Origin of the sequence: Jiella marina (genome assembly GCF_024359545.1) — a bacterium.
GTDB lineage: Bacteria > Pseudomonadota > Alphaproteobacteria > Rhizobiales > Rhizobiaceae > Jiella.
The window spans coordinates 1-56,762 of the sequence record NZ_JAKQZG010000010.1 but is presented as its reverse complement, the minus strand read 5'-3'; the positions used below and the strand labels follow the sequence as shown (position 1 = coordinate 56,762).

The following is a 56,762-nucleotide window of genomic DNA, read 5'->3' as shown; positions in this document are numbered from 1 at the left end:
GGTGCGCGAGATCGGCCGGCGCGGCGTCGAACTTCTGGCATCGCTCGATGCGCGGCCCGCCGAGGCGCCGCCGCCCGAGCTGCTTCCCGTCGAAATCGTCCATCGCGCCTCCGTCCAGCCGCCGACGGAGACCGTGCGCGAACGCGCGGCGGCCATCAGCGGAAGGAATTGACATGCTGCACAGCCTCAAGAGACGAAGCGTCCTCGCCCTTGCGGGGGGAGCCCTTCTCGCCTCGACCATGTTCGCTCCCGCTTTCGCGCAGGAGGGCGACACCCCGACCTATGCGATGATCCAGATCAACCAGCAGGCGCTGTTCTTCAACCAGATGATCGAAGGCGCCCAGAAGGCCGCCGACGAGGCCGGTGCCGAACTCGTCGTCTTCAACGCGAACGACGACCCGGCCCGCCAGAACGACGCCATCGAGACCTATATCCAGCAGGGCGTCGACGGGCTGATCGTCATCGCCATCGACGTCAACGGCATCATGCCGGCTGTGGAAGCCGCCGACGAGGCCGGCATCCCGGTGGTCGCGGTCGACGCCATCCTGCCGGACGGCCCCCAGAAAGCTCAGATCGGCGTCGACAACGCGGCCGCCGGCGGCATGATCGGCGAAGACTTCAAGAGCTGGGTCTCGGAGAATGGCGGTTCGGCGACGCTCGGCATCGTCGGGGCGCTCAACTCCTATATCCAGAATGTCCGCCAGGAGGGCTTCGAAAGCTCCATCGAAGGCACCGAGGGTGTCGAGATGGCGGGCGTCGTCGACGGCCGCAACATCCAGGACGAAGCGCTGGCGGCGGCCGAGAATCTGATCACCGCCAATCCGAACCTGTCGGCGATCTACGCCACCGGTGAGCCGGCTCTGGTCGGCGCCATCGCCGCGGTGGAGAGCCAGGGCAAGCAGGATGACATCACGATCTTCGGCTGGGACCTGACTGCCCAGGTCATCGATGCGATCGACGAAGGCTTCGTCCTTGCCGTGGTCCAGCAGGATCCGGCGGGTATGGGCGCGGCCGCGATCGAGGCGCTCGAAACGCTGCGCGAGGGCGGCACGGTCGAGGAATCGATCTCGGTGCCGGTCGAGATCGTGACCAAGGAGAATGTCGATCCCTATCGCGAGACCTTCCAGTGATCGCTGAAAGCGAAACGAAGACGGAGGCCGGTTCAGCCGGCCTCCCATCAGACCGGATCGACGATGCGCCAGCCCGGCGGCGCCCGCGCGTCTCGATGCGCGGCATCGTCAAGACCTTCGGCTCGGTGGAAGCGCTGCGCGGTGTCGATCTCGACCTTTATCCGGGCGAGTGTCTCGGACTCGTTGGCGACAACGCCGCCGGCAAGTCGACGCTGACGAAGATCCTCTCCGGCACCTACATTCCCGATGGCGGCACGCTGACGATCGATGGCGAGGCCGTAAGGCTGACCGGCCCGTCCGATGCCCGCGCGCGCCATATCGAGATGGTGTTTCAGGATCTGAGCCTCTGCGACACGATCGACGTCGCCGGCAATCTGTTTCTTGGCCGAGAGATCACGAAGAACGGCTTTCTCGACAAGCGCGCCATGGCCGAAAAGGCCAAGGACATGCTCGAAGCGCTCGACATCCGCATCCCCAACCTCTCCGCCAAGGTCGCGCAGCTTTCCGGCGGCCAGCGCCAGGCCATTGCGATCGCCCGCGCCGCATCCTTCCAGCCCCAGGTGCTGATCATGGACGAGCCGACCTCTGCCCTGGCGGTAGCGGAAGTCGAGGCTGTGCTTGCGCTGATCGAGCGGGTCAAGGCGACCGGCGTCTCGGTCGTGCTGATCACCCACCGCCTGCAGGACCTCTTCCGGGTCTGCGACCGGATCGCGGTCATGTACGAGGGCACCAAGGTCGCCGAGCGCCAGGTGCAGGAGACGAGCCTGGAAGATCTCGTCCGGCTGATCGTCGGCGACGAAAGCGTGAGATGAGGGACCCATCATGACGCTCTATACCGAACGGGGCCAGGGCTCCGCTGTCGAAGATTTCCTTGCCGAGCATGCCCAGGTCCTGTCGATCGCCGGCTTCTTCCTGGTGTGCGTCCTGTTCTTCGCCACGATGACGGACACGTTTCTCACCGGCGGCAACATTCTCAATCTGCTGCGCCAGGCCGCTCCCATCCTGATCGTGGCGAGCGCCATGACCTTCGTGATCACCACGGCCGGGATCGACCTGTCGGTCGGCTCGCAGGTGGCGCTGGTCAATGCGCTGGCGGCCATTGCGATCGCGGCAGGCATTCCGTGGCCGTTGGTGATTGCCATGATGCTTGCCGCGGGCGCCATGATCGGGCTCGCCCAGGGCTGGTTCATCGCCCATCAGGACATCCCCGCCTTCATCGTCACGCTCGCCGGCCTTTCGATCTTCCGGGGCGTCGCGCTTCTCCTGACCAAGGGCTATTCGGTTCCGATCCGCGATGCGGACGGCTTCACCTTTCTCGGACGCGGTGCCATCGCCGGCCTGCCGATTCCGGCCATCCTCAGCATCCTGGTCGCGATCGTCGCCTATGTGGTGCTCGACCGGATGCGCTATGGGCGGCAGGTGATCGCCGTCGGCGCCAATCGCGAGGCGGCGCGCCGGGTCGGCATGCCAGCTCGTTGGGTCACGGCTTCGGTCTACGGGCTCACCGGTGTCGCTTCGGCCTTTGCGGGCCTGTTGATCGCCGCGCGCCTCGGCTCGGGCTCGTCCAATGCGGCCGTCGGCTTCGAGCTCGATGTGATCGCTGCCGTCGTCCTCGGTGGCACGTCCCTGATGGGCGGGCGCGGCACGATCATCGGCACCGTCCTCGGCACCCTCACCATCGCCGCAATCGGCAACGGCCTGATCCTGATGCATGTCTCGCCCTTCTTCACCCAGATCGTCACCGGCGCGATCATTCTCGCGGCGATCTGGCTCAACACCCGCATCTTCGCCTCCGGGCTGAGGATCGGACGCAAGAAGAGTTGAGGAAAGAGAAATGACCTCTGACACGACCACCCGCGAAACCTCTGAGGCCCATGTCGGCTCCGGCAAGGTGATGACCGTGAACGGCCCGATCCCGGTCGAGGCGATGGGCGTCACCCTCATGCATGAGCATATCCTGAATGACTGCCGCTGCTGGTGGAACAAGCCGGAAGAACCAGAGCGGCTGCATCTCGCCACCGAGCCGGTCCATATCGGCATTCTCGGCGAGCTGAAAATGGACCCCTTCGTCAATCTCCACAATTGCGCGCTGGACGACGAACCCCTGGCGATCGCCGAACTCTTGCGCTTCGCAGGGCTCGGTGGGCGCACCGTCGTCGATCCCACCTGCCGGGGCATCGGGCGCAATCCGCGCGCGCTCCGCCGGATCGCCGAGGCGACGGGCCTCCAGATCGTGATGGGGGCGGGCTACTATCTCCAGTCCTCCCACCCGCCGGAACTCGCCAGCCTTTCGATCGACGGTGTTGCCGACGAGATCGTCGCCGATGCCACGCTCGGTGTCGACGGGACGGATGCGAAGATCGGGCTGATCGGGGAGATCGGCGTCTCGTCGGACTTCACGCCGGACGAGGAGAAGAGCCTGCGCGGCGCGGTTCGCGCCCAGGCGCGCACGCGCCTGCCGCTGATGGTGCACCTGCCCGGCTGGTTCCGTCTCGCGCATAAGGTGCTCGACATCGTCGAGGAGGAAGGCGGCGACGTTTCGCAGACCGTGCTCTGCCACATGAACCCGTCCCACGGCGACTTCGCCTACCAGGATGCGCTCGCCAGGCGCGGCGCCTTCCTGGAATACGACATGATCGGCATGGACTTCTGGTATGACGACCAGAAGGTCCAGTGCCCCTCGGACGACGACAATGCCGCCGCGATCATGCGGCTGATCGAGGCGGGCCATCTCGGCCGGCTTCTCCTCTCCCAGGACGTCTTCCTGAAGATGATGCTCACCCGCTATGGCGGCCTCGGCTACGACCACGTGCTGCGCAATTTCGTGCCGCGCCTGAATCGCTTTGGCGCCGATGACGCCACGATCGAGGCGCTGATGGTCGAAAATCCGCAACGCGTCTTTCACGCCGCCGCCATCTGACACCCGAGAAGGGATCTCCCATGACCAAGAAGGTTCTCCTCGTCGGCGAGAGCTGGATCAGTTCCGCCACCCACTACAAGGGCTTCGACCAGTTCGGCAGCGTTACCTTCCATCTCGGCGCCGAGCCGCTGGTGAAGGCGCTCCAAGGAACCGAGTTCGACCTCACCTACATGCCGGCCCATGAGGCGGTCGATCGCTTTCCCTATGACATGGCAGGCTTGAGCACCTATGACGCGATCATCCTGTCGGATATCGGCGCCAACTCCCTGCTTCTGCCGCCCAAGGTCTGGCTCGAAATGCAGACCGTGCCGAACCGGCTGAAGCTCATCCGCGACTGGACGCTCGCCGGCGGCGGCCTTCTGATGTGCGGCGGCTATTTTTCCTTCCAGGGCATCGACGGCAAAGCGCGCTGGCGGCGCACGCCGGTGGAGGACGTGCTGCCCGTCACCTGCCTGCCCTATGACGACCGGATCGAAATTCCGGAGGGTGCGCAGGGCGTCAAGACGGCGCCCGGCCACGAGCTGCTGGAAGGTCTGGAGGGCGAATGGCCGCTGCTTCTCGGCGCAAACGAGGTGGTGGCCAAGGACAATGCCGAGACCGTCGCGACGCTTCCCGAGGACGAAGGTGGTCACCCGCTTCTGGTCTGTGGCGAGTATGGGAAAGGTCGCAGCGTCGCTTGGACCTCGGATATCGGCCCGCACTGGCTCTCGCCCGCCTTCTGCGAATGGGACGGCTACAAGCGGCTATGGACCAACATTCTCGGCTGGCTGACGAACGCGCGATGATCCGGAAAGGGCCTCTTCCGATGCAAGCGGATCGCCTGGTGAAATCAGTCGCCGGCCTGTGCCACGTCGAGGATTTCGGCGATCTCCGCTCGGCTCGGAAAAGCGGGACGGCAGCCGAGGCGGCCGATCGTCAGCGCCGCCGCTCGAGCGGCTGCCATCAGGCATTCCATATCGAATTCGGCCCGACGCAGACGCGCGGCGAGAAGCATGGCGGCGAAGCTGTCGCCCGCACCGGTCGTGTCGATGACGGTGGCCGGAGCGGGCTCTGCCCGCAGCATCGCGCCGTCCCGGCGACAGAGAACGCTGCCCGCGGCCCCGAGCGTCACGACCGCGTTCCGAGCTCCCCTCTCGACGATCGCGCGGGCCGCGTCTTCGCCCGATCGACCGGTGAAGGCCTGCGCTTCGCTTTGATTGACGATGACGAGTTCGCAGTCGCCAAACAGGGCTTCGAAGCCGGCTTTGATGGGAGACGGATTGAAAGCCGTCGCCAGACCTTTTTCGCGGGCGATGGCGATCGCGGCCCGGGTGGTAGCAACCGTGAGATTGCCCTGAAGCACCAGCCAGTCGCCAGGCCGGCTGGAGCCCAGCGCCTCGGCGACCGCCATCTCGTCGATCGTCTCGACGGCCTCCGTGGTTGTGATCACCGAATTCTCGCCTGCCGGAAGCGACAGGATGACCGACACGTCGCTCGCGACGTCGCGGCGCAGGATGGCTTCGGTCTCGCACCCTTCGGATGCGAGCATGCCCAGGATCTCGTCGCCCCGCTCGTCCCGACCACAGGCGCTGACGAAACGCACGGAGAGGCCGGCGCGGGTGAGAACCACCGCCTGATTGGCGCCCTTGCCGCCCATATCGCGCATGACCGAACGGCCGAGAATGGATTCCCCCGGCGTCGGTAGCGCTTCAATCACAAAGGTTTCGTCGATGCCGACGTTGCCGATGACATGAATGACCATGAAAATCTCGAAAAGGCGAAACAATGCCTCCTGTTTCTAGAGAAAAAAGCAAAACAGTCAAAGAAATTTTCAAGAAAAATAAAATCTTGATTGGCGTTATACACTGCATTTCTTTCCCCGGCTCGCCGCAATATGACGGGGCGCCGGTCTCGGCCATCTATGACCGGGCGATGCGCGATGCGGAAGCCTACGTGAAAGGCGGACTCGACGGGCTGATCGTCGAGAACCATGGCGACATCCCGTTTCTGAAGCCCGACGACATCGGCCACGAGACGGCAGCCTTCATGTCGGTGATCACCGACCGCGTCCGCCGCGAGTTCGCGGTTCCGCTCGGGATCAACGTTCTCGCTAATGCCGCAATTCCAGCGCTCGCTGTCGCGGCGGCCGGCGGGGCGGACTTCATTCGGGTCAATCAGTGGGCCAACGCCTATGTGGCCAATGAGGGCTTCGTCGAGGGCGCGGCCGCCAAGGCGCTGCGCTATCGGGCGAACCTTCGGGCGAACGGCATCAAGGTCTTCGCTGACAGCCACGTCAAGCACGGCAGCCACGCCATCGTCGCCGATCGCTCCATCGTCGAACTCACCCGAGACGTCGCTTTCTTCGATGCCGATGCGGTGATCGCCACCGGGCATCGCACGGGTGACGCGGCGACGGTCGAGGAGATCGACGAGATCCGTTCCGCCACCGATCTGCCGATTCTCGTCGGCAGCGGTGCGACCACGGAGAATATCGCCCGCATTCTCGGGCAGACGGAAGGCGTCATCGTCGCGAGCGCCCTGAAGGAGGGCGGTGTGTGGTGGAATCCGGTCGAACAGGCCCGCGTCGAGCGTTTCGTCGCGGCCGCCGATGAGGTGCGTTAGAGCCGAGGGCGCGACATGACATCCAAAGCCGCAATCCCATTCTCCGACCGTCTCGTCGGCGAAAACCAGGCCGCCTGGGATGCCATGCAGGCCCATCGCTTCGTCGAGGAGATCGCCACCGGCACCCTGCCGGAGCAGGCGTTCCACCGCTATCTCGTCTATGAAGGCGCCTTCGTGGCGACGGCGGTCCGCATCTTCTCGTTCGCGCTCGCCAAGGCACCGACGATCGAGGACCAGCGCTGGCTCCACGGCGTGGTCGGCGCGCTGCTTGCCGAGCAGCTCGACTATTTCGACCGCGCCTATCGCGATCTCGGCGTCGATCCCACCGCCTTCGACCGGGGTGCGCCCGGCTTTACGGCCTTCGACCGGGGCATGCTGACGATCGCTGAGACCGGAGGCTTCGCCGACATCGTCACCGCGATGTTCTGTGCCGAATGGATGTATCTCAACTGGTGCCGCACTGCACTCGCCCGCATGAGCGCTGAGGGCTTTCCCCGCGAATGGGTCGCGCTCCACGTCGCGCCCGGCTTCGAGGCCCAGGCGAACTGGCTGAAAGCGCGGATCGATGCGGTGGCAAAGACGATGGACGATGGCGAGCGCGAGCGGCTGATCACGCTCTTCGGCGAAGTGATCGCTCTCGAAATCGCGTTTCACACGGCGGCGTTTGGCTGAAGCGGAGGTCCGGGCTCCGCAGGCGAGACCGGTGTCGCTGGCGCCGAAGCCTGCTATAGGTCGGCTCACAGGAGCTCTTCGGTCCCATGCCGCCCACGATTCTTTCAAAACTCGCGCTTGGCTATTCGCAGCATGTGGCCGGCGGGCGCGACGAGATGATCGCGCGCGACGGCACGCTCAAAACCCATTACGCACCGTTGATGAAGGCGCTGTCGGCGATGCCGGAGCGGGAGATCTCGCGGCGCTTCGCCTCGGCCCGGCAATATCTCTCCGAAGCCGGTGTTTTCCATCAGGTCTATGGCGCCGGCGACGGCAGCGAGCAGAGCCGTGACTGGCCCCTCGGCCATCCCGCCCTCATCGTCGACCGGCAGGAGTGGTCGACGCTTTCAGAGGGCCTCGTCCAGCGCGCCGAATTCCTGGAGACGCTTCTCGCCGATCTTTACGGCGAGCGGCGCACGATCCGCGAAGGCCATCTGCCCGGCATCATTCTCGGGCAGAATCCCGAGTTCCTGCGGCCTCTCGCCGATCAGGCGAAGAACGGGGCACCGCTCCTGCGCTTCATCGCGGTCGATCTTGGGCGTGGCCCGGATGGCCGCTGGTGGGTCCTCGGCGATCGCACCCAGGCGCCTTCCGGCGCTGGATTTGCCCTCGAAAACCGGGTCGCGACGTCCAAAGCCTTTCCCGATCTCAGCCGGTCCCTGAACATCGAGCGTCTGGCGTCGTTCTTCCGCCGTTTCCGCGAGATGCTCTATCGCCTCGCCGGGCCCGAGGTGACCCGGGTCGGCCTCCTGACGCCGGGACCGCACAACGAGACTTATTACGAGCACGCCTATCTGGCGCGCTATCTCGGCCTGCTTCTCCTCGAAGGCGGCGATCTCGTCGTCCATGGCGACCGGGCGGAAGTGCGCACCGTCGACGGTTTCCAGGCGATCAAGGTGCTCTGGCGGCGCCTCGATGCCGATTTCTGCGATCCGCTGGAATTGTTCGCCGGCTCGCAGATCGGCACGCCGGGCCTGTTGCGGGCCGTGCGCTCTGGCGCGCTTCAGGTGGTCAACGCGCTTGGCTCGGGCATTCTGGAGACCCCCGCACTTCTCGCCTTTCAACAGTCTCTCGCAAGCGCGCTGATCGGCGAAGAGCTGAAGCTGCCGACGGTTGCCACCTGGTGGTGCGGCCAGGAGGAGGCACGCCGCTATGTGATCGACAATGCCGCGCGCCTGCAGCTCGGCCCGGCCTTTCCGCCCTCGGCCAATGCCCGCTCGAGCGAAGAGACTGCGGCCCGCCGCGACGGCAAATCGCGCAGCTTCCCGGCTTCGGCCCGCGAGGGCGTCGATCTGGTGGGCCAGGAAATCGCGGCCCTGTCGACGGCGCCGGTCTTCGTCGATGGCCATCTCGCCCCGCGGCCGGTGACGCTGCGCGCCTTCTTGATGCGCGACGAGGATGGCTGGCATGTCATGCCCGGCGGATTTGCCCGTGTCGCCGATTCCCGCGACGCCCGGGTAATTTCCATGCAGCGCGGCGGCGGCTCGATCGACGTGTGGATTCCTTCGGCGACACCCGCGAAACCGGTCACGCTTCTGGCGTCTCAGGGCGATCGTTTCTCGCGGCGGCTGCCGGGCGCCCTTCCGGCGCGCGCCGCCGACAATCTGTTCTGGCTCGGCCGCTATGCCGAGCGATGCGAAGTGGCCACCCGGCTGCTGCGGCTGTACGCGGCCCGCACCAGCGAGGGCTGGACCTCTGGCGGGCTGGAAGCGCGGGTCGCGAAGGTTCTCGCCGGTTTCGGCATCGAGGTGGAGGACGACCGGCCGCAGCGCGGACTTCTGGTTCTGGCCCGCCAGGCGGCGGATACGGCATCGCGCATTCGCGAGCGTTTTTCGCCTGAAGCCTGGCATACGCTGAAAGAGATCGTGAGCCTCGTTCTGGAAGCGATCGCGGAGGAGGACGAGGACATCGTCGACCTGACGAGCCAAATCCTCACGCATCTCTCCGGCTTTGCCGGCTTGGCCCATGAAAACATGTACCAGTTCACCGGCTGGCGCTTCATGCAGTGCGGCCGGGCGCTGGAGCGCGGGCAGTCGACGGCGACGATCGCCTCTCAGCTTCTCGCGGGCGATCCGCCCGAGGGCGTCCTCGAGGCGCTTCTCACCTTCACCGATTCCAGCGTCACCTATCGCCGTCGCTATTCGGTCGATCTCTCCCGCGAAACGGTGGTCGACCTGACGGTTCTCGATCCGCTCAACCCTCGCGCTCTCGCCTTTCAAGTGAACACCCTGTCCGACGTCACCTCGGTACTGCCGGGGGTCCATGTGGGTGAGACGCCCGACATGCTGCTGCGCCGCCTCGCCCGCCTGAAGGTTCGCCTCCAGACCGCCGATGCCGTCGAAGTCGACCCCGCCTTTCTCGAGCGGGTCGTCGGTGATCTCGGCCTCATCTCGAATCTGCTGACGAGCCGTTATCTCCTGTCGAGCCCGCCAGGCGCCAAGGAATGGAGCGGAGGGCCGGAATGAAATACGCGATCCGGCTGAAGATCACCTATGACTATCCCTCCGCCGTGGCAGATGCCCGCCATATTCTGCGCATCCGCCCCCGTACCGACCATGGGCAGCGGGTCGAGACTGCGACCGTGTCGATCGCGCCGCGCCCCGAGGAGAGAGACGCCGAGTTCGACTTCTTCGACAATCCGGTGGACAGCATCGCCTTCTTCAGCGCGCACACCAAGCTTGCGGTCGAGATGCGCGCCCGGGTCGACGTCGAGCGGAACGAACCGCCACTTTCGGAGACGCCGCCCGCCCCGCTCGTCGCCGGAGAGGCGCAGGCCAGTCGCCGGAGCGATGCATCCTCGCCGATCCATTTCCTCGGACCCAGCCGCCGGATCGTGGGTGTCACGGCTTTGACGAGCTTCGTTCGCGAGACGCTCGGCGACCGCGCTTCGCCGGCGGGCGACGCTATGCTCGCGCTGACGAAGCGCATCCGTGCGGATTTCGCCTATGTTCCTGGCTCGACCAGCGTCGGCACGACGGTCAGGGAGGCCTTCACGGCCAGACGCGGCGTCTGCCAGGACTTTTCCCATGTGATGATCGCGGGGCTGCGCGCGAATGGCATTCCTGCCCGTTACGTCAGCGGCTTCCTGCGCACCAACCCGCCCGAGGGCCAGCCCCGCCTCGAAGGCGCCGATGCCATGCATGCCTGGGTCGATGTCTGGCTCGGTCCGGATCATGGCTGGGTCGGCTTCGACCCGACGAATGGCGTGACGGCGGGCGACGATCATATCGTCGTCGCCGTGGGGCGGGACTATGACGACGTTTCGCCCATCGCCGGCGTCTTTGTCACGACGGGACCGCAGGAAACGAGCCACTCGGTGGATGTCGTGCCAATCGAGGAATTGGCGGCGGACTGACCAATACTCGGCGAGACCGGCCGCCGAGACGAACGCACGCCATGGCCAGTTCATGCTCGTCGAGCAGCGCCGCGTCCGTCATTTTCGGCCTCTTGCGACTGGTCGACCACGAGAAGATCGACCGCCACGGTCGTGCCCGTGACGAGGCCTCGCAAGAACGAGAACAGGATGATCACCGATTCGACGGCGACCGACTCCGCCACGCCCTTGAAGCCGATGGTTCCGATCGTCTTGGCGATGATCGGACGCCCCACATTGAGGAACTCACCGGTCACGCCAAGCCATTCGACGACATTGGCATAGGTCGCTTCCGCTCTCTCGTTCGGGTCCGCCTGACCCTTGATTCTGGCCGCTTCCGTTGCGGCGGCGATCGGTCTGATGACCACGAACAGAAGCGACACGAGGAAGAACATGATCGAAACGCCCAAATTGATCAGCTTGGCGTTCTGGCCGCGAGTGAGCGCCAGAATCCCGGCACCGGCGCTCACGATCAAGAGGTTGATCAAATCCCTCGAAAGCGAGGCGATCCAGTAGGTTGCGAGTTCGATCTCCGTCAGATCGTCTTCCTGCTCGCTCGCCACGGTGCCAACGATGGACGCGAACAAGCTGGCCAGGACGAGCACGATGTTCTCCCCAAGATCCAAGGCCGGCCCGAGTTCCGAATCCTCGTCTTCGAAAAAGGCGTCGATATTCAGCCCGATCAGATCGTAGAGGAAGGTGAGCAATCCCGCGGCGCCGAGCAGTACGTTGGCGGCGATGGCGATGTCCGGAATCTCTCCCGCCGCGCCATCCGCCGTTTCCTGATCGAGAGCGAAGGTGCCCGTGAGGTCGCCGAGGGCCTTGGTCGCCGGGATGCTCATGAGGAGCAGGGATAGGTCGAGGAGCGACAGGAGGTTGTCGCTGTCGTCGACGATCACGTTCTCGAAATTGTCGTAGAAGGCGGTGAAGAAGGGCAGTTCGATTTCCGTATCGAGCCAGTCGACCAGATTGGCAAGGTCCTTCTTGCCGCCCTCGAGAACGTCGATGCCATCGTCGATCACCGTATTCGTCAGCTTGACGATGTCGAGAATGATCGGCTCGATCACCGTTTCGACCAGTTCGGTAAAGGCCTTTTCTTCGAGCGCCTTGGGATCGGACGCCCAATCGGCGAGGTCCGAGGCGAGCGCGTCGACGATATTGCTGGCATCGTCGACGAATTCGGTCCCCACATCCGAGATCAGCTTCTCGAAGGCCGACCTGGTATTGGGCAGCGAAATGTTGTCGGGGAGTTTCGCCTTGGGAACATTGCGGAATACCTCCCCTGCCAGCCAGGAGACCTCGTCCAGAACCTGGCTCACCGGTCCAGCAATCCGAAGCCGATCGGGGGCCCGCTCATGGCCGTCGTCGCCCGCAAGGCGGCCCGTGACGGCATCTGGTTGTAGCGCCCCTTGGCCGCCGCACCGAGGGTTCGGTTTCGCTCGCCGAGAACAGCATTCGCGGTCATGAAGAGCTGTTCGAGGTCGTTCTCGAACGTCATGAAATACTGGTCGATCATCGGCTTCAGCCCGGCCGGGTCCGGCAGCCTGCCGATCAGCACGGGCAGCTTGGCCTTGACGTAGCGCTTCAGCGCATTCTTGTTCTTGATGACCTGCACCCAGTCGGTGAAGAAGCCCAGTTCCTTGAGCAACCAGCCCACCAGACGCCCGAACGCCGCCCCAGCGATTTCGAGGAGCGCCTGGGCGAAGTCGAAGAAGTCGCGCGCAGCCTTGAGCGTGAAACGATAAGCCTTGCCCGCGATCGTGATCACGGCGCGCGCGCCCTTGATCACCACCTTGGTGGCCTTTACCAGCCCATCCTTGATGGCCCGCCAGGCCGCGCCCCAATTCACGCCGTGGAAGAAGCCGAGAGGCTCTTCGAAGTCGCGGGTTCCTTCGATCTCGGCCGCAGCCCCCCAGAACGCCTCGAAGTCCTCATCCGCCACATCGGAAGTACGGATACCGTCATCGGTGAAATCGACGGAAAAACCGCTGCCCGCAACGTCCAGGGCCTGGATATTCACGTCGAGCGGGGCGAAATCGTCGAACTTGGAGGCCGGTTGCATAGCCTTGTTGAGGGCCGAAGCGATGTCGCCATAGTTCGTCTTGCCGTCCTTGTCCGGAATGACCGGCTGGCCGCTCGCGGGATCGGTCGCCGCCTGCAGCATGTCGCCCGAAACATCGCGCAGGACGCTTCTGACGGTTTCCTGCGGGCTCGTGGTCATCGGCCCGTCGGGGAACGCGTCCGATTCCAGGCTGAACGAGGGCGCTCCCAACTGCTCGTTCAGATCGGCGATGATCGTCAGATGCCCAAGCCCGTCGGTGGTGACCGCGATGGGAAAGGCGTTGGGAAGCAGGATCTGGACATTGTTGACGGTGGCGGCGAGTTCCGTCGAGGACTTCAGCATGACCGTCAGCTTCGGCTGCGGCAGGCCGTTCTCGTCGGTGACGACCAGGCGCGTCGTGTAGCGATAGACATCCGTCAGCGTCTTTGCCGTCTGATCGTCCTCGAAATCGATCGGCTCGACGATGTATTCGCCGGCCGTCGTGATGCGGAGAAGTCTCAGATCGCCCGACGAACTGACCGCCGCCACGCGCACGGCGCTGTCGTCATCCTGGCCGGCATCGCCGAGTTCGGTGACGGCGATGTTGGAGGCCGGCACACCGGTATCGACCACCGGCAGCCATGTTCCGTCGGCTTGGCGCGGGAAATGCAGGAGCGTTCCGTTTTTTGCGAGGCCGAAGAGTTGGGTCGGCAGGCCATTTCCCAAGCGAACGGCTTTCAGCTTGGTGATGGAGACGGTGTCGCCGAACTGCGTGGTCGTCGGTACGGTCTGATAGTTTGACGGCCAAATGGTCGCGTTGTCGCTGGCGTCGGCAGGTGCTCCCGTCGCGCATTTGAGAGTTTTCTCGTCGTCGATAAGGAACACTTCCGGCGCTTCGCTCGATGCGCCGGCGATCTCGAACAGCCGGGCTGTCGTCGGCGCGGGCACGGAGCCCGGCGTCACATCCTTGACGACGTCCAGGTCGTCGAAGGATGGGGTCGGATGAACATGGCTCGGCAGATAAGTGGTCAGCATCCGACCGGCGATGGTCAGGAACGAGTAATCCGACGTATCGCCTCCGGAGGGCGCACGAAAACGGCTGAGCGTCTGAACTTTCGATCCGCCCAGCAGCGCGGTTTCATAGAACCACAGGGGCTTCACCGTCGGCTGCGCAAAGGAGCCGGTCCTGACATAGCAGGACTTGTAGACCGTTCCCGATACGACCGTGGCCGTAAGCTGGAACTGATCCGGGAATTTGGGATCCTGCAGGACGGCGAAGCTGATCACATCCGTGGCGAGGGGAAAGGTGATGATCTCCCCGCCGATCTGGGCGGGCCGGAAGCTGTCGGTTTCCTTCTCGTATTCCATCCGGGCGAAGGCGGGCCTGCCGTCGCCTCCCTTGATGACGGCGAAGATCGGCGTGTTGGCGTCCGCAGTGCTCGGATCGGGTTTGGCGAGGGCATAGGCGCTGATGCCCGTCGCCTGGAGGCTCCAGCCCGTGTCGCTCGCCGCATCCCGCTTGATCCGGTTGAGCTCGAGATCCGTCCCGATCGCGAGAATTTCGAGTTCGCCGGCCGCGTTCTGGAAAAAGACACCTTCCCGGTCAGCCGAGACCGCCTTCGCGACGGTCTTCGTCTGTCGCATGGTCGACAGTGTCTGAAACGGATTGGAATTGGCGGATACGCCGGCTTCATCTGTGTCGGTTATCCGGGATTCATCTTCCATGGCCTGATCTCCGCTTCAGTATTCACATCGAAGACTGCCTTGCCTCGTCAGACGAAGCCTCTTGACGCATAATGTCAACAAACAACCCGCAGTAGAGCGAACACGTATGCGTTTGATCGGCGCAAATCATTGATAAATAATCATCGCTATTTGCCGACAATTCTTTACGTCATGCGCCACATCCTGTTGCCACTCGGCAGCTTTATCCGAAGAAGCAGGTTGAACGATGATCGGCGCGACCGCGCAAGCCGTGCGGGAGATTCGGATCTCGAACTCAGTCGCGGCGCGACAGGAGAGAATGTGTCGCCCGGTCGGCCCGAATCGTGGCTAATTCGGCTTCGTCCTGACGAATGGCGAGACGTCGGATGACGATCACATCGTCGTCGCTGCGGGGGCAATACTATCGCGATGTCTCCCCCATCGCCGGCGTCTTTGTCGGCTCGGGGCTGCAGGAAACGAGTCGCTCGGTGGACCGAGTTCCGGCGGGCGCCGGCGCGGCCTGACGGGTTTTGCCGGACGCCTCCAGCCCTTCGCTGCCCGAGTCCGACGAATGCGAAGCGTTCACTTTCATGTGCTGCCTACGAACTTCGCACCGGAACCATCGGAAGCGCGCTCGTAGCGTAAGGCTTTTTTCGACCTTTGGGAGTTAGCGTCTTTGTGACGAAATGCGACCGTTGCGATTGAGAAGATATGCTGATCGACGTCGATACTATCCTCGTGCTGTTGATAGGTACGAATCTCATTGCCGCCGCGGTCATGTTCGCCGAGTGGCTGCGGTGCCGCGATATCGCCCTGGCATGGTTCTTTTCGGCCTTTCTCGCCCTCAGCATGTCTGCAGCTCTCCTGCCCCTTCGCTTTTCGTCCTGGGGCGTTCCCTCGCTCGGTGCTGCCATCGTGCTGGTACTCCTCGGGCACGGCATGCTCTTTTCGGGAGTCGCGGCGTTCTGCGGACGGCCCAACCTCGCAAAATACGGTGTGGTGGGAGCCGCGGTTTGGCTGGTCTTCTGGATGTTCAGCCCCCTGGCGGACCAACAAGGCTGGCGCCTCGCCCTTTCCTCCAGCATTACTGCCATCTACTCTTATGCGGGCGCCCATTTTCTGCTTCGCTTCGCCAGCCGGAGTTGGCTCGTCCAGCTTGTCGCCGGGGTCTTCGCATTGCGGGCAGCTTTCTCCGTCGCGAGAGGGGTTGCCGCCGCTACGGGCCTGGACTTCAACCATCCGCTGCTGGCGGGCTATGGCGTGACGATCGTCCTGATGTGGGGGCTGTGGTCAACGGTCCTTCTCGGACATCTCCTGCTGGCGCTCACGCATGAGAGCCGGGAGAGTTCCCTGGTGAGACTGGCCGAGACCGATGCTCTCACCGGCGCGGACAACCGGCGCGCCTTCGTGCTGAAGGGCGAAGCCATCGTGGCGCAGTCGACGAGCCTGGAAGAGACGGCGCTCCTGATGCTCGATCTTGACCATTTCAAGCAGATCAACGACGAACATGGTCACGCCTTCGGCGACGAGATCTTGAAGGAATTCGCCGAGATCGTGCGTCGACACGTCGGACCGACCGACTCCTTCGCCCGCCTCGGAGGAGAGGAATTCGCGCTGCTTCTACCCGGCGGGAATGCGGCCGTTGCCGCGACGATGGCTGAAGCCATCCGTCTCGACTTCGAGAGCCGGACGAGAGGTGTGACGAGCCTCGGACGAACCGCGACCGTCAGCATCGGTGTTGCCACGACCCGGCAGGCGGCAGATCTGGACGAATTGATGAAATGGGCCGACGACGCGCTCTATCTGGCCAAGAGCAAGGGGCGGAACCGCGTCGAGATGATAACCCCCGCGGTGCGAAAAGCGGCCTCATCCGCCACCAAAGCCACATCCCAACCGGTCTCGAAAGGCCTGGCCTACCCGGTTTGACGCAAACGGCTCTCGCCGCCGAGCGAAGCGTTTCACGTCTTCATGACCGGGTATGCGTCAGACAGCATGTTTCCCAGTTCTCAGGCCGGCAGAAGCTTCAGTCTTAAGAAGTCCACAACTGTCGTGGCGTAAGACGGTATTGACGCTTCGCGTTCTGCGCGATCGGGAAGAGCACGGTTGTTGCGATAGACATCATGCCCGGTAGTCTCGAGATCCTGTTCATTCTTCTGTCGGGTGCCTGCGCCATCGCAGCCGCCTCGACCTTCATTGAATGGCGCAGGGGCCACGAGTCCGCGATGATCTGGTGGTGTGCCGGCTTCCTGCTCGCCGGCCTATCCGTGGCTTTCCTGCCTCTCAGACTGGTCGGTCTCAACGGGCTGTCGATCGGCGTTGGAAATGCAGCGCTGCTCCTCGGCTACGGGGCGCTTTTCGCCGGCGTGGCGCATTTCGTCGGCCGAAAGGATCTGACGGGAATCGCATGGCTTGGGGGTGCGTTGTGGCTCGTCTTCTGGCAGTTCTGCCCTGCTGCCGCGTCCTTCGACGACCGCGTCGTGGTCGTCTCGGCAGGGATGGCCTTCTATTCTCTCATCGCCGGCTGGCTGGTCTTCAAATACCGCCCGATGGGAGCCATCTCTCTGGCGCTTGTGCTTCTGTTCGGGCTCCGCACACTCTTCCATGTAGGAAGGCTGGTCTGGACGATCCAGAACCCCAGTGGGGCCGCAGCCGAACTGCTGACCGGCGTCGACCTGACGCTGGTGATGATGGAGGGCATCTGGTCCGCGATGCTCCTCAGCTACCTGCTCATCGCCTGGAACCGGGAGAAACGGGAGTCGTCGCTCGAACGACTGGCCGACACGGACTTTCTGACCGGGATAGCCAACAGGCGGGCGTTCTCTTCCAGGGCGCGGGCGATGATCGCCGGGAGTTCTCCAAACGAGGAGGTCGCGCTTCTGGTCCTCGACATCGATCACTTCAAGCAGGTGAACGACACCCATGGCCATGCGTTCGGCGACGAGATTCTCCAGTGCCTGGCCTCCGCCGTCTCCGAGCGAGTGTCACGCAAGGACGTCTTTGCGCGCCTGGGCGGCGAGGAATTCGCCATCCTCCTGAAGGGTCGGACGGCCGCCTCGGCCGCGGCGGAAGCCGAAACGATCAGAACCAGTTTCGCCGCAGCCGTCTCGCGCCGCCACGCCGGGCTGGAACTCAGCGTCAGCATCGGCCTCGCGACAACGCGCCAGGCCGGCAGCCTCGAATTGCTGATGGAACTCGCCGACGGCGCGCTCTACGAGGCGAAGCGGTCGGGCCGCGACCGCGTGGTCATCGCCAAACCCCTTCGCCTTGCGGCCGGTGCCCCGCCGCCATCGCCCCTGGCACGAAACGGCCCGGCAACGGCCTGAGCGCTCGCGGGCCGCGCCATCAGCCCTCGTGCACCAGCACGATGGTGGCGAGCGGCGGAAGGGTCAGAGAAATCGAATAGGGCCGGCCGTGGACCGAATGGGGCTCGGCTTCCTTGCCGCCGAGATTGCCGACATTCGAGCCGCCATAGACCTCCGCGTCGGTGTTGAGGCGCTCAACCCACTGGCCCTCGCGTGACACGCCGACCTGATAATCGTGGCGCGGCACGGGCGTGAAGTTCGAGACGATCAGAACCTGGCGTCCGTCGCGATCCTTGCGGAGGAAGGCAATGACGCTCTCTTCGACATTGGCCGTATCGACCCATTCGAAGCCGGCCGGGTCGCAATCCAGCTCATGCAACGCCGGCACGTCGCGATAGAGCGCGTTCAGATCGCGGATGAGGCTCTGGACACCCTTGTGGGACGGATTGTCGAGGAGATGCCAGTCGAGCGACTGGTCGTGGTTCCACTCGGCCCACTGACCGAACTCGCCGCCCATGAACAAGAGCTTCTTGCCCGGATGGGTCCACATGAAGCCGAAATAGGCCCTGAGATTGGCGAACTTCTGCCACTCGTCACCGGGCATTTTGCCAAGCAGCGAGCCCTTTCCGTAGACCACCTCGTCATGGCTGAGCGGAAGGACGAAGTTCTCCGAATAGGCATAGACCATGCCGAAGGTCATGTGGTGGTGGTGATAGCGCCGGTTGACCGGCTCTTCCTGCATGTAATGCAGCGTATCGTGCATCCACCCCATGTTCCATTTGAAGTGAAAGCCGAGGCCGCCGGCGTAGGTCGGTTTCGAGACGTCCGGAAAGGCCGTTGACTCCTCCGCATGGGTGGTTGCTCGGGGATAGTATTCGCCGATCCGCTCGTTGGCGTCCTTCAGGAAGGCCATGGCCTCCAGATTCTCGCGCCCGCCGTAGATGTTCGGCTCCCACTCTCCATGGCTGCGGGAGTAGTCGAGATAGAGCATCGAGGCGACGGCATCGACGCGCAGGCCGTCGATATGGAACTGGTCGAGCCAGTACATGCCGTTGGCGACCAGGAAGTTCTTCACCTGCGGCCGGCCGTAATCGTAGATCAGCGTGTTCCAGTCCTTGTGGAAGCCGCGGCGCGGATCGGGATGCTCGTAGATCGCGGTCCCGTCGAAGCGTACGAGCCCGTGCATGTCCGTCGGGAAGTGGCCCGGAACCCAGTCGAGGAGAACGCCGATCCCTTCCTGGTGAAGCGCGTCGACAAGGCGGGCAAAGCCTTCCGGCGAGCCATGGCGCGAAGTCGGTGCGAAAAGCCCGATGGGCTGATAGCCCCAGGAGCCGTAGAACGGATGCTCCGAGACCGGCAGGAACTCCACATGGGTGAAGCCCATCTCCTTGACGTAGGCGACCAGTTCGCTGGCGATCGCGTCGTAGTCGAGGAATTCATTGTCCGCGCCGCGCCGCCAGGAGCCCAGATGCACCTCGTAGATCGAGATCGGCTTTTCCCGATCCTGCCAGTCGTCGGGCTGGGACATGAAGGCCTGATCCTGCCATTCATGCTTGACCGCGCCCTCAACGACCGAGGCGGTCGAGGGCGCCATTTCCTGACGGAAGCCCACGGGGTCGGCTTTCAGGGGCTGCAGATTGCCGTCCGGGCCGATCACCTCGTATTTATAGACCTCGCCCTTGCCGAGATGGGGAATGAACAGTTCCCACACGCCGCACTCATGGCGCTTGCGCATGACCGTACGGCGACCATCCCACGAATTGAAATGGCCCACCACGGACACACGGCGCGCATTGGGCGCCCAGACGGCGAAAGCCACCCCTTCCACTCCGTCCATCACCATCGGATGGGCGCCGAGTTTCTCGTAAAGGCGATAGTGATTGCCTTCGGCGATCAGATAGACGTCCTGCTCGCCGAGGATCGGAGAAAAGCGATAGGGATCTTCCTCGTCCCAGGGAGTTCCGCCGCCATGGGAGTAGCGCATGCGGTAGCCGGAGTCCGCATTCAAACCGGGTACATAGCCGACAAAGAAGCCTTCGGGCCCGTAGGGCTCCAGTGCGCCAAGCGCCATGCCGCCGCCATCGATGACCTGCGCGGAATGGGCACCGGGCCGGTAGACGCGCACGATTGCGCCGCCCTCGACGGTGAACCGTCCGAGGATTGAAAAGGGATCCCCATGAACGCCGCGACCGATTTCCCAAGCCTGATGTTCTTCGGGCCGAGGATCGATCCCGGCTGGGGGCGTGGCTGGGGTCATATTCATTTGAGAACCTGTCGTTTTTCGAGAAGTGCAACGATGCCGCGCAGCGGGATCGACAGCCACGCCGGCCGCATCGCGGCCTCGTATCGAAGTTCGTAGAAGGCCTTCTGCAACACAAAGAGATCGAGGAATTGCAGCGTTGCATCGTCCAACGCGATACCGGCCGCATCGCTCCAATGTTTCAGGAACGCCTCGGTCACCTCGTCGCGCCAGTTCTCCGCCATGTCGCGCAGGCGCTCCGCCGTCACCTCGTCGACCGGCCCCGCCTTGTCGCGGGCCGCGAAGGCGGCGTAGTCGAAGGAACGAACGAGGCCCGCCACGTCGCGAAGCGGCGATGTCTTGGCGCGGCGCTCTTCCAGGGTACGGCCGGGCTCACCCTCGAAATCGAGGATGACCACGTCGTTCTTCGAAACCAGCACCTGGCCGAGGTGATAATCGCCGTGAATGCGGGTGCGATGGGTGTTGACCTTCAGCCCGCCGAAGCGGTCGAACCAAGTGAGGATGTCCTTCTCGGCCCCGACCAGCCGCTCCACATCCTCGATCTCCTCGGCCGGCAGGTTCGGCTTGGCTGCGGCGAGCGCTTCGAGAGCACTGGCGACGTCCTGCTTCGCCTCACGCACGACGGCCATGTAGCTGTCGTCATCCAGGGGCTCGGGATCGAAGGCGGGATCCCCGGTTTCGGTGGCGAGTGCGGCATGCATCTCACCGGTGCGCCGGCCGAGCACTTCCGCCGGATCGATCTGGATCTGAAGCTGCGGCTCGCTCAACGCGCCGACGTCGAGATTCTCGTCGGCGAGCGGCTGCTGGACATAGGCGTGGTCGCGCAGATAGCGGGCCAGCGCCTCGACGATCACCGTCCAGGCATCGCCCTGGTTCTGAACCTGCTCGAACAGGGCGGCGATGGCGGTACGCGTTCCGTCCTTCCGGATCAGCTCGATCGACCCGTAAAGCGCCGGAGCGGCCTCGAAGTCGGTCTTCTCGGTCAGGAATCGCGTGACTTCCAGTTCCGGCTGAATACCGTCCCGCAGGCGGCGATAATATTTCAGGATCGCTTCCGAGCCGATCAGGAGCGAGGTGTTCGACTGCTCGCCGGACAGGACCCGGATCGCATCCGTGTCGACGAGAAGCGCCTGGGCGAGCCCCTCCCGGGAAGCATCCGAAGCCTCGACCAGCAATTCGCCTTCGGAGAGATCGACATCCGTTCCCGCCGCGATCAGCGCGATCATCACCTTGGCAAGGTCGGCGCTGCGGGTGCCGTCGATCAGGCCACCGATGCGCGCGCCCTGGCGAACCTTGGCGATCGTGTAGGGCAGATCGGGGTCTTGCGAAGAAAGATGCTGCTCGCCCCAGCGCACCGACAGAGGCAGCAGATAATGCTGATCACTTTCCGCGGCTCCGACCGTCAACTCGGTCAGGAGATGTCGGCGGGACTCCGGCGTCGGCGCCCCGAGGACCGAGATATCGATGCTCCGCGGCCGCTGTGATTTGCCGGCAAACCAACGCTGGCCGGAGACGTATTCGGGCAGCACCGATTTCAGTTCGGTCAGGTTGCGCCCGCCGATCGTCGCCTTGAGATCCCCCGGCGCGACAAGGGTCGAGAAGGCGGGAAGCGGCGTTGGAACCCCTTGTCCCTGCTGGGCGCTGCCGCTGTCGGCCAGATCGAACCAGAAGAAGCCATAGGCCGGCAGAGTCAGCATGTAGGGGTTGGTTCCGATCGGCGGGAAGGCCGAAAGCCCCAGCATCTCGACCGGCACTGCGCCGGCAAAGTCCGAAAGGTCGAGTTCCACCGCCTGGGCCGAACTCGACAGATTGGCGACGCAAAGAATGCGCTCGTCGCCATGTTCGCGCAGATAGGCGAGAATCTTGCGGTTGGACGGCAGAAGGAAATTGATCTCGCCGCGGCCGAAGGCTTCCTTCATGCGGCGAACCTGGATCAGGCGGCGCGTCCAGTTGAGCTGCGAGGCGGGGTTGTTCGACTGCGCTTCGACATTGACGGCCTGGTAGCCATAGACCGCGTCCTGAATCACCGGCAGGTAAAGGCGCTGCGGATCGGCGCGGGAGAAGCCGCCATTGCGGTCGGCCGACCACTGCATCGGCGTACGCACGCCATCGCGGTCGCCGAGATAGTAATTGTCACCCATGCCGATCTCGTCGCCGTAATAGACGACAGGCGTTCCGGGCATCGACATCAAGAGCGCGTTGAGCAGTTCGACCTTGCGGCGGTCATTGCCCATCAACGGCGCCAGACGCCGACGGATGCCGAGATTGATCCGCGCCCTCGTGTCGGCCGCATAGGTCGACCAGAGATAGTCGCGCTCCTCCTCCGTCACCATTTCGAGCGTCAGCTCGTCGTGATTGCGCAGGAAAATCGCCCATTGGCAATTGTCCGGGATCTCCGGCGTCTGCCGCATGATGTCGGTGATCGGGTGCCGGTCTTCCTGGGCGAGCGCCATGTACATGCGCGGCATCAGCGGGAAGTGGAACGCCATGTGGCATTCGTCGCCCTCGCCGAAATAGGGCCGCGTGTCCTCCGGCCACTGGTTCGCCTCGGCGAGCAGCATGCGGTCCGGATAGTGCTTGTCGAGATCGGCGCGGATCGCCTTGAGGACGTCGTGGGTCTCGGGCAGGTTCTCGTTGTTCGTGCCCTCGCGTTCGACGAGATAGGGGATCGCGTCGAGGCGCAGCCCGTCCACTCCCTTGTCCAGCCAGAAGTGCATGATTGAGAGCACTTCCTCCATCACCTTCGGATTGTCGAAGTTGAGGTCCGGCTGGTGGGAATAGAAGCGGTGCCAGAAATATTGCTGGGCGACCGGGTCCCACGTCCAGTTGGAGGTTTCGGTGTCGAGAAAGATGATGCGGGTGAGATCGTAGCCCTTGTCGTCATCGGCCCAGACATAGAAGTCCCTCTCCGGCGAGCCTTTTGGCGCATGGCGAGCCGCCTGGAACCAGGGATGCTGGTCCGAGGTGTGGTTGATGACCAGCTCGGTGATCACCCGCATGCCGCGCTTGTGCGCTTCCTCGATCAGCCGCTCGACATCCTCGATATTGCCGTAGGACGGATTGACCGAGCGATAGTCGGCAATGTCGTAGCCATCGTCGCGCAGCGGCGAGGGATAGAACGGCAGAAGCCAGATCGCCGTGACGCCGAGCTCCTGGATATAGTCGAGCCGCGACAGAAGCCCCGGAAAATCGCCGATTCCGTCGCCGTTGGAATCGACGAAGGTCTTCACGTGGAGCTGATAGATGATGGCGTCCTTGTACCAGTCCGGCGCCGAAGGGTCGGGCCCATGGGAATGGTCGAGGGAGGCGGCTGTGACGATCTCGTTCATGAAGTTTTCAGTCGTTCCGGTCGGGATGGGTGATGGTCCGGGTGTGCGGCGCGAGGGATTTGAAAGCCGCTAGGCCGGCCGGAGCTTGAAGACGGCATAGGGGCAGTCGGCCGGGTTCAGCCACCAGTGCTGGATCTTGCCGTGCCAGGTGATCGGCTGGCCGGTGACGAGGTTTTCGGCGACCACGGATCCGTCGTCCGGCAGGCCAAACTCCCAGAGCGGCACCTCGAAATGCCCGCCCTGGGCGTGGTGGGGATCGAGATTGACCATGAAGATCAAATAGTTCGACCGGTCAGCGGTGCGCTTGCCGTAATAGAGGATCTGGTCGTTCCAGAAATTGAAGAAGGCGAGCGAGCGGAAGTCCTGCAGCGCGGGTTCCGAGCGCCGCAGGCCGTTGAAGAAGGCCACGTCGTCGCGGATGTTGCCCTCGGCGTGCCAGTCGAAGGCGCGGATCTCGTATTTTTCCGAATTGAGGTATTCCTCCTTGCCCGGCACGGGCAGGAATTCGCAGAGCTCGAATCCGGAATAGACGCCGTAATTGCCGGCGAGCGTGGCCGCGAGCGCAAGGCGCGTGCGAAAGCCCGGCCGGCCGCTCGTCTGGAGATAGATCGGATTGATGTCCGGCGTGTTCACGAAGAAATTTGGCCGCATGTATTCGGCGCATTCCTCCTGAGTCAGCTCGGTCAGATATTCGGCGAGCTCCCACTTCTCGTTCCGCCAGGTGAAGTAGGAGTAGGACTGATTGTAGCCGACCTTGGCGAGGCGCTTCATGACCTTCGGCCGGGTGAAGGCTTCGGCCAGGAAGATCGCGCCGGGATCGACCTTGCGGACCTCGGCGATCATCCATTCCCAGAAGGGGAACGGCTTGGTGTGCGGATTGTCGACGCGGAAGATCCTCACGCCCTTGTTCAGCCAGAACAGGACGATGTCGCGCAACTCGTACCAGATCGACGGCAGCGCGCCGCGGTAGAAATGGACGTTGACGATGTCCTCGTATTTCTTCGGCGGGTTCTCGGCGAACTTGATCGTGCCATCCGGCCGCCAGTCGAACCACTCCGGATGCTCCTTGATCCAGGGATGGTCGGGCGAACACTGAATGGCAAAGTCGATGGCGATCTCGAGGCCGTGCTTCTTCGCCTCTTCGATCAGCCGGGAGAAATCCTCGAACGAGCCGAGTTCGGGATGGATCGCATCATGCCCGCCATCCTTGGAGCCGATGGCGTAAGGGCTGCCCGGGTCGTCCGGCGCCGGGGTCAGGGAGTTGTTCTTGCCCTTTTTGTTGGTTGAGCCGATCGGATGGATCGGCGGGAAATACAGGACATCGAAGCCCATCGCCTGAATGTCGGGCAGCCGCTTGATGACGTCGTCGAAGGTGCCGTGGCGGTTGACGTCCCCTGACTGGGAGCGCGGGAAGATCTCGTACCAGGACGAAAAGCCGGCCGCCTCGCGGTCGACCCAGACCGGAATGTTGCCAGGATAGCGCGAGAGATTGGTGCGCGTGCCCGCGGCTTCGAGCAGTGCCGTCACCTCGTCGGACTGCATCAGCTCGTACTGGCCGTCCGCATCGCCCTTCTGGGCCATCTTCTCGAGCTTGTCGTGGAGTTTGGCGAGGCTCTTGTGATCGGCCTTGGCGCCGCGGCCCGAATCCTTGGCCTTGAGGACGAGTTCGCGCGCCTCGATCAGTTCGAGATCGGTCAGCTTTCCGGCGTCGCGCTTCTTCTTCGCCTCGTCGCGCCAAGTCGCGTAAAGATCGCGCCACGCAATGATGGAGAAGCGGTACGGACCCGGTTCGTCGAGACGGATCGTCGCTTCCCAACGGTCGTTGACGAGGAACTCGAACTTCACCTCGGACCATTTCGACGGATCGGCATCGGCCGGACCGTAGATCAGAGCCGCGTCGATCTTGTCATGTCCGTCGCAGAAGATGTCGGCCGAAATGGTCAGGGGCTCGCCCACGAGTCGTTTGAGGGCAAAGCGCCCCCCATCGATCTCTGGCTCCACGCCCTCGATGGCGACGCGGTTTTCGGCCAGGGCCAGCAGCGCGGCCTCGCTTTCGGCGCTCTTCGCCTTGGCGGCTTTCTTGGACTTGCGTGGCTCAATTGCGGCGTCGGCCATGGACGAACCTTCTAAAAGGATGTCAGGTCAGGTGCTCTCCACTCCGCAGAACGGCCGGGTGCGAGCCCGGTTCCTGCGTGGCCTTAAGGGATAGGAGCCCCAGACGTCATGTCCAGTCGATCGCCCCGTGCAATCGCGGAAGTCGCCGGATTCATCGGGAGAAATTGCCCTGCCTGAACGCCCGCCGGTTCGCCCGGCGCAGGCGACAACGGGAAAGACCGTCAGAGCTTTCTGCCGCCAGGTCTGCTTCGCCTTGAATCACCGCAGCCTTCAGCCACCGATCACAGAGGGAAGTCGATCGCCCTCGGTGAACAGCACCCGGTGATCGAGAAGGTAATGGGCGAAGAAGGGCAGGCTGGCCGAGCCGATTTCGCGGGCCGACGCGCCGATCGTCCCGACCTCCACCGCAATGGGTGACAGTCCCTGACGATTCAGCGGCTTCATCGCGGCTATCGTCTTTGCGACCAGACGGGCCCGCACGCTTTCGGGGATCCGCCCGTCAATCACCGCCGCCTCGAAATCGTAGACCGAACTCGCCGCCACGATGGCATGGGCGAGCCCGTAAGCGGCGATATCGATCCATCGTTCCAGCGAGGGACCAAATTGTTTCCAGGTCTCCTCGCCGCGCCAGATCGGCAGGGCATCGCCACCTTCCGCCTCGAACATCTTTTCCAGAACATGCAGGGAAGCGAAGTTGATCAACTGGTCGGAACCGCCCCCTTCACGCGGGATCGGCATCGAGCCGAGTGCCCCGGCATTGCCGCCCCGGCCCGAGACGAGATCGCCATTCATCACGATCCCGCCGCCGACGAACGCGCCCACGAAGAAATAGACGAAATCCGCCGACTGGGTGGTGCCGAACACGTTCTCGGCAGCGCAGGCCGCGGTCGCGTCATTGGCGACATAGATCGGAAGATCGCAGACATTCTGGAGGGCGGCGACAATGTCGAGGTCCCTCCATTCGGCGATCGAATCCGCCGGCGCGCCGATCTCGTCGCCCCAGGACCACAATTCGTAGGGCATCGCCACGCCAAGCCCGGAAATGCGCTTGGCCTGCGAGGAAGAGATCGCCGAGCGAAGCTTTGGAGCGGCTTCGGCAACGAAGTCCAGAATCGTCTGAAGGCGCGGATAGGGATAGTTCTGCCCCTCCCGCACCCGGATGCGCCCGATGAAATCCATCAAGACGAGATCCACCGAACGCCGGCCGATCTTCAGGCCGAGGGAGAACGCACCGTCGGGGTTGAGACGCATCGGGATCGAGGGCTGACCGACACGGCCGCGCTGCGGCTTGTCTCGCAAGACGAGTTGTTCGGCTTCCAGGCTGCGCATGATGACCGAAGCGGTCTGGGGAGACAGGCCGGTGCGTCGCGCGATCTCGGCTTTCGCGATCCGGCCGTGGCGGCGGATCAGCGACAGGACGGCCCGCTTGTTGTGGGCCCGCAGTCCCGACTGGTTCGAGCCGCGCACCCGGCTTTCGGGCGCTTCGCCGCCGGCGCCGTCCAGATCATCGTCCATGATGGCCATCACACTCCTCCGAAGGCGCCCGTCCTCGCCTCGCCCGGTCCCGCGGTCCGGAGACGTTTGAACGGGCGACGGGAACTCGCGCGACCCGCGTCCGCACAACGTCGCTGCGGTCCAAGTGGCGGACGGGTCGCCGGGGCGACCGGCCGCCTGATGCTATCCCCCACCATCTCGAAGCGCCACGTGGGGATCGGGTCACGCCCGCATGCGGTTAGCGATTCGATAATAAATAAATCTACATGAATTATCTTTGTTGACAATAGCTGATGTTTGATGTTTCGATCGACGCAACCGAGCGATAGGAGGTCGTTCGGACGGGCCGTGGCGCGCCGCGGCTTGTATTTCGGTTTTGGGAGGAACTTACGTGACATTTCGCACCCTACTCGCGTCCACCGCATTCGCCGCTTTTGCCCTCGCGACACCGGCTTTGGCGCAGGACAGTGATATCAGCGCCTGCCTGATCACCAAAACGGACATCAATCCCTTCTTCGTCAAGATGAAGGAAGGTGCCACGGAAAAGGCCAACGAGCTGGGCGTCAGTCTCTCGACCTTCGCCGGCAAGGTCGATGGCGACCATGAGACGCAGGTCCAGGCGGTGGAAAGCTGCATCGCGTCCGGTGCCAAGGGCATCCTGATCACCGCCTCCGACACCAAGGCCATCACGGATGTGGTCGGGCAGGCTCGCGACAACGGCGTTCTGGTGATCGCGCTCGACACGCCGCTCGAGCCCATCGACGCAGCCGATGCGACTTTCGCCACCGACAATTTCAAGGCGGGCGAACTGATCGGTCAGTGGGCGCGCGCGACGCTCGGCGACGAGGCGGAAAACGCCAAGATCGCCCTGCTCGACCTCTCGCCCTCGGCGCCTTCGGTCGACGTTCTGCGGGACCAGGGCTTCCTCAAGGGCTTCGGCATCGACATCAAGGACGAAGGCACGATCGGCGACGAGGACGATCCGCGCATTGTCGGCCACGACGTCACCTCGGGCAACGAGGAAGGCGGCCGCACGGCGATGGAGAACCTCCTCCAGCGCGACCCGGGCATCAATCTGGTCTACACGATCAACGAGCCGGCCGCCGCCGGAGCCTATGAGGCCCTCAAGTCCTTCGGCATGGCAGACAACGTCCTGATCGTCTCGGTCGATGGCGGTTGCCCGGGCGTCAATAACGTTCAGGAAGGCGTGATCGGCGCGACATCCCAGCAGTACCCGCTGCTGATGGCGTCGAAAGGCATCGAGGCGATCGTCCAGTACGCCAAGGACGGCACGCTGCCGCAGCCTTCGGAAGGCCTCGATTTCTTCAATACCGGCGTCAGTCTCGTAACCGACGCACCGGTCGAGGGTGTTCCGTCGATCTCCGTCGAGGAAGGCCTCGACCGCTGCTGGGGCTGAGGCCTTCGTCCCGGGAGCACGGGTGCGCGATCGGCGACGCTCGTCTGATCCGGGCCGAGACCTGCCGCCAGGGCTTCCCGCTCGAACCGCGGGAGAGCACAGCCGCGGGCCCGGACAGATCGCGGTCTCGACCGTGAGCGATCCTTCGAATGGCGGTGGCCCTGTCGCCGCCATTCGGCCGTCGGGATAAACCGCAGCCATTCGATGCTGGGCGACGCAAATCGAGACGTCGCGCATTCAGGAGTCGCCCGAGCCGTCCTCCGGCGGCCCGGTTCCCCCTCACGCGGAGCAGCCGTCATGAGCGAAACGAGCAGCAAGGGGAGTGACTACGAATCCTCCCTGAAGGACAGCGACTCCTCGATCGCCGCCTTCGAACAGAAGCATCGCGGTGTGCTTGGAACCGCGCAGCATTTCCTCCACGGCAGCCCGACCATGGTGCCGGTGATCGTCCTGATCCTGTCCGTCATCGTCTTCGGCATCGTCGCACCGAATTTCTTTTCCGCCTTCAATCTCTCGCTGATCATGCAGCAGGTGGCGATCGTCGGCATTCTGGCGGCCGCCCAGAGCCTCGTCATCCTGACCGCGGGCATCGACCTTTCGGTCGCGGCCGTGATGGTGATGATCTCGGTGATCATGGGCCGCCTCAGCGTCGAATTCGGCATTCCCGTTCCCGTCGCGATCCTGATCGGCTTCATCTGCGGCTGCCTGACCGGACTGCTCAACGGGCTGCTCGTCACGAAAGTGCGCTTGCCGCCCTTCATCACGACGCTCGGCACCTGGAACATCTTCCTGGCACTGAACTACTATTTCTCCGGTCGCGAAACGATCCGCTCCCAGACGCTGGACGCCGACGCGCCGCTGCTCAAGCTCTTCGGCGAGCGCTTCAACATCGGCAATGCGGTGCTCACCTGGGGCGTCGTGCTGATGGTCGCGATCTTTTTCGTCCTCTGGTACATCCTGAACCGCACGGCCTGGGGCCGGCATGTCTACGCCATCGGCGACGACAAGGAGGCTGCGGAACTCGCCGGCATCCGCACGGACCGGACGCTGGTCTCGGTCTACGTGTTGTCGGGCTTCATCTGCGCGCTCGCCGCCTGGGCCTCGATCGGCCGCGTCGGATCGGTGTCGCCGACCTCCTTCTTCGAAGCCAATCTGGAATCGATCACCGCCGTGGTGATCGGCGGCATCTCGCTCTTCGGCGGGCGCGGCTCGATCCTCGGGCCCATGATCGGCGCGCTGATCGTCGGCGTGTTCAATTCCGGCCTGCGCTTGGCAGGCGTCGACGTCCTCTGGCAGCTCTTCGCCACAGGTTGGCTGATCATCATCGCGGTCGCGATCGACCAATGGATCCGGAAGATTTCGTCATGAGCGCCAAGAAGCAACCGGTTCTCACCGGCCGCAACATCGTCAAGCACTATGGCCGCGTCACCGCCATCGACCATGCCGATTTCGACCTTTACCCCGGCGAAATCCTGGCGGTGATCGGCGACAACGGCGCGGGCAAGTCCTCGTTGATCAAGACCCTCTCCGGCGCGGTCGTGCCGGACGAGGGCGAGATCAAGCTCAACGGCGAGCCTGTGCGCTTCACCTCGCCCATCGAGGCGCGCGAGGCCGGCATCGAGACGGTCTACCAGAACCTTGCCCTGTCGCCGGCCCTGTCGATCGCCGACAACATGTTCCTCGGCCGCGAAATTCGCAAATCCGGCTTTCTCGGCCAGTATCTCCGGCTGCTCGACCGCAAGGCGATGGAAAAGCTCGCCCGTGACAAGCTCTCCGATCTCGGGCTGATGACCATTCAGAACATCGGCCAGGCGGTGGAGACCCTGTCGGGCGGGCAGCGCCAGGGCGTGGCCGTCGCTCGCGCGGCGGCCTTCGGGTCGAAGGTCATCATTCTCGACGAGCCGACCGCGGCGCTCGGCGTGAAGGAATCGCGCAAGGTTCTGGAGCTCATCCAGGATGTGCGCTCGCGCGGCATGCCGATCGTGCTCATCTCGCACAACATGCCGCATGTCTTCGAAGTGGCGGACCGCATTCATGTCCACCGCCTGGGTAAGCGGCTCTGCGTCATCGATCCGAAGCTCGCCACGATGAACGACGCGGTCGCGCTGATGACCGGCGCAAAAAAGCCCGATCCGTCGATGGCGGCGGCCTGAGGGCTCGCGGCAAGCGACGTTCGGGCTGGATTGTTCGGACAGGTGGGTATCGAAAACGCCGAGCCGGCCAAAAGGCCGGCTCGTCTGCGTTCGAAGGCGCTCAGGGGCTCAGTGCAGGCTGACCGTAGCGAGCTCGTTCTGAGAGGCGCTCTGGAGGATGCTGGAACGGTCGTCGGACACCGCGAGCGGCGTTCCGTCGGCCCCGAACAGCGCCCAGAGCTTGAGGCCGGGCTGGATCTGCTGCGCGCCAGGGAAGCGGGCGCGGATCTCGTCGGAGCTCATATGCCGCAGATAGGCGATATGGCCTTCGCCGATGGCGGCGAGATCGCTCTGGCTGACATTGTCGACTGTGTGACTCATGGTCGTCTCCTTTGAAAGGCAAACGCGAAACCCGGTCATTCGTTGACCGCGATCTCGATCTTCCTGACGATACGCTCAGGCTCGGGCTTCGCCAGATCGATCAGAAGCAGCCCGTTCTTGAGCTGCGCACCGATCACCCGCATACCGTCCGCCAGAAGGAAGCACTTCTGGAACTGCCGCGCGGCGATGCCGCGATGCAGATACTCGCGCTCTTCGTCGTCGCTCTGGCGTCCGCGGATGAGGAGCTGGTTCTCCTCGACCGTGACCTCCAGATCTTCCGGCATGAAACCGGCGACAGCGAGCGTGATCCGGATCAGATCGCCGTTTTCGGCCTTGTCTTCGGCCCTGTCGGGTCTGATCCGCTCGATATTGTAGGGCGGATATCCGTCACCACCCTTGGCGATACGCTCCAGCGTCTTTTCGACACTGTCGAAGCCAAGCAGCAACGGGCTGGAAAACGGCGTCATGCGGCTCATCGGTTCAAAAGCCCTTGATAAAGCGACTTCATTCGAAAGGGCCCGTTTGCGGCACCCTTTCGCCTCCGAGATATGGCGACTCCATTCCTCAGCTTCAATGCTTGTCCGCCAGGAACCCTTTCAAGCGATGGTGGTCTTCAAACCTTTTCAAAGGCTTAAGAACCCGCCGGGCGGGTTGGCGGAGGCCTGCGCCGCACGTCGCCCGCCGGTCCATCGACCGGCAGGCGTCGCTTATCTGCCTGCCCTCTGGGAAGCTTGACGATCCGGTCTCAGGATGCGGTCGGCAGACCCGGCTTGAAGTTCAGGGCCACACCGTTGATGCAGTGGCGCTTGCCGGTCGGCTGCGGGCCGTCATTGAAGATGTGGCCGAGATGGCCGCCACAGGTGGCGCAATGCACTTCGGTGCGCGGATAGACCAGCTTGAAGTCCGTTCTCGTTGCCACTGCTTCCTCGGAAACCGGCGCCCAGAAGCTCGGCCAACCGGTGCCCGAATCGAACTTCGTCTCGGAGGAATAGACCGGCGTGTCGCAGCCGGCGCAGGCATAGAGACCGGCCTTCTTGTTGTCATTGAGCTGGCTGGAAAACGGCCGCTCGGTCGCCTCTTCCCGCAAGACGGCATATTGATCGGGCGTCAGGATCTTCCGCCATTCCTTTTCGGTGCGGGTCACGGGGAATTCGCCTTCGGATGCCGAGGCGCGCGAGCGGAACAACAGTCCGCCGCCGAGCGCGGTCGTTGCGGCCACCAGGCCACCGGCGAGAAAATGTCTTCTGTTCATACCTCTTCGGTCTCCTCGGTCGTTCGCACCCGCCGCCCCTCATGGCGCGGCAAGGATCATGCTCTTAGGCGAGACATGGGCCATCAGGATCGCAAACGCCACCGGATGGTCCGCTTCTCACTGCTTCTTGTTCGCTTCTTCGCCTGTCACCCGGAAAAGGTTACACGCAACAGAGCGAACGAAGACGGCCGGACCTTTCGGCCCGGCCGCATGCCTCCCGGCTTCAAAAGATGGGCGACCTCACTCCGGCATCAGCACAGAGTCGATCACGTGAACCACGCCGTTCGCCTGCATCACGTCGGCCTGCTCGACCACCGCACCACCGCCGCTCTCGTCGATGATGACGAGATTGTCGCCATCCATCTTGAGCGTCAGCGTGTCGCCAGACACGGTCGTGACGTCATGCTCGCCGCCATCGTCCTCGATCATCTGCATCGCCGCTTCGGACGTCGCCTCAGCCGAAACCACGTGATAGGTCAGGATTTTGGTCAGCTGTTCCTTGTTCTCCGGCTGCAGCAGCGTGTCGACGGTCCCGTCGGGCAGCTTCTCGAAGGCCGCATTGGTCGGCGCAAAGACCGTGAAGGGTCCCTCGCCGCTCAGGGTCTCGACCAGGTCGGCCGCCTGCAAGGCAGCGACGAGCGTCGAAAGATTGGAGGCGGCGGAAGCATTCTCGGGGATCGTCTTTGCCGGATCCATCGCGGCACCGCCAACCATCGGCATGTCGCCGGATGCCATCGAGTCGGAGCTCATGGAATCCGAACTCATCGAACCTTCCGATTCCATCGTGTCCTGAGCAAAAGCGGCTGGCGCCAGGGCAAAGGCGCTGATGGCGAGGATCGAGGAGGCCGTAGCGGCGCGGATCATGGTCTTTCGCATATCATTGTCTCCCGGGTTGAATCGTCATGATTGCTCCTCCCGCAGGAGAGAGGATGATCAAGTTACGAAACGGGAGTCACAGCGGCTTCGAAATATTCGATTCACATGATGTTGAGCTGAAAGACATCTGCGTTCAACGCAATTTCATCTTGTGAGGATCGCACAATCATCACGGTTCAGCGCGCAACGAAGACACCTCGACCGCTTTTCTACAGCGACGACGTGGTCGCCTCCTGCCGCGGTGACCGTAACGACACCAAGGCACCGTTCTCAATCGTCGACCGACCGGCGCATCTTCTTGACGTTCGAGCGGGCCTTCTTCGCCTTGATCCGCCGCTCGACCGCGCCGCGTGAGGGCTTGGTCTTCTTGCGCGGTGGCGGAGGTGGGCGCAGCGCTTCCAGGACGAGTTCGACGAGCCGCTCGCGCGCGTCCTCACGGTTGCGTTCCTGACTGCGATAGCGCGACGCCTCGATGATGACGTCGCCCTCCTTGGTCGCGCGCTGTCCGGCCAGTCGATAAAGTCGGCGCTTCGCATCGGGCGAGATCGCCGTAGACTCGGCGCCGAGATAGCGCAATTGCACGGCGCTCGAGACCTTGTTGACGTTCTGGCCGCCCGGTCCGCCGGCCCGGATGAACTGCTCCTCCAGCTCCGCCGCCGGAATGGTGATCCGCTCGGTCACCTTGAGGTCGCGCTCGTCGGCCATGTCCCCTTCCCTCTTGCGATCGATTTCCGTCCCGCCTCGGCGACCAGATAGGGCAGAGCGCGAGGCGCGCCGCTTCTCACAAGAAACAGGCCCGCCGAACCCTTTCGGGTCGGCGGGCCAACAATTGTCGTCCGGTTTCGGCTGAAAGGCGCAAGCCTACTCGGCCGCCAGCGGCATGGAAGGCGCGGCTTCCAGAACGGCGTCGTCCACATGCCCGGCGAATTTCTCGAAATTCTGGACGAACATCGAAACGAGCTTCTGGGCCTGGACGTCATAGGCGCGCTTGTCAGCCCAGGTGGAACGGGGATCGAGCAGCGCGTCGTCGATGCCGTCGACCGACACCGGGACGGCAAAGCCGAAATTCGGATCGGTCCGGAACTCGGCCGTGTTCAGGCTGCCGTCGAGGGCAGCATTCAGGAGCGCCCGGGTGGCCTTGATCGGCATGCGCTTGCCGGTGCCGTAGGCGCCGCCGGTCCAGCCGGTGTTGACCAGCCAGCAATCGGCGCCGTGCTTGGCGATCAGGTCGCGAAGGAGATTGCCGTATTCAGTCGGGTGGCGCGGCATGAAGGGGGCGCCGAAACAGGTCGAGAAGGTCGCCTGCGGTTCGGTCACGCCCTTTTCGGTGCCCGCCACCTTTGCGGTGTAACCGGACAGGAAGTGATACATCGCTTCGGCCGGGGTCAGCTTGGCGATCGGCGGCAGAACGCCGAAGGCGTCGGCCGTCAGCATGATGATGTTCTTCGGATGCCCGTCGCGGCCGGTTTCCGACGCATTGGCGATGAAGTGCAGCGGATAGGCGGCGCGGGTGTTCTCGGTCATCGAGCCGTCGTCGAAATCCGGAACCCGGTCCTCGTCGAGAACGACGTTTTCCAGAACCGTGCCGAAGCGCCTCGTGGTGGAGAATATCTCGGGCTCGGCTTCCGCCGACAGCCGGATCGTCTTGGCGTAGCAGCCGCCTTCGAAATTGAAGATACCGTTCTCGCCCCAGCCGTGCTCGTCATCGCCGATGAGGGTGCGAGTCGCGTCGGCCGAAAGCGTTGTCTTGCCCGTGCCCGAAAGACCGAAGAACACGGCACCATCGCCGTTCGGTCCCATGTTCGCCGAGCAATGCATGGGCATGACGCCCTTTTCCGGCAGGCTGTAGTTCAGGGCCGTGAAGACCGACTTCTTCATCTCGCCGGCATAAGAGGTCCCGCCGATCAGAACGATCTTGCGGGTGAGATCGCAGGCGATCACCGTCTCCGAGCGGCAACCATGACGTTCGGGATCGGCGCGGAAGGAGGGAAGGTCGATGATCGTCATCTCCGGTACGAAGCTTGCGAGCGCATCGCGGTCCGGACGGATCAGGAGGTTGCGGATGAACAGGGAATGCCAGGCATATTCCGTGACCACGCGGACGTTGATCGCGTTGGCGGGATCGGCGCCCCCGACGAGATCCTGCACGAACAGATCGCGGCCCCTGGCGGCTTCCTTGAAGTCTTCGTAGAGGGCTTCGAACGCCTCGGGCGACATCTCGGCGTTGTTGTCCCACCAGACGACCGGATCGGTATTTTCGTCGCGCACGACGAACTTGTCCTTGGCCGAACGCCCAGTGTGCTTGCCGGTCGTGACGACCAGCGCGCCATGGGCCGAAAGACGCCCTTCACCGCGGCGCACCGCCGTCTCGATCAGATCGGCTTCGGTCAGGTTCCAGCGGAGGGAGGACAGATCCGCCAGCCCCGTCGTTTCGATCCCGCTGTTCGGATTGTGCGTCCCGATCTGATCCACCTGTCGCCTCCAAAATGGCCTATCGCCTCACGGCTTTATTGCGCCTAGATAAGCCACATAAGAGTTCCGGGCAAGCAGTATGACGAAAAAAGCTTAATACGATCAATGATTTAATCGATTTAGTCGGGAATCCACATGATCTAATCGGTTTGATGCTTTAATCCGTTCAGATTGTCTTTGCGCCAACTTGAACGGCATGGAGGGGCCGAGCGGTTCGCGCACCGGCCATGACAGCGTCCTCGACGGCAGGTCCATTGCGGGGCAACGGCCGAAAAACTGCTGATTTGCTGGCCGACTGCCGGTTCAAAGCCATGGCCGTGACGTCCCTGCCGCGGGGCACGGGCGCGAACCCCGTATGGCAGGAGGGCTGCGCGAAACGCCTTCCCTTGCTGCAACTGCTGTATTTTTGGCCACTTGCCCTATATTGTCGGCCAGCGTCCGAATCGCCGCGCCGCTATCGCGAACGATCCGGTGTGGAAGAACCGGACGCACGACACGATCCGGCTGCTGGAATCGAAGCCTGGCAAGCTTTCTTTTCCGCCACATTTTACGCAGATTGATGGCGAGGAAGGGCGATTTCGACGGCAGGGGTCGCGACACCAGACGGGACAAGAGTGCGAAGGCACCGGCGTTCCCCGTCTGAGAGGTGGTCGCGTCCCGGGAGTGCTCGCCAGCTTGGCTGACGAGCCGCCAATGCCGGGTCGAACATTGGAGAAGACTGACAATGCCGACAATTGCCCTCGTGGACGACGACCGCAATATCCTGACGTCCGTGTCGATCGCTTTGGAGAACGAGGGGTATCGGGTCGAAACCTACACGGACGGCGCGTCCGCGCTGGAAGGCCTGCAATCTAGCCCACCGCATCTGGCGATCTTCGACATCAAGATGCCGCGCATGGACGGTATGGAACTGTTGCGCCGGCTGCGCCAGAAATCCGACCTGCCCGTGATCTTCCTCACCTCGAAGGACGAGGAGATCGACGAGCTGTTCGGCCTGAAGATGGGCGCGGACGACTATATCCGCAAACCCTTCTCCCAGCGCCTGCTCGTGGAACGGGTACGGGCGATCCTGCGGCGGGGCATGCCCCGCGAGGCCGCGGCGCCGGGCAAGCCCGGTGGCGTGACGTCCCAGCCCGAATCCTCGCTGGAGCGCGGCCAGCTGGTCATGGACCAGGAGCGTCACACCTGCACCTGGAAGGGCAAGCCCGTCACGCTGACGGTGACGGAGTTCCTCATCCTGCATGCCCTCGCGCTTCGCCCCGGCGTGGTGAAGAGCCGCGACGCCCTGATGGACGCCGCCTATGACGAACAGGTCTATGTCGACGACCGCACGATCGACAGCCACATCAAGCGGCTTCGCAAGAAGTTCAAGGCGATCGACGACGAGTTCGACATGATCGAGACGCTGTACGGGGTGGGATATCGTTTCCGCGAGATGTGAGGTTCCGGGCAATCTGCCGCGATCCGGACCGGCTTCCTTAACGCCCCTGGCCGGCGCTGGCTGTCTGTCTCTTGCAGACGAGTGCGTGATCCAGCCGGATAACGACGCAATTCCCGCCGACCCGCCTCGAGTGCGGCAAAGCGAACCCGAAAGGCCCAGCGACGCGCTGAATTGATGGTCTCGATTTCTGAAACCGGCAACAAGGAAGACAAGCGCGGTCCGGCGGAGCACGAGCGCCGGCGCCAGGTCATGCTGCGTCGCCGGCTGCGGCGCCTGCCCTTCATCCGGCGGGTGCTCTACCGCATCCGCTGGCTGCTCGGCCATTCGATCTTTTCCTCGCTCACGCGCCGCATCGTCTTCCTCAACCTCGTCGCCCTGATCGTGCTCGTCTCGGGCATTCTGTATCTCAACCAGTTCCGGGCCGGCCTGATCGATGCGCGGGTCGAGAGCCTGCTGACCCAGGGCGAGATCATCGCCTCGGCGATCGCCTCCTCGGCCACCGTCGAGACCAATTCGATCACGCTCGATCCCGAGCGGCTGCTGGAGCTTCAGGCCGGCGATACGCTGGCACCCTCGACGGAGGCGACGGACAGCCTCGACTTCCCGATCAATCCCGAGCGCGTGGCGCCGCTTCTCAGGCGGCTGATCTCGCCGACGCGGACCCGCGCCCGCCTCTATGACCGGGACGCCAATCTGATTCTCGATTCCCGGCATCTTTATTCGCGCGGCCAGATCCTGCGCTATGACCTGCCGCCGGTCGCCCAAGACAGTCCGGATGTCAGCACCAAATTCCTGAACTTCTTCCGCAATCTCTTCACCGGCAGCGACCTGCCGATCTATCGCGAGACGCCTGGCGGCGCCGGCACCGCCTATCCGGAGGTGATGAGCGCGCTGACCGGCGGGCCGGCGACCGTGGTGCGCGCCACCGAGACCGGCGAGCTGATCGTGTCCGTGGCCGTGCCGATCCAGCGCTTCCGGGCTGTGCTCGGGGTGCTTCTCCTGTCGACCCAGGGCGGCGATATCGACAAGATCGTCCAGGCCGAGCGAATGGCGATCGTACGGGTCTTCGGCGTTGCGGCTCTCGTCGTCATCGTCCTGTCGACGCTGCTTGCCTCGACCATCGCAACACCCCTCAGACGGCTGTCGGCCGCGGCCATTCGCGTGCGCCGTGGCGTTCGGGATCGCGCGGCGATCCCCGATTTCGGTGACCGGACCGACGAGATCGGCAATCTCGCCCGCGCGCTCCATGACATGACCAACGCGCTTTACGCCCGGATCGACGCGATCGAATCCTTTGCCGCCGACGTCAGCCACGAGCTCAAGAACCCGCTGACTTCGCTCAGAAGCGCGGTCGAAACCTTGCCACTCGCCAAGAACGAGACCTCGCGCCAGCGCCTCCTGGAAATCATCCAGCACGACGTCCGGCGCCTCGACCGGCTGATCACCGACATTTCCGACGCCTCGCGGCTCGATGCGGAACTCGCGCGGCAGGTGGCCGCCAAGGTCGATCTCGCCGCGCTCCTTCGCTCGGTTGTCGCGGGCGCCAACGGCCATGCGCGCGGCGGCCGGACGGTGAAGATCGATTTCCAGGCCCAGAAACTGCCTGCCGGCCAGCGCGATGGCTATGTCATTACTGGCCATGATCTGCGGCTGAGCCAGGTTTTCACCAATCTGATCGAGAACGCCCGGTCCTTCGTGCCGGCCGAAAACGGCCGCATCGACGTCACCCTGCGCCGGCGCGGACAGCGGGTCATCGTCACCGTCGAAGACAATGGCCCGGGCATCCAGGCCGACATCATCGACCGCATCTTCGAGCGCTTCTACACCGACCGTCCAGCGGGCGAGGCCTTCGGCCAGAACTCGGGCCTGGGTCTTTCGATCTCCCGGCAGATCGTCGAAGCCCATGACGGCACGATCCGTGCCGAGAACATCGTCGACGAGGACGCGCCCGAGGGCGTGGCGGGTGCACGCTTCATCGTTTCGCTCCCGGCGGAATGACCGCGCCGGTCAATCTCCACGGCTGCGCCCTTGCGATCGGCGATGACGGCCTCCTCATTCGCGGGGCCGCACGCAGTGGCAAGTCGGCGCTGACGCTCGCGATTCTGCGCCGCGCCCCCGGCCTCGGACTGGATGCGGCGCTGGTCGCCGACGATCGGGTGAACGCGGAGCGACGGGGCGAGACAGTGATGCTCTCGGCGCCCGAGACCCTCAAGGGTCTCATCGAACTGTCGGGCGTCGGTATCGTGGAAGAGCCGGTACGCGATGACATCGCGTTACGCTGGATCGTCGACCTCGTCGATCCGGCAACGGTCGCGCGCTATCCCACGGAGCGGGAAGCCGAGCTCATGGGCCTGTCCTTCCCCGTTTTCCGGCTCCCCATGCACGAAGCGGCGCTCAACGCCGACATTCTCCTGACGCTCTCACTTCCCGGGCGGCGGCTGCGATAGACGGCTCAGGATTACGGCGAAGCGGTCACGACAGAGCCGCGCAAGGCGCGCGCGCGATCATTTCACTTGCGCATCGAGCACCACCTGCCAAGATGCGCGCCCATGGAGCGTGTCGGCCCTCTGCGATCGCAGGCCGGCCGATGGAGGACCCGGTCGCCCGCGACCGCGAATCGATGACGGTTGATATGATTGGACTTGTGCTCGTCACCCATGGCCGCCTGGCCGACGAGTTCCGCCATGCGGTCGAACATGTGGTCGGCCCTCAGGAGGCGTTCGAGACCATTTCGATCGGCCCGGAGGACGACATGGAGCAGCGGCGGATCGACATCGTCGAGGCCGTGGCCCGCGCCGATCGCGGCTCGGGCGTCATCATCCTGACCGACATGTTCGGCGGCACACCCTCCAACCTCGCCATTTCGGTCATGGAAAACAGCCGCGTCGACGTGCTGGCCGGCGTCAACCTGCCGATGCTGATCAAGCTCGCCAGTGTGCGGGAGGAAAAGGCGATGGCCGACGCCCTCGTCGACGCGCAGGATGCGGGCCGCAAATACATCAATGTCGCGAGCCGTGTGCTCAGCGGCAAGTAGCGAACCGGGAAGGACGAGAGACCCCGTGCGCAGCCTCGACCCGAAAGACGGCGATCTCCCAAGCGACATAGTCGCTTCGGCAAGCCAGCCCGATCACGGCGCGCACGAACCGTCGGCGCCGGCAGGGATGATCCAACCGCTGATCGGGGAGGACGGCGAAGGCATGGAAAGCGAAGAAGGCGGCGAGGCGTCGAAGCCGCGGAACTTCACCATCGTCAATCGCCGAGGCCTCCACGCCCGCGCCTCGGCCCGCTTCGTCGAAACGGTGGAACAATATGAGGCGGAGGTGACGATCTCGCGCGACGGCATGAGCGTCGGCGGCCAGTCGATCATGGGCCTGATGATGCTGGCCGCGAGCCAGGGCACCTCGATCGAAGTGTCGGCGACGGGACCGGACGCCGACGCCGTGCTCGACGCCCTGGAGGAACTGGTCGCCAGCCGTTTCGGCGAGGACTGCTGACGCAGACACGCGGCCGGGAAGGCCGGGCGGGCACTTCCGGCTCCTCGTCAATCGGCAGCGTCATCCGGTTCGAAGGTCAGGAGATCGCCGGGCTGGCACTCCAGTTCGCGGCATATCCGCTCCAGCGTCTCGAACCGTACACCGCGGACCTTTCCGGATTTCAGCAGGGAGACGTTCTGCTCGGTGATGCCGATCCGCTCGGCGAGTTCCTTCGAGCGCATCTTGCGCCTGGCGAGCATCACATCGAGATGGACGGCGATCGGCACCGGATCAGACGATCTGGCGGTTGTCTTCGTCGATCTCCGCGGCCAGCGCCATGACGTGGCCGACGATGACGAGCACCCCGCCGGTCAGGACCGCCAGAAGATCCGCACTGCCGATCGAGACGGCGACGAAGCGCTCGCCGGGCGTGTTGCCGACGCTGAGGACGAGACTGGCAACCGGCACCGAAACGAGGCGCCAGATGGCAAAGGCCAGGAACAACAGGCCGGCCTGACGCAAATGCCCGGCGGCGGACCGGCTGAGCGGCGCCCGCCTCTCGAATTCTGAAAACATGTCCCACAGGGATTTCAGCGCCAGAAGCAGGAGGCTGAGACCCGCCGCTCCCAGGACCGTGGCCCCTGCAAGGGCTCCGGCGCTCAGCGTGACGGGCCGACCGGCCGTCGCGTGCTCCATCAACACGTCGCGCAATGTCCCGGGCGAAAAGACGCCCATCAGAAAGAGCGCGAGTGCCCCCGCCACGAGAAAGGCCATCGTCGCCGCGACCAGGAGGCGCAGACGTCGGCCGAGACGCACAATCATGTCGATGGAGGTCATGAGCAATCGCCTTATCATCGTTTGACAATTATGAATTATCGTAAAACAATAATTCCGATCCGTCAATCCGAGGCTTTCCCATGTCGTTCCCATCGCGTTTCAGCCTGTCCGGCCTTCTCCTCCTCACGCTTTTCCTGAGCGGATGCATCACGAACAGGCCCGACGATATCGCTGCCCTGTCGCGCTTCGACCCGCTTTCGGCCGCTCCCGATGGTCTGGTGGTGCGAATTGAAAGTCCGTCGAACCTTCGGCTGCGGCCGGGCGACGCGGTCATGCGGCTTTCGAAGGTCGCAGCGAGACCCGAGCTCGAATTCGACGAGCGCTTCGTTCTCGCCCTCGAAGATGCCTCCGCCGCCGGCAATGCCCAGCGCCTTTTCGTGGCGCCTGCAGACCGGGAGCGGTTTCGAAGAACCCAGGCCAAGGCGCGCTCCGGTCGCGGCGAGGGCCGGGGCACGCTGTCTGTCCATGTCTCGGGCGGTTGCCGGGTCGGCCCGCTGCCCGAAGGGCCGCTGGTGGTTCGCACGCTGATGCGGATCGAACCGAACGGACGGTTCATTCCCCTCGTCGAACAGGATCTGCGCGCCGCGGCCGCCTCCGGCGCCTGGGACGGTATGCCCCTGTGCGGCTCATGATGAGGAGGTCCTCAGCGCTGGTGTTCCGGGTCCATCGCCCGTCGCTTGCGCCTATCCTCAAGCCAAGAAGCGGCGCAGAACGCAATCGGGCGGGCGACCCGAAAAGGATCGCCCGCCCGAAACATGCCGCTCCGAATTCGTCGGAACTCAGTCCTCGTCGTCGTCGCGACCGCCGCCGATGATGTCCGACATGTCGTCGTCATCTTCATCGTCTTCGAGAAACGTGTCGTCGTCGCCGGAGGAATCGTCGCTGTCGTCGTCGATATCGGGAAGGTCGTCGTTGTCCTTCTCCGATTCCTCTTCCGCGACATCCTGAAGCGAAACCGTGTTCGGCTCGGCCTCGACCTCGGCGGTCTCGGTCTCTTCCACTTCCTCTTCCTCGGGCGCGTCGCCCTCGAAATAGCTTCGGGGATAGGACTTGCCCGTATAGGGCGAAACGATCGGATCCTTGTTCAGATCGTAGAATTTGCGTCCGGTTTCGGGGTCGACCCGCTTGGTGCCGAGCTCGGGCTTCGCCATGGCTGCCTCACAATTGTCCTGTGTTTGCGCGCCGCGAAGCCTGCATGCTGCTCTTCCGCGACGACATGAACCCTTTTTGATGACAAACGCGCCAGCCGTGCCGATCGTCGGGATCGCGAGGCTCGCCGGATGCACCTTTCGCAAGGTTCGGTAAAATCGGCTGGTCCTTAAGGACTCCTCCGGCCCTTGTCAAAGCCCGATTCAACCGACAGAAAGAGCCGCTTGAACTGCGCTCGTCCCGCAACAGCACGGCGGCGCAGCGGTGCTTGAATTGCGCCCCCCGCGGTAGCGACGACGAACCGGGAATGCGCGCCGGTTGCAGGACGATGCTCGCGCAGGCCATGGGCCGCGCGGCAAACAGGACGGATGGAAGGAAGATCATGCAGGCCAACGCCAAGGCGCGCCCGCTCGCGGCGCATCGGGCCGACGCCCTCTCCGGGCGGGTGCGGGTGCCGGGCGACAAGTCGATCTCGCACCGCGCCTTCCTGTTCGGAGGCCTCGCCGCCGGAACGACGCGAATCAGCGGTCTCCTGGAAGGCGAAGACGTGCTCGCCACCGGCCGGGCGATGGCCGCGCTCGGGGCCCGGATCGCCAAGGAGGGGGACGTCTACGTGGTCGAAGGCGTCGGCAATGGCTGCCTGCTCGAACCGGAAACCCAGCTCGATTTCGGCAATGCCGGCACCGGCGCTCGGCTGACCATGGGCCTCGTCGGCGTCTATGACTTCCAGTCGACCTTCGTCGGCGACGCCTCGCTGTCGCGCCGTCCCATGGGCCGCGTGCTCGACCCGTTGCGGCAGATGGGCGTCGAGGTCATGGCCCGCTCCGGCGACCGCCTTCCGCTGTCGATCCGGGGGCCGCGCGTCGCAGCGCCCATCACCTATCGCGTTCCCATGGCCTCGGCCCAAGTGAAGTCCGCCGTGCTGCTTGCCGGCCTGAACGCGCCGGGCGTGACGACGGTGATCGAGCCGGTCATGACCCGCGATCATACCGAAAAGATGCTGACCGGCTTCGGCGCATCCCTTTCGATCGAGACCGACGCGGACGGGGCGCGCCACATCGCGCTCGAAGGTCAGGGGGCGCTCAAGGCGGTGCCGGATCTGACCGTTCCCGGCGATCCGTCTTCGGCGGCCTTTCCGCTGGTTGCCGCCCTGATCGTTCCCGGCGCGCAGATCGTCATCGAGAACGTGCTGATGAACCCGACCCGGACCGGCCTGATCGAAACGCTCCTCGAAATGGGCGCTTCGATCGAGATCGCCAACCGCCGCAACGAGGGCGGCGAGGACGTCGCCGACCTTCATGTCCGCCATTCCGATCTGAAGGGCGTCATCGTGCCGCCCGAGCGCGCGCCCTCGATGATCGACGAATATCCGGTGCTGGCGATCGCGGCCGCTTTCGCCGAAGGCACGACGGTGATGGAAGGTCTTGAGGAGCTTCGCGTGAAGGAAAGCGACCGGCTCGCGGCGGTCGCTCGCGGTCTCGCCGCCAATGGCGTGGAGCATGTCGAGGGCGAGGCGAGCCTCAGTGTCACGGGCATGCCGGGCGGCAAGGGGCTTGGCGGCGGCCGGGTTGCGACCCATCTGGACCACAGGATCGCGATGAGCTTCCTGGTGCTCGGCATGGCGAGCGAAAAGCCGGTGACGATCGACGACGCGCGCATGATCGCGACGAGTTTCCCGGCGTTCGAGACGATGATGGCCGGACTGGGCGCACGATTTTCCGAAGAGACCGACGCGCTCGCGTCGTGAGCGAACGGCGACGCATAGAGCGAGAGACCATGGCGAGCTTTTTCGTTCTGTTGTTCTTCCTGCCGCTGGCTGCGATCTACGGTCGCCGCCGAGCGTGCACGCTCGCCTGGACGAAGCCGAGCCTCGGCAGCCGTCTCGCCGCCCTGCTCCCCATGCCGGCGCTGATCGGCGTCTCGGCGACGATCGCCATCATCGCGGCCCGCGAGGACGAGACCGCGCGGCTCGCCGCCCTCTCCGGCCGCCGAACCGGCGACAGCCTGCTCGCCACCGGCAATGGCGTCCTCGACTTCGGCATCGCGGCCGCCCGATGGCTCGGCGATCTGGCGCTCGTCCTGTTCTTTCTCGCCATTCCCTTCGTGCTGGGGGCCGCCATCGCCGCCGTGCTTCTGGTGCTCGAAGCAAACGGACGCATCACTCTCGCCCCGCCCCAACCGACACAGGACGACCCGGCGTCATGACCACGAGCCCGCTGACCCTCGCTCCCGTCACAATCGCGATCGACGGTCCGGCCGCCGCTGGCAAGGGAACGCTCGCCAAGCGCGTCGCCGAACATTACGGGCTCCCCTATCTCGATACGGGCCTGCTCTATCGGGCCGTCGGCAAACAAGTGATGCTGGCGGGCGTCGACCCGGATGACGAGGAAGGGGTCGGTCAAGTGGCGAGGAAGCTGGAACCCGGCCATCTGGACGATCCGACCCTGCGGGGCCACGAGGCCGGCGAACTCGCCTCGCGCATCGCCGTTCACGGACGTGTCCGCGAAGCCCTGGTCGAGTTTCAACGCGCCTTCGCCGCCCGGCCGGAAGGGGCCGTCCTCGACGGCCGCGACATCGGCACGGTCATCTGCCCGGACGCAGACGTCAAGATCTTCGTCACGGCGTCGGCTGAAGTGCGCGCCCGCCGACGCACCGACGAACTCATTGGTCACGGCCGCGACGTGACCTATGAGCGGATCCTCTCGGAAGTGCGCTCCCGCGACGAGCGGGATTCCGGCCGAACGGTCGCCCCGCTGAGACCGGCGCCGGACGCCCACTTGCTCGATACCAGCGAATTGGATATAGAAGCGGCCTTCCAGGCAGCCTGCGCTGTGATCGATCAGCGCCTGGCGAATCTGGAGACGCGTTGAGGGGCCGTTTCCTGTTGGAGGCGTGCCCTTTTTGGCTATCATGCCCCGCTTTGCGGGCCTGATCGTCCATTCTTGAAATTCCGTCCGGTGGCGGCTCCAGCGCCACCCATCCGCCATCAGGCGGGATGGACGTCTCCGGCGAGGAAATCGCGGAGACCTTGGCCGAAACCGGGCGGCTCGAAACCTTCAAACCCGTGCGGAACGGATATTTCGCTGGCGCATGCCCTTTCCCGCAAGGAAGGGTTCCCAAGGAGAAAGAATGTCTAACCTCAATCCCTCGCGCGAAGACTTCGCGTCGCTGCTCGAAGCGTCCTTTCACGAGCAGGATGTCGCCGAAGGCACGGTGGTCAAGGGCACCGTCGTCGCGATCGAAAAGGACATGGCCGTCATCGACGCCGGCCTCAAGGTCGAAGGCCGCGTGCCGCTGAAGGAATTCGGCGCCAAGGGCAAGGACGGCGAGCTGAACGTCGGCGACACCGTCGAGATCTATGTCGAGCGCATCGAAAACGCGCTGGGCGAAGCGGTTCTTTCGCGCGACAAGGCTCGCCGCGAGGAAAGCTGGGTCCGTCTGGAAGAGAAGTTCAACGCGAACGAGAAGGTCGAAGGCCAGATCTTCAACCAGGTCAAGGGCGGCTTCACCGTCGATCTGGATGGCGCCGTTGCCTTCCTGCCGCGTTCCCAGGTCGACATCCGGCCGATCCGCGACGTCACGCCGCTGATGAACACGCCGCAGCCCTTCCAGATCCTCAAGATGGACAAGCGCCGCGGCAATATCGTCGTCTCGCGCCGCACCGTCCTCGAGGAGAGCCGCGCCGAGCAGCGTTCCGAAATCGTCCAGAACCTCGAAGAGGGTCAGGTCGTCGAGGGTATCGTCAAGAACATCACCGATTACGGCGCGTTCGTCGATCTCGGTGGCATCGACGGTCTCCTGCACGTCACCGACATGGCCTGGCGCCGCGTCAACCATCCGACCGAGATCCTGCAGATCGGTCAGACGGTGAAGGTCCAGATCATCCGGATCAACCAGGAAACCCACCGCATCTCGCTCGGCATGAAGCAGCTCGAGGCGGATCCGTGGGACGGCATCGGCGTCAAGTACCCGATGGGCGTCAAGGTTACCGGCCGCGTCACGAACATCACCGACTATGGTGCGTTCGTCGAGCTGGAGCCGGGCATCGAGGGCCTCATCCACGTCTCCGAGATGTCCTGGACGAAGAAGAACGTCCATCCGGGCAAGATCCTCTCCACCTCCCAGGAGGTCGAGGTGGTCGTTCTCGAGGTCGACCCGAACAAGCGCCGCATCTCGCTCGGCCTGAAGCAGACGCTTCAGAATCCGTGGGAAGCCTTCCAGGACAAGTTCCCGATCGGCACCGTGGTCGAGGGCGAGGTCAAGAACAAGACCGAGTTCGGCCTGTTCATCGGCCTCGAAGGCGATGTGGACGGCATGGTCCATCTCTCCGATCTCGACTGGAACCGTCCGGGCGAGCAGGTGATCGAGGAGTTCAACAAGGGCGACATCGTCAAGGCCCAGGTCCTCGACGTCGACGTCGACAAGGAGCGTATCTCGCTCGGCATGAAGCAGGTCGCGGGCGATCCGTTCGTCGAGGCTGCCGAGGCCGGCGACGTTCGCCGCGGCTCGATCGTCACCTGCGAGGTCACCGAGATCAAGGACGGCGGCATCGAGGTGAAGATCGTCGATACGGACCTCACCTCCTTCATCCGTCGTTCCGATCTCGCCCGCGACCGCGACGAGCAGCGCCCCGAGCGCTTCCAGGTCGGTCAGAAGGTCGATGCACGCGTCACCCAGTTCGACAAGAAGGCCCGCAAGGTCGGCGTGTCGATCAAGGCGCTGCAGATCGCCGAGGAGAAGGAAGCCGTCGCACAGTACGGCTCGCAGGACTCCGGCGCTTCGCTCGGCGACATTCTCGGCGCGGCTCTGAAGAACCGCGGCGACGACGAATAAGCACAGTCAAAGGACCGCGCCTGGCGCGGTCCAAGCTGACGGACAAAAAGGCCCGCGGCGTTCCGACGCCGCGGGCCTTTTCGTTTCTTCAGGCCGGGAACATCTCACGGGCTTTGCCGGCGTCTCAAGGACTTGCGCTACCCGCTCGGCGCAGGGCGGATCTCGCCATCCACTTGCGTGACGGCCACCCCTTTCGCCATCTCGGCCAGGGGGCGTCCGCCTTTTGACAGACCGATCGCCTGGGCTTTTCGAACCAGAAAACCCTCGCCGAGCGCGGAACGTCGGCCCAGCCGCGCCAGGAATTTCGGCCGGTCCGCGGCGGCCCGGCGAAATCGCGCGCAGGGCATCTTCGCACGGCCCGCCTCGACAGATTCGGCGTGTTCGACGACGGCGCCTATCCACCCGGGCTGGAGCCGCGCCCCGGGTTCCAGAAAGAGCAGCCAATCGCCCTTCGCGCCCGCGATCCGGGCGGGAACCTCATCAACCGGGATCACCGCGCAGCCGGCGTGATCGGCGACCTTGCGGCTGCCCGCCTCCATGCCGCGATCGATCAGCACCACTTCCCGCACCACGCCCTCGACGGCGCCTGGCACCAGGCTCGCCAGCGTCACCGCCAGCGCCTGATCGGCTGCTCCGCAATCCATGAAAACGCTCATCATTCCCTTCGCTTACCGAAGCTCAGGTCGGTTGGCCAGCGGCAGATCCATTTTGTTCTTGTCTTGTTCTCCTTCTCGCGATAGGACTTTGTTCATCAAACGCACCCTCAAGGGCAGGAGCCTGGACGATGCGGCAGATCACGGAAGCCGACCGCGCGGCGTTTGCCGCGCCCAACGGTATCGAAATCGCCAACCATTTGATCGAGGACTCCGGTCTTCGCATCACCGACGACAGGCGGCGCGGACGCGGCGCGGGCGTCAATCCGAGCGGACGTTACGAGCCCTTCTCGCGCACGAGCTTCGACGATGGCTGGGAAACGCTCGAGACGCTTCCCGCCTTCAAGACCGAAGTTCAGGTGGAAAAGCCGAAGTCGATCATCACGCGCAACAACTCGCCGGACATTTCCTTCGACCGCTCGGTGAACCCGTATCGCGGCTGCGAGCATGGCTGCGTCTACTGCTTCGCCCGGCCGACCCATGCCTATATGGGCATGTCGCCCGGACTCGACTTCGAATCGAAGCTCTTCGCCAAGCCCAACGCCGCCGAGCTCCTCGAGCGCGAACTGTCGAAGCCCGGCTACGAGCCAAAGTCGATCGCCATCGGGACAAATACCGATCCCTATCAGCCGGCGGAAAAACGCTTCCAGATCATGCGGGAGATCCTGGAGGTTCTGGAGGCGGCCAATCACCCGGTGGGCATCGTCACGAAATCCGCCCTCGTCCTGCGCGATATCGACATCCTTCAGCGCATGGCAGACAAGGGGCTCGCCAAGGTTGCGCTCTCCGTGACCACTCTCGACCGCACCCTTGCTCGCGCCATGGAGCCGCGCGCGGCGACGCCCACGCGGCGGCTGGAAGCCGTCAAGGAGCTTAGCGAGGCGGGCATTCCGACCATGGTAATGACGGCGCCGATCATTCCGGGGCTGAACGACAGCGAGATCGAGCGGCTGCTCGAAGCCGCCGTGACGGCCGGTGCCCGAGAGGCGGGCTATGTCCTCCTGCGCCTGCCCCTTGAAGTCGCGCCGCTCTTCAAGGACTGGCTCCTGCGCCACTACCCCAATCGCTATCGCCACGTCCTGTCGCTGCTGCGATCCATGCGCGAGGGCAAGGACTACGATGCCGAATGGGGCAAGCGGATGCGCGGCAGCGGGCCCTACGCCTTCCAGATCCGCCGCCGCTTCGAGATGACCGCGAGGCGCCTGGGGCTCAACACGGAGCGCCGTCAGCTGCGCACCGACCTCTTCACCCCGCCCAAGGGTGCGGGTGTCCAGCTTGCCCTGTTGTAACGGCCGCATCGTCACAACAGAGCTGCGCCGGCGCGATGACCCCCGCGCTGGCGCGAGCGTCCGGCCTCGCCCGGCCCTCGTGGGCAGACCGGACTTGCATGGGATCGGGGGATGCGCGAGTCTCGCCGCAACATGACCGCGCATCCTCCCGATTCTCTCTTCTCCGATTCAGCCGCTTCGGCGAAGGCTCCACGTCGAACCGTGGGCAAAGCCGGCAAGTCTGCGGTCAAGAAACCTCGCGCAGCCAAGAAGCCGGCGCGGCCCTCTGGGCCGTCCTTCGAGCGTGAGCGCCATCTGATCTCTCTCGGACTGACCCGCATCGCAGGCGTCGACGAGGCTGGCCGGGGACCGCTTGCCGGACCAGTAACCGCCGCGGTCGTCATTCTCGACCCCGAGAACATCCCAGACGGTCTGAATGACTCCAAGGCGCTCTCTTCGGATGATCGGGAGCGGCTGTTCGTGGATATCCTCGCCTGGGCGCATGTGGCCAGCGCGTCGGCGAGCGCCACCGAGATCGACCGGTTCAACATCCGCGGCGCGACGCTCATCGCCATGCGCCGCGCCGTCTCGGCGCTGAACCACTGCCCGGATCATATTCTCGTCGACGGACGCGACGTGCCACCCGGCTGCCCCTGTCTCGGTTCGGCGGTTGTCGGCGGCGACGCCTCTTCTGTTTCCATCGCAGCCGCCTCGATCGTCGCCAAGGTCATGCGGGACCGTCTCATGCGACGGGCGTGCCGTGCCTTTCCAGGCTACGGATTCTCACAGCACATGGGATACGGAACGGCGGCCCATCTCGCCGCCCTGGACCAGTTCGGGCCCGCGGCGATCCATCGGATGACCTTCGCGCCCCTCAAAGCGCGCCTGCGGCTTCTGTGACCCCGACAAACGAAAGCGGCGCCGATCATCCGATCGGCGCCGCTTTCTTGTCTCGTCCGTCTGTCCGCCGATGAAGCTCAGTTGAGTCTTTTCTTCACTTCGGAAATCGACTGATCGATGAACTGGCCGCTGGAGCCGCCGGAATTGCGATCGGCGATGATCTGGGCAGAGGCAGCCACCGCGAGGTTCACGGCCGTCGCCCGGACCTCTGCCACGGCATCGCTTTCGGCCTGAGCAATCTTCTGCTCGGCCATGGCCGTACGCCGCTCGACATATTCCTCGTTGCGGCGACGGGCTTCCTTCAGCATCAAGTCGGCTTCGCGTCTGGCGGCGGCGACGATGTCCTTCGCCTCCTGCTCAGCCTCGCGGCGCCGGCGCTGATATTCGGCCAGCTGCTGCTTGGCCTCTTCCTTCAGCTCACGCGCCTCCTCGATCTCCTTGCGGATGCGAGCGGCGCGGTCGTCGAGGCTCTTGCCAACGCGCACGTGCGCCTTGACGTAGAACACGACCACAAAGAACAGGATGAGGCCAACCGTGGCCCAGAATGTATTGTCCATGAGTGGCCTCCCTTAACCGCGAGCCCGGCCGACGGCGCCTGAAATTTCGTCCTGGCTCGCCTCGATCTGGGCGACCTCGCGGAGGATCGCGTCGGTGACATCGCGGGCGATCTGATCGACCTCGCCCATCGCCGAACTCTTCACTTCCGCGATGCGGGCCTGGGCGTCGTCGAGCTTCGAATCGAGATCGGCGTCGAGACGCTTGCGCTCCTTCTCGGCGTCCGCCCGCGCCGATTCACGCGCCTCGTTGCCAATGGAGTGGGCGCGGTTGCGGGCCTCGGTGAGTTCCTGCTCATAGGCCGCGTGGGCCTCGTCCGCGTCGGATTTCATCCGCTCGGCCGCCTCGAGATCAAGCGCGATGCGATCGCGGCGATTCTCGAGAATACCGCCGATCCGCGGCATGAGCACGTTCTTCAGGAGCCAGTAGAAGACGCCGAAGGTAATCGCCAGCCACAGAAGCTGAGACGGGTAGTACTCGGAATTGAAAGGCGGGAAGCCCGATTCGTGCTCGCCTTCCACATGGATCGTCTCGCCATGGGCGGCCGCCGCGTCGCTCGCGGGGGGCAGGTCCACGGTCTCCGAATGCCCTTCTTCCTGGGCAAAGGCAGGCGTTACGAACATTCCAGCTCTCCGGCATGAGAGACCGGCGGCGCTTTCGCCCGCCGGTCGAGACTTTCGGTCCTTGCGTCAGCGCCGATCAGACGGCGAAGAGCAGGAGCAGCGCGACGAGCAGCGAGAAGATGCCCAGCGCTTCCGTCACCGCGAAGCCGAAGATCAGGCGGCCGAACTGGCCGTCGGCGGCGGAAGGATTGCGCAGTGCGCCGGCCAGATACTGACCGAAGATGGTTCCGAGACCGATACCGGCGCCGCCCATGCCGAGGCAGGCAAGACCGGCACCAATGAACTTAGCTGCATCCGCTTCCATGTCGAAACTCCTTTGAATGCGTCCGTTGCGGCTGATGAAGGCGCCGTTGCGCCATGCGGAGGGTGTTCGGCCAGAGACGGCGAGGCGTCAGTGGCCGGGATGAAGGGCGTCGTTGAGATACATGCAGGTCAGGACGGCGAAGACATAGGCCTGAAGCGCCGCGACCAGGAATTCGAGCGCCGTCAGCGCGATCACCATCAGGAGCGGCAGGATCGACCCGATCACCCCGACGAAGCCGAATGCGCTCAGCGAGACGATGAAGCCCGCGAAAACCTTCAGCGTGATGTGGCCGGCCAGCATGTTGGCGAAGAGACGAACCGAGAGCGAAACCGGCCGCGAGAGGAAGGACACCACCTCGATCAGGACGACCAGCGGCATCAGGATACCCGGAACGCCGGACGGCACGAAGAGGTGGAAGAAGTGCAGCCCGTGCTTCATCAGGCCGTAGACCACGACAACGGTCATCACCAGCATCGCCAGGGCGAAGGTCACAATGAGATGGCTGGTGACCGTGAAGAAGAACGGGATCATGCCGAACAGGTTCGCGACCAGCACGAACAGGAAGATCGCGAAGACGAAGGGGAAGAACCGCATGCCCGCCGTGCCGGCCGCGTCGCGCAGCATGTTGGCGGTGAATTCGTAGGTCAGCTCCGTCACCGACTGGGCGCGGGAAGGAACCAGCCCGCGGCCGCGCGTCGTGTAATAGAGAAACGCAGCGGTGACCGCGACCGTCAAGACCATGAACAGGGCGGAGTTCGTGAAGGAGAAATCCCACGACCCGATCTTGATGGGTACGATACTGCTGATTTGAAACTGGTGAATCGGATCGGTCGGATCGTATTCCAAGCGGCCTGGTCCCTCATCAGAATTGTGTGCCCCGAAAGAGCCGCATTGCCCATAGCGTCCCCGAACGCGCTTCGCAACACCCTGTGAAGCAGTTTCAGCCCGTTGGCTCAGCTTCCGGCATCATCCTTTGGGCGAATTTGCCCGCTCGTGGTGGTGGGCGAGACCGATCGCAGGATGTTGCGGATACCGGCGGCGAAGCCGATCATCAGGAAGAAGATCAGGCCGAAGGGCGTCGTGCCCGCGAGTTTGTCGACGAAATAGCCGATCGCCGCGCCGACGATGATTCCGGCGGCGAATTCGCTGGCAAGCTTCAGCCCTTCGGCGATTCCCTGGCCGGTGCCACCGGTCTTGCGCTCCCGCTGCTCTTCGGCGGCATTGCGTTCGCGGTGGATGGCCAAGCGCCGCTGCAGTTCCTCGCGGCGCTTGTCCCAGAGGACCGGATCCTCGGGCGCAGCGGGAACACTCGAAACGGCCTCGTCGCCCGTTCCGTCTCTTTCCTGTGGCATCACCGCTCCCTCCTCTGGAATGGCGACGAGAAGGGCCGGCTCTTCAACAGACTGGCAATCGTCGTCACGACCAGGATCGCGACGATGACAATCAGCGAGAAGGTTGTCGAGATATGCGGCAGGCCTTCGATCGGCTGCCCGTCATTGAGGAAGGGCAGAGTATTCTGCTCGAGGGCGTGCAGGACGAGCTTGACGCCAATAAAGCCGAGAATCAGCGCGAGCCCCAGTCCCAGATAGACCAGCCGGTCCAGGAGACCGCCAAGCAGGAAGTAGAGCTGCAACAGCCCGAGAAGCGCGAAAGCGTTGGCGGTGAAGACGATATAGGGCGCGTCGGTGAGGCCGTAGATCGCCGGGATCGAATCGAAGGCGAACAAGATGTCCGTCAGGCCCAGCGCCAGAATCACGACGAACATCGGCGTGAACAGCCGGCGGCCGTCATGCTTGACCGTCAGCGCATTGCCCTCGAAATCGTCGGTCACGGGAAAATGGTTCTGGAACCACTTCACCACGGGGTTGGGCTCATATTCCTCCTCGGTGGTGCTCGGCCCGGCAAAGCTCTCGACGGCGAGCTTGTAGGCGGTCCACAGAAGGAAGATGCCGAAGATATAGAAGACCCAGGAGAACTGCTCGATCGCGGCGGCGCCGAGCGCGATGAAGATGCCGCGCATGATCAGGGCGAGCACGATGCCGATCAGCAGGGCCTTCTGCTGGAACTGCACCGGCACCTGGAAGCTCTTCATGATGATCACGAAGACGAAGAGATTGTCCACCGACAGGCTCTTTTCGGTGATGAAACCGGCAAAGAACTCCACCCCGTGGGTGTGATCCCAGAAATAGAAGACGCCGCCGCCGAACGCGCAGGCGAGCACGATATAGAAGACCGACCAAAACCCGGCTTCCTTGAAGCTGGGCGCGTGGGGCTTTCGCACATGGGTGAAGAAATCGAAGACGAAGAGCGCTGCAAAACCGGCGATGGTGGCGAACCATACGACGTTCGGAACCGCCCCGGCACTCAATCCGCCCGTCGTGAGATTTTCCAAGTCTGAACTCCTGTCGGCAGGGTCAGCGCGAACCCGCCGGGCCTCGAAACTAAGCCGCGATCGATCGCCGGCGGTGCCACAATCCATCGCGGCGACAAACGACGAGTGCGCGGCGGGTGACCGCCTCAAAATGTGCAAGCGCCGGGTTGGGTTTCCCTCAGCCCGGCACGCCGCCCTTAGATGTGTTGGGTTTTCAAAGGTTCAAACCGGCAAGCGAGAGAATTTCCCGATCGCAGTCGGGAACTCGCGACCTCCACCCCTGTCATCGCTCTGCCATGCGCCCCCTCGGCATCAGCCGGACGCGCCATCCTGCCCGATCGCCGGTCCGGACGTTTCGTCCGAAACCAGCCGATCGTCCGAATCATCCTTGAGCTTCGTGCCCGACAGGCCGAGTTCGGCCGCGCGGGCGACGAGGCCTGCGAGCTTTTCTCCCGCGACCTCGGGCTTCAGCCCGCCGGGCCGGATGTTGGAGACGCAGTTGCGGTCCGCATCGGAGCGACCGGGCCTGGGTGCGAAGGTGAGATAGGCCCCGAGACTGTTTGCCGCAGACAATCCCGGCCGTTCGCCGACGAGCATCAGGGCGATCTTCGCCCCCAGCGCCTCTCCGATCGGATCGGACAGGGCGACGCGCGCGCCGCTGGCGATCACCACCGCTGCGATCCGCCAGTCTTCGGGCATCGCGTCGAGGAGATTTTGCGCGACCGCGGCGGCATGGGAATTGACGGCCGTCGCCGAAAGCCCGTCGGCGACGATGACGACCAGATCGAACGGCCCGCCCTCGATCGCCGAGAGCCGCTCGCGCGAGGCATCGGACAGGCGTCGGCCGAGATCGGGCCGGCGCAGATAGGTGGCGCGGTCTCCGGCCTGGCTTTCGACCCTGACGGTCTCATGGCCGGCGGTCTCAAGCGAATTCGCGATGGCGTCGGCCTCGAAATCCGAATGAACCGCATCGCGCGCCCGGGCATGGGCCTCGGCAAAGTCGAGATGGGCCGCCGTCGGAAGCCCGGCGCCGCTCCGTCCAAGGCCGATCCGCGCTTCGGTGAAGGCGCGCAGGCGCTTCAGCGGGTGCTCGGCCTGTCGGACGGACGGAGCCGAATCGTCTCCGGAACGATCGGTCACTCGGCCGCCTCCAGAAGCTTCGAGCGTTCGATCAGCCGGCCGTCGCCGCCGCCGGTCTCCGGCAGGAGGAAGCCCTCGTCGTCGAACACGCCGGCGTCCTGCAGCCAGGATTCGAATTCGGGCGCAGGCCTGAGGCCGAGCACCCGGCGCACATAGGCCGCGTCGTGATAGGAGGTCGACTGGTAGTTCAGCATGATGTCGTCGGAACCCGGCACGCCCATGACGAAATTGACACCCGCGACGCCTAGCAGCGTCAGAAGGTTGTCCATGTCGTCCTGATCGGCCTCGGCATGGTTGGTGTAACAGACGTCGACACCCATGGGCACGCCGAGCAGCTTGCCGCAGAAATGATCCTCCAGGCCGGCGCGGATGACCTCCTTGCCGTCATAGAGATATTCCGGGCCGATGAAGCCGACGACCGTGTTGACCAAGAGCGGGTCGAAGGCGCGGGCGACGGCATAGGCGCGCGCCTCCATGGTCTGCTGATCGATCCCGTGATGGGCATCGGCCGAGAGCGCTGCCCCCTGCCCCGTCTCGAAATACATGAGGTTCTGGCCGACCGTGCCGCGCTTCAGCGACTGCGCGGCGTCATGGGCTTCCTTCAGCATGGCAAGTGAGATGCCGAAGGAGGCGTTGGCCTTCTCCGAGCCAGCGATCGACTGGAAAACGAGATCGACCGGGGCCTGGCGCTCGATCGCATCGATCGCCGTGGTCACATGGGCGAGCACACAGGATTGCACCGGGCAGTCGAGGCGCAGCCGCAACTCCTCGATCAGTTCCAGAAGCCGCCGCATGGCCGACGGGCTGTCGGTCGCCGGGTTGATGCCGATCACGGCGTCGCCGCAACCGAACTGCAGGCCATCGACGATCGAGGCCGCCACACCCTTGGCGTCATCGGTCGGATGGTTCGGCTGGATGCGCACCGAGAGACGGCCGGGCAGGCCGACGGTCGTGCGAAAGCTCGCGACGACCGGCCGCTTCTTCGCGATGGCGATCAGATCCTGGTTGCGGCAGATCTTCGAGACGGCGGCGACCATTTCCGGCGTCAGCGCCCATTTAAGCGCCGCGATCGCCTCAGAGGTGGCCTCGTCGGACAACAGCCAGTTGCGGAACGCGCCGACCGAGAAGCCCGCAATCGGGCGAAACGCCTCAGCATCGTGCTGATCGAGGATGAGGCGCTGGACCTCGTCCGCCTCCGGATCGATCAGCGATTCCGCGAGAATATCAGCAAGACCGGTGTCGGCGAGCCGCCGCTGCGCCTTGACCCGCGCTTCCTGGCTCTCGGCCGCGACACCCGCGAGGAAATCGCCGGAACGGGCAGGCGAGGCGTGAGCGAGCAGGGATTTGATCGACTGCTTGGGCATGGCGGGGCAACCTCGATCCTGTCAGCCATGCCGCATGAGACGGCATTTTGCAGCGATGGTCAAACGGGGTGCAACAGATGGGGCCGATGCTTATCGCGAACGTGCCGGGAGGTTTGTCACAGAGGCTTCCCGACGCGTTGTGAGCCCCATTGTCGATCGAAGGGATCGCATCCTCATCCCCGCGCTTCGGCTTCTTGCAACCGCCATCCCCTCCACTTCGTCATCCTCGTGCGTCAGCACGGGGATCCATGCCTCATCGCTTTCGCTGCAGATTCGGTGCAAGAAGAGTGGTGCACTCTGCCCATCCGACTGCCAGCCTCACCGAGGAGGCATGGATCCCC

The 56,762-nt window shown here is 64.2% G+C and carries 53 protein-coding genes (1 of these 53 running past the window's edge); 28 read left to right on the top strand and 25 right to left on the bottom strand.

Annotated elements, in window-relative coordinates; translation table 11 throughout:
* The 6 genes from MF134_RS16630 to MF134_RS16605 all read left to right on the top strand — a co-directional run.
* On the top strand, positions 1-172 hold the 3' portion of the coding sequence (locus MF134_RS16630) for a LacI family DNA-binding transcriptional regulator (RefSeq protein ID WP_255340735.1). 914 nt of this gene lie to the left of the window's left edge; 172 of the gene's 1,086 nt are visible here — the last part of the coding sequence; its start codon lies off the left edge, out of view; the stop codon is at positions 170-172.
* 67 nt (positions 173-239) lie between these two features.
* The gene (locus tag MF134_RS16625) at positions 240-1,130 is read left to right on the top strand and encodes a substrate-binding domain-containing protein (protein ID WP_457590017.1); all 891 of its coding nucleotides are present in this window, start codon (positions 240-242) and stop codon (positions 1,128-1,130) included.
* A gap of 56 nt (positions 1,131-1,186) precedes the next feature.
* A complete protein-coding gene (locus MF134_RS16620; protein WP_255340734.1) occupies positions 1,187-1,942 on the top strand; it encodes an ATP-binding cassette domain-containing protein in 756 nt (251 codons plus the stop codon).
* 10 nt (positions 1,943-1,952) lie between these two features.
* The gene (locus MF134_RS16615) at positions 1,953-2,954 is read left to right on the top strand and encodes an ABC transporter permease (RefSeq protein WP_255340595.1); all 1,002 of its coding nucleotides are present in this window, start codon (positions 1,953-1,955) and stop codon (positions 2,952-2,954) included.
* Positions 2,955-2,964: 10 nt separating this feature from the next.
* Positions 2,965-4,050 (top strand): phosphotriesterase family protein, encoded by a 1,086-nt coding sequence (locus MF134_RS16610; RefSeq protein ID WP_255340594.1) that lies wholly within the window; start codon positions 2,965-2,967, stop codon positions 4,048-4,050.
* 20 nt (positions 4,051-4,070) lie between these two features.
* Positions 4,071-4,835 carry a glutamine amidotransferase gene (locus MF134_RS16605; protein WP_255340593.1) on the top strand — a complete coding sequence of 255 codons (765 nt, stop codon included), beginning with the start codon at positions 4,071-4,073 and terminating at the stop codon, positions 4,833-4,835.
* A 44-nt stretch (positions 4,836-4,879) separates the two neighbouring features.
* Here the strand turns inward: MF134_RS16605 and MF134_RS16600 are convergent, their stop codons facing one another.
* Positions 4,880-5,791, bottom strand: a complete 912-nt coding sequence (locus MF134_RS16600) for a PfkB family carbohydrate kinase (protein WP_255340592.1) — start codon at positions 5,789-5,791, stop codon at positions 4,880-4,882.
* A gap of 23 nt (positions 5,792-5,814) precedes the next feature.
* Between MF134_RS16600 and MF134_RS16595 the strand changes: the two genes are divergently transcribed.
* The 4 genes from MF134_RS16595 (at position 5,815) to MF134_RS16580 (ending at position 10,717) form a co-directional block, all read left to right on the top strand.
* Positions 5,815-6,651, top strand: coding sequence for a BtpA/SgcQ family protein (locus MF134_RS16595; protein WP_255340591.1), 837 nt, complete (start codon positions 5,815-5,817; stop codon positions 6,649-6,651).
* 15 nt (positions 6,652-6,666) lie between these two features.
* Entirely contained in the window at positions 6,667-7,323 is a 657-nt protein-coding gene (locus MF134_RS16590) for a TenA family protein (RefSeq protein ID WP_255340590.1), read from the top strand.
* Between the two features lie 86 nt (positions 7,324-7,409).
* Positions 7,410-9,827, top strand: coding sequence for a circularly permuted type 2 ATP-grasp protein (locus tag MF134_RS16585; protein WP_255340589.1), 2,418 nt, complete (start codon positions 7,410-7,412; stop codon positions 9,825-9,827).
* Positions 9,824-10,717, top strand: a complete 894-nt coding sequence (locus tag MF134_RS16580; protein ID WP_255340588.1) for a transglutaminase family protein — start codon at positions 9,824-9,826, stop codon at positions 10,715-10,717. The genes MF134_RS16585 and MF134_RS16580 overlap by 4 nt, the downstream gene beginning before the upstream one ends.
* A 50-nt stretch (positions 10,718-10,767) precedes the next feature.
* Here MF134_RS16580 and MF134_RS16575 read toward each other — a convergent pair whose 3' ends face one another.
* Both MF134_RS16575 and MF134_RS16570 read right to left on the bottom strand, forming a co-directional pair.
* Positions 10,768-12,054, bottom strand: coding sequence for a hypothetical protein (locus tag MF134_RS16575; protein ID WP_255340587.1), 1,287 nt, complete (start codon positions 12,052-12,054; stop codon positions 10,768-10,770).
* Positions 12,051-14,501 carry a hypothetical protein gene (locus MF134_RS16570; protein WP_255340586.1) on the bottom strand — a complete coding sequence of 817 codons (2,451 nt, stop codon included), beginning with the start codon at positions 14,499-14,501 and terminating at the stop codon, positions 12,051-12,053. Before MF134_RS16570 ends, MF134_RS16575 begins: the two co-directional genes overlap by 4 nt.
* Before the next feature lie 365 nt (positions 14,502-14,866).
* On the opposite strand from MF134_RS16570, the gene MF134_RS16565 reads away from it, so the two are divergent.
* The 3 genes from MF134_RS16565 (at position 14,867) to MF134_RS16555 (ending at position 17,803) form a co-directional block, all read left to right on the top strand.
* Complete coding sequence (locus MF134_RS16565; RefSeq protein ID WP_255340585.1) at positions 14,867-15,004, top strand: hypothetical protein; 138 nt, start codon at positions 14,867-14,869, stop codon at positions 15,002-15,004.
* Positions 15,005-15,191: 187 nt separating this feature from the next.
* The gene (locus MF134_RS16560; protein WP_255340584.1) at positions 15,192-16,406 is read left to right on the top strand and encodes a GGDEF domain-containing protein; all 1,215 of its coding nucleotides are present in this window, start codon (positions 15,192-15,194) and stop codon (positions 16,404-16,406) included.
* Positions 16,407-16,600: 194 nt separating this feature from the next.
* Positions 16,601-17,803, top strand: coding sequence for a GGDEF domain-containing protein (locus MF134_RS16555; protein ID WP_255340583.1), 1,203 nt, complete (start codon positions 16,601-16,603; stop codon positions 17,801-17,803).
* Between the two features lie 19 nt (positions 17,804-17,822).
* On the opposite strand, the gene glgB is transcribed toward MF134_RS16555, so the two are convergent.
* The 4 genes from glgB to MF134_RS16535 form a co-directional block, all read right to left on the bottom strand.
* Entirely contained in the window at positions 17,823-20,045 is a 2,223-nt protein-coding gene (gene glgB, locus MF134_RS16550) for a 1,4-alpha-glucan branching protein GlgB (protein ID WP_255340582.1), read from the bottom strand.
* The gene (gene treS, locus MF134_RS16545) at positions 20,042-23,371 is read right to left on the bottom strand and encodes a maltose alpha-D-glucosyltransferase (RefSeq protein ID WP_255340581.1); all 3,330 of its coding nucleotides are present in this window, start codon (positions 23,369-23,371) and stop codon (positions 20,042-20,044) included. Before treS ends, glgB begins: the two co-directional genes overlap by 4 nt.
* Before the next feature lie 69 nt (positions 23,372-23,440).
* On the bottom strand, positions 23,441-25,486 hold the full coding sequence (locus MF134_RS16540; RefSeq protein ID WP_255340580.1) for an alpha-1,4-glucan--maltose-1-phosphate maltosyltransferase: 2,046 nt from the start codon (positions 25,484-25,486) through the stop codon (positions 23,441-23,443).
* A gap of 270 nt (positions 25,487-25,756) precedes the next feature.
* A complete protein-coding gene (locus MF134_RS16535) occupies positions 25,757-27,001 on the bottom strand; it encodes an ROK family transcriptional regulator (protein WP_457590016.1) in 1,245 nt (414 codons plus the stop codon).
* Between the two features lie 370 nt (positions 27,002-27,371).
* Here MF134_RS16535 and MF134_RS16530 point away from each other — a divergent pair, with 370 nt between their 5' ends.
* The 3 genes from MF134_RS16530 to MF134_RS16520 all read left to right on the top strand — a co-directional run bounded on the left by MF134_RS16530 (position 27,372) and on the right by MF134_RS16520 (position 30,550).
* The gene (locus MF134_RS16530) at positions 27,372-28,397 is read left to right on the top strand and encodes a sugar ABC transporter substrate-binding protein (RefSeq protein WP_255340578.1); all 1,026 of its coding nucleotides are present in this window, start codon (positions 27,372-27,374) and stop codon (positions 28,395-28,397) included.
* Positions 28,398-28,694: 297 nt separating this feature from the next.
* Complete coding sequence (locus tag MF134_RS16525) at positions 28,695-29,765, top strand: ABC transporter permease (protein WP_255340577.1); 1,071 nt, start codon at positions 28,695-28,697, stop codon at positions 29,763-29,765.
* The gene (locus MF134_RS16520) at positions 29,762-30,550 is read left to right on the top strand and encodes an ATP-binding cassette domain-containing protein (RefSeq protein WP_255340576.1); all 789 of its coding nucleotides are present in this window, start codon (positions 29,762-29,764) and stop codon (positions 30,548-30,550) included. The genes MF134_RS16525 and MF134_RS16520 overlap by 4 nt, the downstream gene beginning before the upstream one ends.
* A 108-nt stretch (positions 30,551-30,658) precedes the next feature.
* On the opposite strand, the gene MF134_RS16515 is transcribed toward MF134_RS16520, so the two are convergent.
* The 6 genes from MF134_RS16515 to MF134_RS16490 form a co-directional block, all read right to left on the bottom strand.
* Positions 30,659-30,910, bottom strand: a complete 252-nt coding sequence (locus MF134_RS16515; RefSeq protein WP_255340575.1) for a BQ00720 family protein — start codon at positions 30,908-30,910, stop codon at positions 30,659-30,661.
* 35 nt (positions 30,911-30,945) lie between these two features.
* On the bottom strand, positions 30,946-31,386 hold the full coding sequence (locus tag MF134_RS16510; protein ID WP_255340574.1) for an Hsp20 family protein: 441 nt from the start codon (positions 31,384-31,386) through the stop codon (positions 30,946-30,948).
* A 269-nt stretch (positions 31,387-31,655) separates the two neighbouring features.
* On the bottom strand, positions 31,656-32,162 hold the full coding sequence (gene msrB, locus MF134_RS16505) for a peptide-methionine (R)-S-oxide reductase MsrB (protein ID WP_255340573.1): 507 nt from the start codon (positions 32,160-32,162) through the stop codon (positions 31,656-31,658).
* Between the two features lie 240 nt (positions 32,163-32,402).
* Positions 32,403-33,026 carry a fasciclin domain-containing protein gene (locus MF134_RS16500; RefSeq protein ID WP_457590015.1) on the bottom strand — a complete coding sequence of 208 codons (624 nt, stop codon included), beginning with the start codon at positions 33,024-33,026 and terminating at the stop codon, positions 32,403-32,405.
* 282 nt (positions 33,027-33,308) lie between these two features.
* Positions 33,309-33,743, bottom strand: coding sequence for an alternative ribosome rescue aminoacyl-tRNA hydrolase ArfB (gene arfB / locus MF134_RS16495; protein WP_255340572.1), 435 nt, complete (start codon positions 33,741-33,743; stop codon positions 33,309-33,311).
* A gap of 156 nt (positions 33,744-33,899) precedes the next feature.
* Positions 33,900-35,510, bottom strand: coding sequence for a phosphoenolpyruvate carboxykinase (locus MF134_RS16490; protein WP_255340571.1), 1,611 nt, complete (start codon positions 35,508-35,510; stop codon positions 33,900-33,902).
* 724 nt (positions 35,511-36,234) lie between these two features.
* Here MF134_RS16490 and MF134_RS16485 point away from each other — a divergent pair.
* The 5 genes from MF134_RS16485 to MF134_RS16465 all read left to right on the top strand — a co-directional run bounded on the left by MF134_RS16485 (position 36,235) and on the right by MF134_RS16465 (position 40,445).
* Positions 36,235-36,951: a response regulator transcription factor gene (locus MF134_RS16485; protein ID WP_255340570.1), complete on the top strand. Its 717-nt coding sequence runs from the start codon at positions 36,235-36,237 to the stop codon at positions 36,949-36,951.
* Between the two features lie 249 nt (positions 36,952-37,200).
* On the top strand, positions 37,201-38,949 hold the full coding sequence (locus MF134_RS16480; RefSeq protein ID WP_255340732.1) for a sensor histidine kinase: 1,749 nt from the start codon (positions 37,201-37,203) through the stop codon (positions 38,947-38,949).
* The gene (locus tag MF134_RS16475; protein WP_255340569.1) at positions 38,946-39,398 is read left to right on the top strand and encodes an HPr kinase/phosphorylase; all 453 of its coding nucleotides are present in this window, start codon (positions 38,946-38,948) and stop codon (positions 39,396-39,398) included. The genes MF134_RS16480 and MF134_RS16475 overlap by 4 nt, the downstream gene beginning before the upstream one ends.
* A gap of 185 nt (positions 39,399-39,583) precedes the next feature.
* Entirely contained in the window at positions 39,584-39,985 is a 402-nt protein-coding gene (locus MF134_RS16470) for a PTS sugar transporter subunit IIA (protein WP_255340731.1), read from the top strand.
* A gap of 163 nt (positions 39,986-40,148) precedes the next feature.
* A complete protein-coding gene (locus MF134_RS16465; RefSeq protein WP_255340730.1) occupies positions 40,149-40,445 on the top strand; it encodes an HPr family phosphocarrier protein in 297 nt (98 codons plus the stop codon).
* A gap of 47 nt (positions 40,446-40,492) precedes the next feature.
* On the opposite strand, the gene MF134_RS16460 is transcribed toward MF134_RS16465, so the two are convergent.
* Together MF134_RS16460 and MF134_RS16455 are read right to left on the bottom strand one after the other, a co-directional pair.
* Positions 40,493-40,711, bottom strand: a complete 219-nt coding sequence (locus tag MF134_RS16460; protein ID WP_255340568.1) for a helix-turn-helix domain-containing protein — start codon at positions 40,709-40,711, stop codon at positions 40,493-40,495.
* A 4-nt stretch (positions 40,712-40,715) separates the two neighbouring features.
* Complete coding sequence (locus MF134_RS16455; protein WP_255340567.1) at positions 40,716-41,261, bottom strand: DUF2975 domain-containing protein; 546 nt, start codon at positions 41,259-41,261, stop codon at positions 40,716-40,718.
* Between the two features lie 80 nt (positions 41,262-41,341).
* Between MF134_RS16455 and MF134_RS16450 the strand changes: the two genes are divergently transcribed.
* Entirely contained in the window at positions 41,342-41,893 is a 552-nt protein-coding gene (locus tag MF134_RS16450) for a hypothetical protein (protein ID WP_255340566.1), read from the top strand.
* A gap of 147 nt (positions 41,894-42,040) precedes the next feature.
* Here the strand turns inward: MF134_RS16450 and MF134_RS16445 are convergent, their stop codons facing one another.
* Complete coding sequence (locus MF134_RS16445; RefSeq protein WP_255340565.1) at positions 42,041-42,412, bottom strand: TIGR02300 family protein; 372 nt, start codon at positions 42,410-42,412, stop codon at positions 42,041-42,043.
* A gap of 380 nt (positions 42,413-42,792) precedes the next feature.
* Between MF134_RS16445 and aroA the strand changes: the two genes are divergently transcribed.
* The 4 genes from aroA (at position 42,793) to rpsA (ending at position 47,243) form a co-directional block, all read left to right on the top strand.
* A complete protein-coding gene (aroA, locus tag MF134_RS16440; protein ID WP_255340564.1) occupies positions 42,793-44,157 on the top strand; it encodes a 3-phosphoshikimate 1-carboxyvinyltransferase in 1,365 nt (454 codons plus the stop codon).
* Positions 44,158-44,186: 29 nt separating this feature from the next.
* Positions 44,187-44,615 carry a hypothetical protein gene (locus MF134_RS16435; RefSeq protein ID WP_255340563.1) on the top strand — a complete coding sequence of 143 codons (429 nt, stop codon included), beginning with the start codon at positions 44,187-44,189 and terminating at the stop codon, positions 44,613-44,615.
* Positions 44,612-45,280, top strand: a complete 669-nt coding sequence (cmk, locus tag MF134_RS16430; RefSeq protein WP_255340562.1) for a (d)CMP kinase — start codon at positions 44,612-44,614, stop codon at positions 45,278-45,280. The genes MF134_RS16435 and cmk overlap by 4 nt, the downstream gene beginning before the upstream one ends.
* Before the next feature lie 259 nt (positions 45,281-45,539).
* Positions 45,540-47,243, top strand: a complete 1,704-nt coding sequence (gene rpsA, locus MF134_RS16425) for a 30S ribosomal protein S1 (protein ID WP_255340561.1) — start codon at positions 45,540-45,542, stop codon at positions 47,241-47,243.
* A 137-nt stretch (positions 47,244-47,380) separates the two neighbouring features.
* Here the strand turns inward: rpsA and MF134_RS16420 are convergent, their stop codons facing one another.
* On the bottom strand, positions 47,381-47,899 hold the full coding sequence (locus MF134_RS16420; protein ID WP_255340560.1) for a glycosyltransferase family protein: 519 nt from the start codon (positions 47,897-47,899) through the stop codon (positions 47,381-47,383).
* Between the two features lie 128 nt (positions 47,900-48,027).
* Between MF134_RS16420 and MF134_RS16415 the strand changes: the two genes are divergently transcribed.
* Together MF134_RS16415 and MF134_RS16410 are read left to right on the top strand one after the other, a co-directional pair.
* Positions 48,028-49,185 carry a PA0069 family radical SAM protein gene (locus tag MF134_RS16415; RefSeq protein ID WP_255340559.1) on the top strand — a complete coding sequence of 386 codons (1,158 nt, stop codon included), beginning with the start codon at positions 48,028-48,030 and terminating at the stop codon, positions 49,183-49,185.
* Positions 49,186-49,317: 132 nt separating this feature from the next.
* Positions 49,318-50,064 (top strand): ribonuclease HII, encoded by a 747-nt coding sequence (locus MF134_RS16410; RefSeq protein ID WP_255340558.1) that lies wholly within the window; start codon positions 49,318-49,320, stop codon positions 50,062-50,064.
* Between the two features lie 77 nt (positions 50,065-50,141).
* Here the strand turns inward: MF134_RS16410 and MF134_RS16405 are convergent, their stop codons facing one another.
* From MF134_RS16405 to MF134_RS16370, 8 genes are all read right to left on the bottom strand, one after another.
* Complete coding sequence (locus MF134_RS16405; protein ID WP_255340557.1) at positions 50,142-50,621, bottom strand: F0F1 ATP synthase subunit B; 480 nt, start codon at positions 50,619-50,621, stop codon at positions 50,142-50,144.
* A gap of 12 nt (positions 50,622-50,633) precedes the next feature.
* Complete coding sequence (locus MF134_RS16400) at positions 50,634-51,242, bottom strand: F0F1 ATP synthase subunit B (RefSeq protein ID WP_255340556.1); 609 nt, start codon at positions 51,240-51,242, stop codon at positions 50,634-50,636.
* Positions 51,243-51,318: 76 nt separating this feature from the next.
* Entirely contained in the window at positions 51,319-51,546 is a 228-nt protein-coding gene (locus tag MF134_RS16395; RefSeq protein ID WP_209595740.1) for a F0F1 ATP synthase subunit C, read from the bottom strand.
* 87 nt (positions 51,547-51,633) lie between these two features.
* A complete protein-coding gene (locus MF134_RS16390) occupies positions 51,634-52,392 on the bottom strand; it encodes a F0F1 ATP synthase subunit A (RefSeq protein WP_255340555.1) in 759 nt (252 codons plus the stop codon).
* A 107-nt stretch (positions 52,393-52,499) separates the two neighbouring features.
* Entirely contained in the window at positions 52,500-52,898 is a 399-nt protein-coding gene (locus MF134_RS16385) for an AtpZ/AtpI family protein (protein ID WP_255340554.1), read from the bottom strand.
* Entirely contained in the window at positions 52,898-53,938 is a 1,041-nt protein-coding gene (locus MF134_RS16380; protein WP_255340553.1) for a TerC/Alx family metal homeostasis membrane protein, read from the bottom strand. Before MF134_RS16380 ends, MF134_RS16385 begins: the two co-directional genes overlap by 1 nt.
* A 291-nt stretch (positions 53,939-54,229) precedes the next feature.
* Entirely contained in the window at positions 54,230-55,057 is an 828-nt protein-coding gene (gene eutC, locus MF134_RS16375; protein WP_255340552.1) for an ethanolamine ammonia-lyase subunit EutC, read from the bottom strand.
* Entirely contained in the window at positions 55,054-56,421 is a 1,368-nt protein-coding gene (locus MF134_RS16370) for an ethanolamine ammonia-lyase subunit EutB (protein WP_255340551.1), read from the bottom strand. The genes eutC and MF134_RS16370 overlap by 4 nt, the downstream gene beginning before the upstream one ends.
* Positions 56,422-56,762: the final 341 nt, after the last annotated feature.

Bases quoted from the DNA above. Each gene is read 5' to 3' on its own strand.
- MF134_RS16485 (WP_255340570.1), top strand. From the start codon at position 36,235: ATGCCGACAATTGCCCTCGTGGACGACGACCGCAATATCCTGACGTCC.
- MF134_RS16515 (WP_255340575.1), bottom strand. From the start codon at position 30,910: ATGAGTCACACAGTCGACAATGTCAGCCAGAGCGATCTCGCCGCCATC.
- rpsA (WP_255340561.1), top strand. From the start codon at position 45,540: ATGTCTAACCTCAATCCCTCGCGCGAAGACTTCGCGTCGCTGCTCGAA.
- MF134_RS16410 (WP_255340558.1), top strand. From the start codon at position 49,318: ATGACCGCGCATCCTCCCGATTCTCTCTTCTCCGATTCAGCCGCTTCG.
- MF134_RS16445 (WP_255340565.1), bottom strand. From the start codon at position 42,412: ATGGCGAAGCCCGAGCTCGGCACCAAGCGGGTCGACCCCGAAACCGGA.
- MF134_RS16605 (WP_255340593.1), top strand. From the start codon at position 4,071: ATGACCAAGAAGGTTCTCCTCGTCGGCGAGAGCTGGATCAGTTCCGCC.
- MF134_RS16450 (WP_255340566.1), top strand. From the start codon at position 41,342: ATGTCGTTCCCATCGCGTTTCAGCCTGTCCGGCCTTCTCCTCCTCACG.
- MF134_RS16540 (WP_255340580.1), bottom strand. From the start codon at position 25,486: ATGGCCGACGCCGCAATTGAGCCACGCAAGTCCAAGAAAGCCGCCAAG.
- MF134_RS16600 (WP_255340592.1), bottom strand. From the start codon at position 5,791: ATGGTCATTCATGTCATCGGCAACGTCGGCATCGACGAAACCTTTGTG.
- MF134_RS16385 (WP_255340554.1), bottom strand. From the start codon at position 52,898: ATGCCACAGGAAAGAGACGGAACGGGCGACGAGGCCGTTTCGAGTGTT.
- MF134_RS16525 (WP_255340577.1), top strand. From the start codon at position 28,695: ATGAGCGAAACGAGCAGCAAGGGGAGTGACTACGAATCCTCCCTGAAG.
- MF134_RS16535 (WP_457590016.1), bottom strand. From the start codon at position 27,001: ATGGACGATGATCTGGACGGCGCCGGCGGCGAAGCGCCCGAAAGCCGG.
- MF134_RS16555 (WP_255340583.1), top strand. From the start codon at position 16,601: ATGCCCGGTAGTCTCGAGATCCTGTTCATTCTTCTGTCGGGTGCCTGC.
- msrB (WP_255340573.1), bottom strand. From the start codon at position 32,162: ATGAACAGAAGACATTTTCTCGCCGGTGGCCTGGTGGCCGCAACGACC.
- MF134_RS16370 (WP_255340551.1), bottom strand. From the start codon at position 56,421: ATGCCCAAGCAGTCGATCAAATCCCTGCTCGCTCACGCCTCGCCTGCC.
- MF134_RS16580 (WP_255340588.1), top strand. From the start codon at position 9,824: ATGAAATACGCGATCCGGCTGAAGATCACCTATGACTATCCCTCCGCC.
- glgB (WP_255340582.1), bottom strand. From the start codon at position 20,045: ATGAATATGACCCCAGCCACGCCCCCAGCCGGGATCGATCCTCGGCCC.
- MF134_RS16400 (WP_255340556.1), bottom strand. From the start codon at position 51,242: ATGTTCGTAACGCCTGCCTTTGCCCAGGAAGAAGGGCATTCGGAGACC.
- MF134_RS16625 (WP_457590017.1), top strand. From the start codon at position 240: ATGTTCGCTCCCGCTTTCGCGCAGGAGGGCGACACCCCGACCTATGCG.
- MF134_RS16415 (WP_255340559.1), top strand. From the start codon at position 48,028: ATGCGGCAGATCACGGAAGCCGACCGCGCGGCGTTTGCCGCGCCCAAC.
- MF134_RS16480 (WP_255340732.1), top strand. From the start codon at position 37,201: ATGCTGCGTCGCCGGCTGCGGCGCCTGCCCTTCATCCGGCGGGTGCTC.
- MF134_RS16405 (WP_255340557.1), bottom strand. From the start codon at position 50,621: ATGGACAATACATTCTGGGCCACGGTTGGCCTCATCCTGTTCTTTGTG.
- MF134_RS16455 (WP_255340567.1), bottom strand. From the start codon at position 41,261: ATGACCTCCATCGACATGATTGTGCGTCTCGGCCGACGTCTGCGCCTC.
- MF134_RS16610 (WP_255340594.1), top strand. From the start codon at position 2,965: ATGACCTCTGACACGACCACCCGCGAAACCTCTGAGGCCCATGTCGGC.
- treS (WP_255340581.1), bottom strand. From the start codon at position 23,371: ATGAACGAGATCGTCACAGCCGCCTCCCTCGACCATTCCCATGGGCCC.
- MF134_RS16475 (WP_255340569.1), top strand. From the start codon at position 38,946: ATGACCGCGCCGGTCAATCTCCACGGCTGCGCCCTTGCGATCGGCGAT.
- MF134_RS16615 (WP_255340595.1), top strand. From the start codon at position 1,953: ATGACGCTCTATACCGAACGGGGCCAGGGCTCCGCTGTCGAAGATTTC.
- MF134_RS16585 (WP_255340589.1), top strand. From the start codon at position 7,410: ATGCCGCCCACGATTCTTTCAAAACTCGCGCTTGGCTATTCGCAGCAT.
- MF134_RS16565 (WP_255340585.1), top strand. From the start codon at position 14,867: ATGACGATCACATCGTCGTCGCTGCGGGGGCAATACTATCGCGATGTC.
- MF134_RS16595 (WP_255340591.1), top strand. From the start codon at position 5,815: ATGCCTCCTGTTTCTAGAGAAAAAAGCAAAACAGTCAAAGAAATTTTC.
- aroA (WP_255340564.1), top strand. From the start codon at position 42,793: ATGCAGGCCAACGCCAAGGCGCGCCCGCTCGCGGCGCATCGGGCCGAC.
- MF134_RS16510 (WP_255340574.1), bottom strand. From the start codon at position 31,386: ATGAGCCGCATGACGCCGTTTTCCAGCCCGTTGCTGCTTGGCTTCGAC.
- MF134_RS16500 (WP_457590015.1), bottom strand. From the start codon at position 33,026: ATGATCCGCGCCGCTACGGCCTCCTCGATCCTCGCCATCAGCGCCTTT.
- MF134_RS16570 (WP_255340586.1), bottom strand. From the start codon at position 14,501: ATGGAAGATGAATCCCGGATAACCGACACAGATGAAGCCGGCGTATCC.
- MF134_RS16465 (WP_255340730.1), top strand. From the start codon at position 40,149: ATGGAAAGCGAAGAAGGCGGCGAGGCGTCGAAGCCGCGGAACTTCACC.
- MF134_RS16435 (WP_255340563.1), top strand. From the start codon at position 44,187: ATGGCGAGCTTTTTCGTTCTGTTGTTCTTCCTGCCGCTGGCTGCGATC.
- MF134_RS16590 (WP_255340590.1), top strand. From the start codon at position 6,667: ATGACATCCAAAGCCGCAATCCCATTCTCCGACCGTCTCGTCGGCGAA.
- MF134_RS16470 (WP_255340731.1), top strand. From the start codon at position 39,584: ATGATTGGACTTGTGCTCGTCACCCATGGCCGCCTGGCCGACGAGTTC.
- MF134_RS16560 (WP_255340584.1), top strand. From the start codon at position 15,192: ATGCTGATCGACGTCGATACTATCCTCGTGCTGTTGATAGGTACGAAT.
- arfB (WP_255340572.1), bottom strand. From the start codon at position 33,743: ATGGCCGACGAGCGCGACCTCAAGGTGACCGAGCGGATCACCATTCCG.
- MF134_RS16395 (WP_209595740.1), bottom strand. From the start codon at position 51,546: ATGGAAGCGGATGCAGCTAAGTTCATTGGTGCCGGTCTTGCCTGCCTC.
- cmk (WP_255340562.1), top strand. From the start codon at position 44,612: ATGACCACGAGCCCGCTGACCCTCGCTCCCGTCACAATCGCGATCGAC.
- MF134_RS16520 (WP_255340576.1), top strand. From the start codon at position 29,762: ATGAGCGCCAAGAAGCAACCGGTTCTCACCGGCCGCAACATCGTCAAG.
- MF134_RS16420 (WP_255340560.1), bottom strand. From the start codon at position 47,899: ATGAGCGTTTTCATGGATTGCGGAGCAGCCGATCAGGCGCTGGCGGTG.